This window comes from Kocuria sp. NPDC057446 (assembly GCF_042802875.1).
Taxonomy (GTDB): Bacteria; Actinomycetota; Actinomycetes; order Actinomycetales; family Micrococcaceae; genus Kocuria.
In genome coordinates this window covers 1-56,602 of the sequence record NZ_JBHVDI010000003.1, presented here as the reverse complement: position 1 = coordinate 56,602, position 56,602 = coordinate 1, and the positions used below count along the sequence as shown (strand labels likewise).

Here is a 56,602-nt window from a genome sequence, read left to right as displayed (position 1 = left end):
CATCGCTGCCGGTCTGATCCTGTTCCTCATCACCCTGATCGTGAACATGATCGCCCGCGCCATCATCGCCCGCTACAAGGAATTCTCGGGAGCCAACTGATGTCGACCGCATCCCTCCGTCAGCCGACCTCGTCACCGAGCCCTGCGGGCCGGCGGCCCAGTCTGACGCGCAACCAGAAGCCGAAGTGGCTCGTCCCGGCGATCGCGGTCGCCGCCGTCGTGGTGGGAGCGGCACTTGCCGCGCTGGTGGGATTCTCCACCGTCGTCTGGGCCGTCTTCGCCGCCGCGGTGTTCCTCGTGGCCGCCCCGCTCGCCGTGACCGCCGTCGAGGGTGGGCGGAAGGGTGCCGACTCCCTGATGACCTACCTGGTCCACGCGGCGTTCATCCTCGCGGTGGTCCCGCTGATCTCCGTGATCTGGACGGTTCTCGCCAACGGTGTCCCGGGGCTGAACTCGAATCTGCTGCTCACGTCGATGAACGGGGTCACGGGCGCCACCGACAACGCCGCCGCCGCCGGGGAGGGGCCCGTGCTGGGGGGCGCGTACCACGCGATCGTGGGCACGGTGTCCATCACCTTCTGGGCCACGCTCATGTCGGTGCCCATCGGCCTGCTCACGGCCATCTATCTCGTGGAGTACTCGAAGGGGGGCTGGCTCGGGAGGTCGATCACGTTCTTCGTGGACGTCATGACGGGGATCCCGTCGATCGTGGCGGGCCTGTTCGCCGCGGCCCTCTTCGGTCTCCTGCTGGGCCCATCCACCCGCTTCGGCTTCGTGGCGGCGGTCGCACTGACGGTGCTGATGATCCCCACGGTCGTGAAGAACACCGAGGAGATGCTCAAGATCGTCCCGAACGAGCTGCGCGAGGCCGCCTATGCCCTCGGCGTGCGCAAGTGGCGGACCATCCTCAAGGTGGTCATCCCCACCGCGATCTCCGGCATCGCCTCCGGAGTCACCCTGGCGATCGCCCGCGTGATCGGGGAGACCGCTCCGCTGCTCGTCACAGCGGGCTTCGCGACCGCGATCAACTGGAGCTCCTTCTCCGGATGGATGACCACGCTGCCGACCTTCATCTACTACCAGATCCTCACCCCCACCTCACCCACCAATCCGGATCCCTCGCAGCAGCGCGCGTGGGCGGCGGCACTGATCCTGATCCTGATCGTGATGCTGCTCAATCTGCTCGCCCGGCTCGTCGCGAGAGCCTTCGCGCCCAAGGCCGCCGGCCGCTGACGCGAACCACACCGCACTCCCGCCGGATCTCCCGCACGCACCTCCGCGAGAAAGAAGCAAGGAACACACATGTCCAAGCGAATCGACGTCGAGAACCTCAATGTCTACTACGGCGACTTCCTGGCCGTCGACGACGTCGCCATGGGGATCGACGCCCGCTCGGTGACAGCGTTCATCGGCCCCTCCGGGTGCGGCAAGTCGACCCTCCTGCGCACTCTCAACCGCATGCACGAGGTGATTCCCGGCGCCCGGGCCGAGGGCAAGGTCCTCCTGGACGGCGAGAACCTCTACGGCCCCGGTGTGGACCCGGTCCTGGTGCGCTCGATGATCGGGATGGTCTTCCAACGGCCCAACCCGTTCCCCACCATGTCCATCCGCGACAACGTGCTCGCGGGGGTGAAGCTCAACAGCAAACGGATCTCCCGCTCCGACGCGGACGACCTCGTGGAGGGCTCACTCCAGGGGGCGAACCTCTGGAACGAGGTCAAGGACCGCCTGGACAAGCCGGGGTCCGGTCTGTCCGGCGGGCAGCAGCAGCGTCTGTGCATCGCCCGCGCGATCGCGGTGAAGCCCGAGGTCATCCTCATGGACGAGCCCTGCTCCGCCCTCGACCCGATCTCCACGCTGGCGATCGAGGACCTGATCAGCGAGCTCAAGGAGGAGTACACCGTGGTCATCGTGACCCACAACATGCAGCAGGCCTCCCGGGTGTCGGACCGGACCGCCTTCTTCAACATCGCCGGCACAGGCAAGCCGGGAAAGCTGATCGAGTACGGGCCCACCGCCGAGATCTTCAGCAACCCCACGGAGAAGCAGACGGAGGACTACGTCTCCGGTCGCTTCGGCTGAGCCGTCCCGGCACGGGCCACGGGCGCCGGTCACCCCGCTGCGGAGGTGGCCGGCGCCCGTCGTCGTCGGCGCCCGCGAGCCGCAGCGCGCCCTGGTCCACGGCGCCGGCGGCAGTCCTCCCGGCGGGGCGTCAGAGTAACGGGGAGAGGGCGAGCAGCAGCGTCCCGGAGATGAGGGCGCACGCCGGGACGGTGAGGACCCACACGAGCAGGACTCGCCGCACCACCCGGACGTTGACCGTGTGGAAGCGCTGCTGCCGCCCGGCGCCCAGGATCGCGGCGGCCGTGGTCTGGGACGTGGACATGGGCACGGGGATCAGGGTCCCGCCCAGGAACAGCAGCGAGCCCGCCACGCCCTGGGCCAGCGCGCCGCGGAAGGGGTCGATCGTGATCATCCGGGAGGACAGGGTGTAGGCGATCCGCCAGGCCCCGAACAGGGTGCCCGCGCCGAGCCCGGCCGCGACGACCAGGACCAGCCACGGCGCGACCCCGCCGGCCAGCGGGTCCGGGAGGCCGGCGCACAGCAGGAGCGTGGCGAAGACCCAGACGGCCCGGCGCCCGTGGTGGATGCCGTGCCCGAAGGAGACGGCCGCCGCGCCGATGGCCAGGACGAGCCGGGAGCGGAAGGTGGTGGCCTCCGGTTCGGAGTGCCGCAGCAGGTGGAGCAGCGGGACCACCAGGGCCCAGGCCACGGCGTAGGCGAGCAGCGGTGCCAGCACGAGCGGCACGACGACCTGGTAGAAGGCCGTGGCGGTGATCGGGTTCTCCGCCACGAGCCCCACGGCGCGGCCGCCCAGCAGGGCGCCGAGCAGTCCGCCTGCCAGCGCCGTGGTCGAGGAGCTGGGCATGCCCCACCACCAGGTGAGCAGGTTCCAGCCGATGGTCGTCAGCAGGGCGCAGACGACCGTCGCGGAGCCCACCACGTCGTGCGGCACGGGCACGCCCCGGATGACCCAGTCCGCGAGCAGGTACCCGGCCGCCCACACGCCGGCGACGTTGACGAGGGCGGTGAAGACGAGCCCCACCCGGGGGGTCAGGGCGCGGAAGCGCACGGGCAGGGCGAGGGCGTTGGGGGCGTCGTGGAAGCCGTTGACGACGGTGTGCAGCACGGCGAGGGTGATCCCCAGGACGGTCAGGGCCGTCAGCACGGGCTCAGGACTCCGCCACGACGATGCGGCCCACCTCGGTGGAGACCCGGACCAGGGCGCGCGCGGCCTCCGCGAAGCGCCGGACGGCCCGCTCCCGGCGCATCGCGGCGATCGCCTTGTGGTGCTCGAGCAGGTGGCTCATGTGCAGCTGGTAGATGCGCTCGGACTGCTTGCCCAGCCGCAGCATCTCGTACCAGTAGTCGTCCAGCCCCTGGAGGCTGCCGAGGTCGCGCATCGCGCGGGTGGTCAGCTCGGACATCCGCTCGATGACCCCCAGCTGGTCGGTGGCGTACGCGGGGGGCCTGGAGAGCGAGTAGGTGACGTGCGCCTCCGCGACCGCCAGCAGCTCCTCGGCGGCCTTGTTGAGCCAGTGCCCGAGGATGTAGACGTCCTGCCGGGGGATGGGGATCACGAACGTGGAGCGCACCGTGGTCATCACGGAGAAGTACAGGTCGGTGGACCGGGCCTCGCACTCGCGGATCGCGTCGAGGATGTCCGTGTGGCTCTCGGGGGAGCCCAGCAGCTCGGACAGGAGCCTGACGCTCTCCGTCACCTGTCCCGACATGTCCGCCAGCAGATCCAGGACGAGCTCGTCCTCCGGGAAGATGCGAAGCGCCATGTGCTGACCGTCCTGGGCGTCGGGACCTGCGCCGCGGAGCACGGCGGATCCCACTGTACAGGGGGCCGTCGAACGGCCCGCGGACGGGTGACGGCCCCGGGAAGAGGGGGAGGGCGGTGCCGGACCGGGAGCGCCTCTCGGCGGAAGGCCGCTCGTGGCGGCTATGTGATGGAGCCCGGGGCTGCCGCGGCCCGGCACCTGCGTCCCATGGTAGTCGACGTGTCCGTGGGGCCAAGTCCGCCGGCTGTGGGAACGTGCACGGCCGGGACGGCGCGGATCAGTCGAGGTGGCCGCGGCGCCACTGGTGGGCCGCGGCCTCGAGCTCCTCCGCCGTCCGCTCGAGCCGCTGGGTGCGGGCCACGGTGCTCGGGGGGCGCGCCCCGCCCGGGTCCAGGACCGGCATCTGCCCGGTGTCCGCCAGCCGGATCCGGCCGAGGGCGGTGACGCGGCAGAAGGCCGCGAACCGGTCCAGGGCGACGTCGAAGTCCCCGTTGAACGCCCCGGAGAGGATCGCGTCCGCCATCGAGGTGATCTCCTCCGCCCCGGGGGGCTCGGCGACACCGGCCACCACGTGCGAGACCTGCGCCGTGCCGCGTCCCGCCGCGAAGTACCGGCCCATCCGCACCGGATCCTTGCGCACGGCCGCCCGCAGGGCGTAGAGCCGCCACAGGGCCCCGGGCAGGGACACCGCCGGGGCCTCCGCCCACATCTCGGCGATCCCCTCCAGCCCCTGCTCGTCGGTCAGCTCGATGAGCCGCCGGCTGATCTCGGGGTCGTCGCTGGCACGCCCGCGGGAGACCAGGGCGTGCGCGGCGAGGTGGGCCGCCTCCGAGACGCGGGCCGGGTCGGGTCCGCCCTCGTGCGCTTCGAACTGCTCCGGGGAGAACTTCACCGGCTTGTGGTGGCGGGGCACGTCGCTCATGCGTCCAGCGTACGGCCGTGGCCCGCGGCGGGCCACGGAGCGCTCACCAGTCGCTGGAGGAGGCGTGCACCGCCGCGTCCCGCCACTGCTGGTCGGCCCGTTCGAAGCCGTCCCGGGCCAGCGCCTTCCACAGCCGCAGCCCCAGCGCGGGCTCCTCCTGCTCGAGCTCCGCCAGCGCCTGCGGGGGCAGCACCCGGGCGGTGACGTCGGTGACGGCGCTCAGGGTCACGTGCTGCCTGTCCCCGGTGCCCAGGGCGAGCTCCCCGAAGCTCATCCCCGGGCCGAGCACCTGCAGCTCGACGCGCTCGCCGGTGGGCGTGCGCAGGGACATCGACACGCTCCCGCTGACGATGAGGTGGATGCCGGCGAAGTTCTGCCCCGTGCGCAGGATGTTCTCCCCGGCCGCCCACGTCCGCTCGACGGTCCGCGCGCGGAGGGTGCGGGCGTCCTCGGGGTCCAGCCGGGAGAGCAGCTCGGACTCCACGGGCTTCACCCGGGAGGGGGTGCACTCCGGTCCGCCGTGCTCCTCGAGCAGCCGGTCCTCGACCCACTTGATGGCAGCGGCCCGGCTGGGGAACACCTCGAGCGGTGGCTCGCCCTTGAAGGGGCCGGCGAAGCCCGGGTCGGAGGCGACCGCCACCACGGTGCGGCCCGCCGCGTGCAGCTCGGCACGGGTCTTGGCCAGGAGCGGCATCGCGTAGTCGGCGATCGCGTCCACCCGGCGCATGTCCACCACCACGTAGGAGGCGTCGTAGGCGACGTCGCGCACCGTGCGGATCGCGGTCTCCGTGCCGGTGAACAGCAGGTCGCCCTGGAGCTCCACGACGACGCCGTCCCTGCCGTGCTCGGCCAGCACGGCCTCCGCCTCGGCATTGCGGCGGACCAGCGACGGGGACTGGTCGATCGGGTAGCTGGCGCGCACCGTGGAGTGTGCCACCCGGGCGGTGTGCGTGAAGTGCAGGTCGAGGTCCTGGGAGAGCCGCTCGCAGGCGAGCACCCCGCGCACGCTGTTGCCGTGCCGGTCCAGCGCCGGGGAGAAGACGGCCACGGCGAGCTCCCCGGGCAGGACGGCGATGATGCCGCCGCCCACCCCGGACTTCGCGGGCAGGCCCACCCGGACCATCCACTCGCCGGCGTCGTCGTACATCCCGCAGGAGCTCATGACGGACAGCACCCGGGAGACCGTGTCGACGTCGAAGACCTCGTCCCCGGTCAGCGGGTTCGTGCCGGCGTTGGCGAGGGTCGCGCCCATCAGGGCGAGGTCGCGGCACGTGATCAGCACCGAGCACTGGGCGAAGTAGTCCTCGAGGGCCTGGGCCGGGTCCCCCTCGATGATGCCGGCGGAGGCCAGGAGGTAGCCGAGGGCGCGGTTGCGGTCCCCGGCGTCGTGCTCCTGGGCCAGGACCTCGGGGCTGATCGCGAGGTCCCGGCCCGCGCAGCGGGAGTAGGCGTCGCGGATCCGGTCCCGGCGCAGGTCGCGGTCGCTGTCGGGGACGAGCCACGTCGAGGCGATCGCGCCGGCGTTGATCATCGGGTTGGCGGGACGCCCGGTGCCGGGCTGGAGGGAGATCTCGTTGTAGGCGTCCCCGCTCGGCTCCACGTCCATCTTCGCGTGCACCGCCTCCGCCCCGAGGTCGGAGAGGGCGAGTGCGTAGGTGAACGCCTTGGAGATCGACTGGATGCTGAACTCGTCCCGGGTGCTGCCGGCCTCGTACACGTGGCCGTCCGCGGTGGCGATGACGATGCCGAAGCGCTCGGTGTCGGCTCCCGCGAGGGCGGGGATGGAGGAGCTGGGCTCGCCGCCGCGGACGTCCCGCAGCTGCTCCACCACTTGCTCGAGGTACTCGGTGACGGCCGACGGTCCGAAGAGCCCCGTCTCCGCGCGTGCTTCTTCCTCGGTGCTCGGGTGGGGCACGGTCGGTCCTCCGGTCGGCTGGGTGTGGGGTGGCGCGGGACTGTCCACCACCCTAGCCGTCCAGCGGTGGAACTGATCCGGGGCGGGCGGCGGGCTCCGGCTCCCGGCGCCGACCGTGCGGTAGAGTGGTGCCCGCTCCGGACCGGCCGAGCCCCGTGCCCGCCGGTGGAGCACGGGCCTCTAGCTCAGTTGGTAGAGCAGTGGACTTTTAATCCATGGGTCGTGGGTTCGAGCCCCACGGGGCCCACACATTCCGAGGGCCCCGCTTCCCTGCCAGCGCGGGGGAGTGGGGTCCTTTCTTATGTCCGATCCTCATAGGATGCCCACATTTTGCCCACACCTGCTCGTGATGCGGCGTCATCCAAGGCTGTGGCGACCGCGTCTAGGTCGTCGTCGAACAGGTCTGCGTACACGTCCAGGGTCATCGCCGCCGAGGCGTGCCCGAGTATTCGCTGCACCGCCTTGACATGAGCGCCAGCCTGAACGACCAGGGACGCCGCGGTGTGCCGCAGATCGTGCAGAGTCATGTGGGGGAGTTCAGCAGTGCCAAGGGCCGCGGAGAACCAACTGTGTCCGTCTCCCGAACGCTTCCGTCCATCTTCCCCATCCGACACGGCCTCGGAAAGCTTGGGGCGTCGCAGGAAGCCCCCGGAGGGCCCGGGGAACATCAGGTCGTGCGGTCCCTTCCCCTGGACGTGCTCGACCAGCAGTGTCCCGAGGAAGGCCGGGAACGGCACAGTGCGCTTCTTGTGGGATTTCGGGGTGCCAACCTCGATACGGGAACCGACTTCGACGGCGTTCCGCTCGACGTTGATTCGACGGCGGGCAAGGTCTACGTCCCGGACCCGGAGCCCGACAGCTTCGCCCCACCGCAGCCCGGTGTATCCCAGGAGCAGGACAAGCGTGGGGTGCTTGGATGCGCCGGCCAGGGCGTTCAGTTGCTCGTGGGTCAGGTACACGTGCGGGCGCCGCGTCTTCCGGGGGAGCGCGACACCTGCGGCCGGGTTGGACGGGATGCGCCGGTCACGGACCGCGCCCTCGAGGATGGAGAGCAGCACCCCGTGGGCACGGAGGACGGTGCTGGGTGACTTGGCTCGTGCGAGCTCACCGGCCCATGCCTCAACCTCGGAGAATCTAATCTCTGAAACCTGTTTGGTTCCCCACCGTGGTTCTACATGGACGCGCCAGGCCGACTCCACAGACCGGTACGTAGACGGCTTGAGGTTGGACCTGCTCTCAATCCAGACGGCCCCGAGGTCCCCGATCGTGGCACGGGCGTCCGCCGGGTCGATCCACTCGCCCCGATCTTTCGAGACCTTAACCGTCCGGGCAAACCGATCCGCGTCGCGTTTGGTTTTGAACCCGCGCTTGTCCGTCTGCCGACGATCCGGAGTCCGATACCTGACCCTGTACCGCTTGCCCGCCTTAGACCTGGTCTCAAAACCCGGTCTGTCGTTGCCGGTCCTCCCCTGGGCGGTTCACGGTGCCTGCATGACGACGAGGACGCAGTCGTGGATGGTCGATGACCGTCTGTGGGAGCTGATCGCCGCGCTGATCCCGCCTCAGCCACCGCCTCGAGGTCCCGGTGGGCGGCCTCGTATCGAGGACCGGGCGGCCCTGGAGGGCATCTTGTTCGTACTCCACACCGGGTGCCGGTGGCGGGACCTGCCTCCGGCCCCGGGGTGCGGGTCCGGGCACACCGCCTGGCGCCGGCTGCGCGCCTGGCAGGAGGCCGGGGTGTGGGAGAAGCTGCACCGGGCCGTGCTCGAAGAGCTCTCCGAGGAGCAGCTTCTCGACTGGTCGCGCGCCAGCATCGACGCGGTTGCGGTGCGGGCCAAAAAGGGGGTGAGCTGACGGGCCCCAACCCCACCGACCGCGGGAAGCCGGGCACGAAGTACCACCTGCTCACCGACGCGGCCGGGTTGCCACTGCACGTGTTGGTCTCGGCGGCGAACGTCCACGACAGCAAGCTCTTCGAGCCACTGCTGGAGACCACCCCGGCGGTGCGCGGCCGCCGAGCACGCCCGGGGCGGCCCCGTCGCCGACCGGAGAAGCTGCATGCGGACCAGGGCTACGACTCCCCGCGGTGCCGCCGTCACCTGCATCGGCGGGGCATCGAGGTTCGCATCGCCCGTCGTGGGATCGAGGCCAAGACCCACCTGGGCCGACAGCGCTGGGTGGTGGAGCGCACCATCTCGTGGGTGCTGCGCTTCAAGCGCCTCGGGCTGCGCTACGACCGCACCGCAGCAACCCTGCTGCCGTTGCTCCTGCTCGCTGTCACGCTCATCAACGTCCGCCGGCTGCGCCAGGCGACCGAGTTATGAGACCAGATCTTAGGGCAAGCAGGGCTTCAGGGGATAATTCCTGAAGCCCTGCCCCTGTGTGGGCATCCTATAATTAGCCGTTGGTAAAGCTTACCGTGCTACTTCTTTCCATATTGGTCCATTGATTTTCCCATGTGTTGTCCCGTGACAGGGTCCTAAATCGGATAACATGGTACACTTCTTCGGCCCCGTCCTCAGTATTTGGAAGTCGACGTTCCGCGTGTAATCTAAACTGCCCTCCGGTCGTTGTAAACGTGCGGTTGTGAGTTGTGGAGCCTAGGCGATCGTCGTAATTGCAACTCCACCATCCACATCCCGAGTCAGCTTCATAAAAGTATTGTTCGACTACAAGTCGGCGGTTTGCAGCACAGTTTACGCTTATTCGATAATCAATTATCTTTTCGCCATCCGTACCGTGACGCACGTATATGGGTGACAATGGGCCGAGTGTGCACCCACCCGACGTCGTGGCTGCTTCGGCCGCTGGTGCAATTGCTAGAGGTCCTGCGGTGGCGGCGAAACCTAGGACGGAAATGAGAGCTATTCTGCGTGTGGCAGGCTTAATCCGCTTTTTGGGGCCCTGGTTGCTGGACATGATAAAACCCCTGTCATCAGGTGTTCGGTTCTGGACGACCCTTATTGGTGACGTCCGTGGCATGTTGAATGTCGGCTGTGAATCTCAGGTCTCAGAGTGAGGCTTACTTAGTCTGAAGGAGGCCACGTTACGGGTGTATGACTACTATTTGGTTGACACGGTGGTATGTATCCCAAAATTGTTATGACGACACGCCAAGGGCTCCGGTCTCCCATGAAGGGAGCCGGGGCCCTGTCTGCATTTAAGGGGTGGTTAGACCTTCTTTGCCTTGGTGCTCAGGTCCCGCATCTGCCTGGCGACCTGCTCGAGCTCGTCCAGCCCGACGGTGTGCACGAGCGCATGGACCCCGAAGAACACGCCCTCGGAGGGCCCCAGAAAGGCTGCATGCTGAAGCCGTGCAGTTCGACGACCGGGCCTTCCCAGTGGACGCGACTGGTGGGGCTGGTGGCGCTGGTGTCGAGATCGTCGAACAGGTGGGTGGTCTCGGTGGCGGCGGAAGCGGTCATTATGTGCTCCTGAGGGGGGGTGGAGTGGGGGTGTGCACGTGTCCTCAACGACCACCGACGATGGGGACGCGTCGGCCTGCGGGGGCTCTTCTGCGTTGGCCCCGCACGAGGTAAGGAGTAGCGCTGCGGGGAGTAGGGCGAAGGTCTGTCTGATGGGGTGCCTTCCGTTGGGCGTCCCCCATGGCTGCGGATGTAAATGCAGTCGCCTGTAGACACGACGAGCCCCCGGCACATTACGCGCCGGGGGCTGATCTGTCGGGCCGGAGTTAATCGAGCTTGCCCTCGGCGCGGAGGGCCTGGTCAATCGAGGAGCGCCGCCCGAGGAGTCCGGCGTGGATCAGCATGTCGGTGCTCGTGCCACTGGACAGCCCGAAGCGGATTTCGTCAGGGGTCCACATGAGCTTGACGCCGAACTCGTCGTCACGGAAACGGAACTCGGGACCCTCGTAGAGCCGGCCTTCGTCCACGTTGATCAAATCGACAGGGTGGGCGTTTGGTGCATGCCTGTCGGCATGGTTTCGAGGGGTTGATTAGTGTGTCCGCGCCGGCGTGTACGCCTGTCTGTCTGACCCTTACTTCGGAACAGTGGGCCGTAGCGGCAACGGTGTCCGCACCGAGCATGACGCCGGGTGCTGGGACGACCCGCTATCCGTACAACTAAGGAGCCGTACGGGCGTGCCCGCATCCCCACTGTCCTAGGTGCGCTCGTGGTCGACGGAAAGGTGTTGATGACGAAGCGCGGCCCCCTGGTGGAGTTCTGGCGAGAATGTGGCCCGCTGGGCATCCTCGACGTGTTCATACCCGGGACATGGGTAGAGCCGATCCCTCGGGACGAGTCCGAATGGCGGCACCCTTACGACGTCCTCGATGAGTAATAACAATAGATATTCTGAAGTAGTCGGTCGGGCGCTTCCTGGGTCCGTAAAGAGTCCACAGCAAGCACAATTGCGGACGGCGTTCAAGGCACGTTAATCACACAAGGGCGAAGATTACCCGTTACCCGAACAAGTGCGGGTTAGTACCATCGGTTTAAGCAAACGACCCACCAATGTCAGCAGTGCGGGGATCCGCTGGGGACTGCCCGGACGGATGCCCGGGACTGCTCGAGCCGGTGCCGGCAGCGCGCTCGTGGTGCCACGGCGCAACCGCCAAGGGTCATGCGGAACGTGGATCGGTGGGTTGGTTGGACGGAGGCCCGTCGTGGTGCGCAGTCCACCAAGTTCCCTGTGTGCCCTTCTACGGGCCGCATCGCTGTCGTGGGTGACCCGGGGACGTGGAGGAGCTACCGGGACGCGCTGGGGTGCGCGGGTGGCCGTTTGGGCTTCGTGCTCACTGAGGACGACGACGTGAGCTGCATCGACCTGGACGGCGTGCTGACCGCGGGTGGGCAACCGTCCCCGGGAGTGCTCGAGCTTATCGACGGAACCCCGGACGTCTTCGCCGTAGAAGTCTCACCGTCCGGTCAAGGCATCCAAGTGTGGCACCACGGTGCGCCCGGTCCGGACACCAGGCGCACCGTGGTCAGGTTGCGGGTGGAGCGGTACAGCCGGGGACGCTACGTCACCTGGACGGGCCGGGTGCCCTCGTGGTGGCAGCCCTGTTAGCGATCCTGGTGTCGATGTACGGGCGTATTTACGATCGCTAAAACTGGAACCATGAGTTGATTGTTACCGTCCCGGCAAGTTGACGGAGGGTTCAGTGCGTTGCCGAAATGTGACCAACTTAATTTCCGGCGCACGGATTATCCTGGCTCTTTAGGACTTACCTTTAGGTCGTCACCGCGACGAAACTGGGGGTAGTCATGGAAACACGGAATAAATCTGCGCTGGGTGCCGTAATTGGCGGCGCACTGCTGGCTGGAGGACTTGGTGTCGGCCCTGCCATTGCGGCTCCGCCTGAGCCTTACACGGACACAAGATATGCGGAGTGCCCCGGTGATTTGGACGTCCGAATTGATGCAGTAGGCAAGGGAAAATTCTTTGAAGTCCCTGGTTTGGATCAGGTCATCGCCATATCGCCTAATACAACCGTGACAATAACCGACACGGGCGATGAGTCAAATTCTGTAACCTATAAGGCTAATGGCGCATTTCATATTGAGTTTTTGGAGAACGAGACGGTTGTCAGGGCAACTGGAGTGAACGTCCTGACAACCGAAGACCCCGGCGTATTTTTAACACGCGGCAATGTCACATTTGTTAACGATGCTACAGGTGAAAAGGTAAGGTTTGAAGGACCGGGTAAGGTTACCGACATTTGTGCAATTCTAGCCAATTAATTTGCGGTTTCAGCGCCCCCAGTTGTTTCAGGCTGGGGGCGCTTTTTTGTCCGAATCAGCCTTGCTAGTCCAATGCTCCTAGGGCATCATCCGCGTACGTGCGGATCTCGCCGGTGTCGTCCATGAGCAGGCTGATGACCGCAATGGGCTAGATGCCTCTGTACACCTTGGAGTTCGCAGGCGAGGGTGCCGCTTGTGTGCCTAATACGGTGCCGTGTTCGTCAGTGGCTGTGACTCTGTGCCTGGGTGGCGGTGAGTGATCGTTTCCGCCAGTGTGATCCGGCCGGACGCCGAGGTTCACGGGACGCCCTTCCTTGGGAGTTCCCATGATTCTGCCTGTAGATCCCATTGGCAGCATGTGCCGGCATTTCCGGTCGGCGGAGTCCGCAGAGAGTCCGCAAAAGGCCCGTGTTCAACAGCGTGCCCACATTCTGCCCACATGTGCCCACGATTCACCGTGACGGAGCGTTATCAACAGTGGACTCGATCGTTGTATTTCCGGGGATTCCTACCCTGGCGTGCGCTCTTGGCAGAGTTCGAGCCCCACGGGGCACACACTCGACGGGCCCCACTTGCCGCAACAGCGAGAGCAGGTGGGGCCCTTCGTCACGCCCGACGGATTCCGGGCGACCGGATCGTCCTCCTGCTGTTCACCGGGTGGTCATGTGTCCGCCGCCCGAGCACGTCAGGATGAGATCGTCATCACGATGTGGGGGTCGGACAGAGGGGGAGCCAGCATGACCGGGATCATCAGCACGACGGAGGACGAGCGGCCTGCGGTGGACTGGGGGGAGCTTCGTCCGGGCGAGCAGGTCGAGGCGCACCGGGGCGCGGTGCTTCACCACCGCGGGGTCGTGGAGGAGACCGTCCCGCACCTGGGGGTGGTCTGGATCCGGGACATCAGCACCGGGACCCGGAAGATGCTCAGCCACGACGACGTCGTGCTGCGGCGTTGCCGACCCTGACCTGCCGCCGTTGACGACGTCCCAGGTGATCTCCATGACCGCGCAGAGCCTCGATCCGACGGATCCGAGGATGCTCCAGCGCACCGCCGGGCACCTGTGCACCCGCTCAGCGGGAACGTTCTTCCCCGAGCTGGTCGAGCGGTGCGTGGCCGATGCTCACGCAGAGCTGGCGGGTGGAGCAGTGGTCAGCTGCTCCGGGGGGCATCTGCCCGGCGGCGGCGAAGGACCCGTACGCAAAGGGCGTGCTGGTCGGCCACGGTGTCCCGGCGGCCACGGCGCCCCCGGAACCAGTGACCGCCGACCTGCTGCGAGCCGCCGACTGGGTCATCGGCGTCGAGGACCCGGACCGGGCCCGTTGCGGCCCGGGACCGCCTACCAGGCCAGGGTCACCGCCCTGCAGGTGGAGATCACCGCGCGGTCGGCCGGTCCGGCCTGCGCCGGGTGAACCCGCGCCACGGTCCACTGCCCGTCCCGATCCTCAGGAGTGCCGGTGAACGACCATGCCGAAGCGACCAGTCCCTTGGACACCCACGTGCTGGAACGCACGGCGGAGCGCCTCGCGGCCCGTTACTCCGGGGTGCTCTCTCCGGACGTGGTGGAACGAGTGGTGTTCGAGTCCTACACCGCCCTGTCCCGCACCGCACGGGTGCGCACGCACCTGGCGGCGCTGGCCGGGCACTTCGCCGCGGACCGGCTGGCCGCACTGGCTCACGCCCGGGACGGCTCGGGGCTGCCGCAGGTGCTGTTCGTCGGACGTCATGACACCGGCCGGGCACAGATCGCTGCGGCCCTGCTGGCCCACTACGCAGGGGACGCCGCGGTGGTGCGGTCGGCCGGCACCGATCCGGGCTCGACCGTGGACCCGCATGTACTGCGGGCCCTGGCTGCGCGCGGGCTCGAGCTCGGGCAGGTGTACCCGAAACCACTGACCGACGACGTGGTGCGCGCCGCCGACCACGTGATCACCTTCGGCACCGCTGCAGCCGTGTCCTTCTACCCGCACGCCGACCACCAGGACTGGGGCGCGGACCGGACCGTCACCGGCCATCCGGAAGACCTGGAGGCGATGGTGGCCGAGGTCGACGAGAGGGTCCGGACCCTGTGGGGAACCATCCGCCCCTGAGCGACTCCCTCCGGTGAGGTCCTGTCCGCATCGCGCTCCCTGTGGTGCTGCTACTGGTCGAGCAGGGCGAGGGCCTCGCCGATCCGGCGGTGCAGGGCCCTGGCCTGCTCCACGGTCCACGCCTCGTGTCCGATGTGGAGGACGAGGCCGTCGCGGTGGACGTAGGAGCCGTCCGTGGTGGTGATGACCTCCCAGGTCTCCAGGAGCGCGACCGGCGACGCGCCGGCCAGGGACCGGGCGGGCAGCTCCCGCGAGTTGGTGACCGTCTCGGGATCGGTCAGCTCCTGACGGGTCGCCCAGCGGGGGCGGGGAACGAGAGCGGTGTTCTCGTACATGGGGGTGCCTTCCAGGAAGAGGGGGTATGCCCATGCTTATGCATACGAGGTCCCGATGGCGGCCGCATGCTGTGCGTGTCGCCGAGCGGATCGAGGTGTGGACATCCGTCGGCGCCCCCTGCACTTTTGTCCTGCCGGACCGGACCGGGCCCGGGCGTGCCTCGCTCCCACGGGGGGTGCTACCGACCGTCGAGCTGCTCGGAGGGAGTGGGGACAGACTCGGGACCCGGCGGGTCCGGCGCGGGAGCCGCGGACCCGGTGCCGGGATCCGTCGGCAGGCCGTCCGGCGTGGGCGTCGGCGTGGCGGTGACCGGAGGAGGGGGACTGAAGGAGGTGGGGGAGACGCCCGGGGTGCTCTCCACCTCCTCCGGCCGGTCGTCGCACCCGGTCAGGGTCAGCGCGAGCAGAGCCACGGCGGGAAGTGTGCGGCGCATCGGGGAGCCTCTCTGTCGGGGACACCTCCACGCTAGCGGGACGGAACGCCGTCCGGGGGAGCCGGCGGCGATGTCGGACGGTGATGCCGGTCCGGTCGCCGGGGGGACGCACGGGCCGGTGGTGTGCGAGGATCCGGGGACCAGGACGCCGACCGGCAGGAGCCGCCATGTCCGAGCGCAGCAGCGAGCGCACCGCCCTGATCCTGCTGTCCGCGACCGCAGTGCTGCTTCTCGCCGGCCAGGTGCTCACCTGGTCCGCGGAGGACGGGGTGTTCAGCGCCTTCGTGTTCGTGCTGCTGCTGGTCTGGGCCGCGGTGATCGCCGTCCGGGTGGTCCGCTTCGTCCGCCGGGGCCGGCCCCCGGAGGACACCGGCCCCGACGACCCGGCATAGGGCGCCGTCGGAGCCGTCTCCTGTCGCCACCGCCCGGACGGGCCGGTCTAGGCTGGGTCCATGGACAAGCTCTCCGGCTCCTGGCGCCGGGTGTTCGAGAAGTTCTGGTTCGTGCCCGCCGTCTGCGTGCTCGCCGCCGTGGTCCTGGCCCAGTCCGCCGTGGCCGTCGACCGGTGGCTGCCCGAGGATCTGGACTCCCCGTGGATCGCATGGCTCTACGCCGTCGGCATCGACGGCTCCCGGTCGATGCTCTCCGCGATCGGCGGGTCGATGCTCGGCGTGGCGGCGACCGCCTTCTCCATCACCATCTCGGTGATCGCCACGGCCAGCTCCACGTACGGGCCCCGGCTGGTGCGCAACTTCATGGCGGACCGCGGCAACCAGGTGGTGCTGGGCGTGCTGGTCTCCACCTTCATCTACACCCTGCTGGTCCTGCGCACGATCCGCTCGGCCTCCGACGACCTCGCGCAGCCGTTCGTCCCGCACCTGGCGGTCAACCTCGCCGTGCTGATGGCGGTCGCGGACGTCGCCCTGATCGTCTACTTCATCCACCACATCGCAGACTCCGTGCAGGTCGACACCCTCGTCCACGGCGTGCGCCGGCGTCTGCTGCACGTGATCGAGCGGTGGCACCCGGAAGAAGTGCCGGAGGAACTCGTCCGCACCGCGGGACGTCCCGGCGGGGGAGAGGTCCCGGCGGGCGGCACCGGCTACGTCGTCGGCGTCGACTACGAGCGGCTCCGGGACCACGCCGAAGCCTGCGACGTCTTCGTCGAGCTCGTCCCGCGGGTGGGCGACCACGTCCTGCCGGCGGAGCCGCTGGTCCGGGTGTGGCCCGAGCACCGGGCCGAGGAGCTGGCGGGCCGGCTTCGGCGCTGCGTGCAGGTGGGCGACTCGCGCTCGGCCCACCAGGACGTGCGCTTCGCGGAGCAGCAGGTGGTGGAGCTCGCCGTGCGCGCCCTCTCCCCGAGCACCAACGATCCCTACACCGCGGTCAACGCCATCGAGGAGGTCGCGTCCGGGATCGCCGTGGCCGTCTCGCGCCCGTTGCCGGGGAACACGGTGGTGGTCGATGGAGTGCACCGGCTCCGCTACCGGACGGTGGGGGTCGAGGAGGTCGTGGACATGCCGTTCGACCAGATCGGTCCGCACGCCACCGGGCACGTCAGCGTCCTCCTGGCCCTCGTGGACCTCGCCGCCCGCATCGAGGCGGCGAGCGTCCACCCGTCCGTGCGGCGGCAGGCCCGCGAGCACGTCGACGTCCTGCTCGACCGGTTCCGGGACGGCGCACCGCACCCGCGGGACCTGGCCCGGGTGGAGGAGCACGTCCGGTTGCGCTCGGCCGGCTGAGCGGAGCCGCTAATGGCGCCTCAGCCGCGGGACCCGGCGCAGCAGCAGGCCCACGACCACGGCGGCTCCGGCCAGCAGAGCGGCGCCGATCCCGGCGGACAGGTGCACGCCGGCCTCGAAGGCCGCGACGGAGGAGGCCAGGAGCTCCTCGGACGCGGCCGGGCCCAGGGTCGCTGCGACGTCGACCGCCCCGCCGAGGGTCTCGGACGCGATGGCCGCCTGCTCGGGGTCCAGCCCGGGCGGCACGTCCGTCCGGCGGGCGTAGGTCGCGGTCACGGCCGTGCCCAGGACGGCCACGCCCAGTCCGGCGCCCAGCTCGTAGGCGGTCTCCGAGATCGCCGAGGCGGCGCCGGCCTGCTCGGGGGCCACCTCGGTGAGGATCAGGTCCCCGGCGATCGTCTGGGCCGCGCCCGAGCCCAGTCCGATGACCATGAGGGCGACCACGAGCACGACCCCGCCGGAGAGGTCCCCGAGCAGGACGAGCAGGAAGCCCGAGGCCATGACCAGCAGCCCGCCGCCGAGCACGAGCGCCGGGGGCACCACGCCGACCACGTGCACCACCAGCAGGCCCGAGGCGATGGTGACCGCGGCGCCCGGCAGCAGGGCCAGGCCTGCCTCGAGCGGCGGCAGCCCCTCCACGAGCTGCAGGTACTGGGAGACGAAGAACAGGAAGCCGATGAAGGTGGTCGAGGCCACCAGGTTGTTGAGCAGCCCGCCGGTGAACGGGGCGTGGCGGAACAGCCGCAGGTCCAGCATCGGCACCGGGCTGCGCAGCTGGCGGCGCACGAACAGGGTCCCGGCGGCCGCCGCCAGCACCACGGCGGCCAGCGCCCCGGGGGACGGGCCGTGCCCGCCGAGGTCCTTGATGCCGTGCACCAGCGCCACCATGGCGGTGATGATCAACACGGCGCTGGGCACGTCCACCGGTCCCGGCGCCGGGTTGCGGGACTCGGGCACCAGCACCGGCGCCAGGACCAGCAGCGGCAGCAGCACCGGGACCGCCAGCAGGAACACGGACCCCCACCAGAAGTGCTGGAGCAGGAGACCGCCCACGACCGGGCCCAGGATCCCGCCCGCCGAGAAGCCCGTGGCCCACACCGCGATGGCCGTGCGCCGCTGCGTGGGGTCGTGGAAGATGTTGCGCAGCAGGGACAGGGTCGCCGGCATCAGCATCGACCCGAAGAGGCCCAGCAGCGCGCGGGCGGCGACGAGCGCCTCCCCGGTCGGGGCGAACGCGGCGAGCGCGGACACGGCCGCGAAGCCCGTGCTGCCCACCAGCAGCAGCCGGCGCCGGCCCACCCGGTCCCCCAGGGACCCCATGGGCACGAGCAGCCCGGCCAGCACCAGCGGATAGGCGTCCACCATCCACAGCAGCTGCGTGCCGGTGGGGCGCAGCTCGCGGGAGATCTCCGGCAGCGCGAAGTTCAGCACCGTGTTGTCCACGGAGATCAGCAGCACCGGCAGCATCAGGACCACGAGGGCGGCCCACTCGCGGGTGCCGGCGCGGGCCGGGGCGTCGGGTGCCGGGGACAGCATGGCGGGGCGGGGCTCCTTCCTGGCAGGGGTGCGGCCCCCATCCTCCCAGAGCCGCCCGTGCCGCCCGACCCGGCCGGGCGGCACGGGCCGGGTCTAGACTGCTCGGGACGACCCGCCGGACGGTCCCGTCCGGCATGCAGCGACGACGATGGAGGCCCTGATGGCCGAGCCGGTGCCCACGAGCGCGATGTCCGACGCCGCCCCCGGCGTCTCGGAGCAGTACGAGGCGGCACGGGACCGCGTCCTGGCGCTGCGCGAGGACTACGACCGGGCCCGCGAGGAGTTCCGCTGGCCCCGGATGGAGTACTTCAACTACGCCCTGGACTGGTTCGACCACGTCGCCCGGGACCCGGAGCGCGGGGCCCGGGACGCCCTGTGGATCGTCGAGGAGGACGGCACGGAGCTCCGGCGGACCTTCCGGGAGCTCGCCGAGTCCTCCGCCCGCACCGCCAACTGGCTGCGGGGCCTCGGGGTGCGGCGCGGTGACCGCGTGCTGCTCATGCTCGGCAACCAGCTCGAGCTGTGGGAGACCCAGCTCGCCGGCATGAAGCTGGGCGCGCCCCTCATCCCGACCGCCGTCATGATGCCGACCGCCGACCTGCTGGACCGGGTGCGGCGGGGCAAGGTCTCGTGGGTGGTCACGGACACCGCCAACGCGCCCAAGTTCGCCGGCGTCGAGGGGGACTACGAGCTCGTCGTCGTCGGGCCCGGCGCGGAGGTCGAGGCGGCGCGGGCGCAGCTGCCCGGGCGCCCCGTGCACCCGTACGCGGAGACCGCGGACGCGGACCCCCGCTTCGTCCCGGACGGCGCCACGCGCTCCCGGGACCCCCTGCTGCTGTACTTCACCTCCGGCACCACGTCCCAGGCCAAGCTCGTGGAGCACACCCACTACTCGTACTCCTTCGGGCACCTCTCGACCGTCTACTGGATGGGCCTGCGCCCCGGGGACGTCCACCTGAACATCGCCTCGCCGGGGTGGGGCAAGCACTCGTGGTCCAACTTCTTCGCCCCGTGGATCGCGGAGGCCACCGTGTTCATCCACCAGCAGTCCCGCTTCGACGCGGCCGGGCTGCTCGAGCAGATGGGCCGGGCCGGGGTCACGAGCTTCTGCGCCCCGCCCACCGTGTGGCGGATGCTCATCCAGGCGGACCTGCGCCGCGTGCAGGACCCGCCGACGTCCGCCGTCTCGGCCGGGGAACCCCTCAACCCCGAGGTGATCCGCCGGGTGCAGGACGCGTGGGGGGTGACCGTCCGGGACGGCTACGGCCAGACGGAGACCACGCTGCAGATCGCCAACACCCCGGGGCAGCCGGTGGTGCCGGGAGCCATGGGGCGGCCCCTGCCCGGCTTCGTCGTCGAGCTCCTCGACCCGCAGACCGGGGCACCGGCCGAGGAGGGGGAGATCTGCCTGAAGGTCGACGACGACCCGCCCGGCATCATGGCGGGCTACATCGACGAGCCCGAGCGCACCGCGGAGGTCGTCCAGGACGGCTGGTACCACACGCGCGACATCGCCCGCCGCGACGCCCGCGGCGTCTACACCTACGTGGGCCGCACCGACGACGTGTTCAAGGCCTCCGACTACCGGATCTCCCCGTTCGAGCTGGAGTCCGTGCTCATCGAGCACCCCGCGGTGGCCGAGGCGGCCGTGGTCCCGGCCCCGGACCCGGTCCGGCACGCGGTGCCGAAGGCGTACCTGGTGCTCGCCGCCGGTGCCGAGCCCACCCGGGAGCTCGCGGGGGAGATCCTGCGCTTCGCCCGGGAGAACCTCGCGCCCTACAAGCGGGTGCGCCGGGTCGAGTTCACCGACCTCCCCAAGACCATCTCGGGCAAGATCCGCCGGGTGGTGCTGCGCGAGCGGGAGGAGGCGGCGGACCGCTCCGGCGCCCCGGCCCCCGGGGGCGACGGGTACGGCGTCGAGTACACGGAGGCCGACTTCCCGGGCCTGCGCGGCTGAGCACCCGCAATGTGACGCCGTGCACGACGCCCGGCGTGCGCCCAACGGGGGACGCCCGGCGTGCCGGATGTCCCCACTTCGTGCCACGCCCGCCGCTGCCGAATACCCGTCGGTAGCGAAAAGCCGCCACAGAACCCTCCCTTGACTAGTGCAAACAAATGAATCTGCCTGGATGTCCCCCAGAGCGAATGTGACTTCCCGGGCCGTGACAGGCCGCGGAAACCCTGCCACCATGGTGCCAATTGGTTCACCCGATGGGGCAGAACCAACCGATCCGCCGGGGGGCGGATCGACCGCGGTTCATCGGGGGATGGGCCGCACGCACGCAGGCATCGGGGGGTGCCGGTGCAACCGGTTCATCGGGGGGTGAACCGAATGGGAGCACCGCTGGGGGGCGGTACTCCCGCCAGGCGAGTCTCTGCTCGCCACCGGCCGTCAGGCCGGTCGATGCGCCCGCTGCGGGGGCCGTCCGTTCCACGGACGGGCAGCGGGCGCATCGCTCTGTCCGGGCCCCGTCGTTGCCGCGCCGCGCGTCCGCCGCGCAGCCGCGTCGGGGGGTCCTGGAAGACTGGGCTCATGACGACCTCCCCGGCACCCGACACCACCGCCCACGACACCGCGCTGCACGAGGACGCGCTCCACCTGCTGCGCGCGCTGACCGGCCGGGCGGACGCCGCCTTCCACCCCGGTCAGTTCGAGGCGGTCGAGGCCCTCGTGGGACGGGGCCGGCGAGCCCTGGTGGTGCAGCGGACCGGATGGGGCAAGTCCGCGGTCTACTTCCTCTCCGCCCTGCTCCTGCGCGCCCGGGGGCGCGGGCCCACCCTGATCGTCTCCCCGCTGCTGGCGCTCATGCGGGACCAGGTCGCCGCCGCCGCCCGCGCGGGCGTGCGGGCGGCGGCCATCAACTCCGCCAACGCCACCGAGTGGGGGCAGATCGCCGCGCAGCTGGAGGCGGACGAGCTCGACGTCCTGCTGGTCTCCCCGGAGCGGCTCAACAACCCGGTGTTCCGGGAGCAGCAGCTGCCGCAGCTGGTCGCCCGGCTCGGGCTGCTGGTGGTGGACGAGGCGCACTGCATCTCCGACTGGGGCCACGACTTCCGCCCCGACTACCGGCGCATCCGCGACCTCATCGCCCGGCTGCCGGAGCAGGTCCCCGTGCTGGCCACGACCGCCACCGCGAACGAGCGCGTGGTCGCCGACGTCGAGGAGCAGTTGGGCGTGCGCCCGGGCGGCAGCAGCACGGGGGAGGTCTTCACCCTCCGCGGCCCGCTCTCCCGCGCCTCCCTGCGCCTCGGGGTGCTGGACCTGCCCTCGGCCACCGCGCGCCTGGCCTGGCTGCTCGAGCACGTCGAGTCCCTCCCGGGCAGCGGGATCATCTACGCGCTGACCGTGGGGGCCGCGGAGGACACCGCCCAGGCGCTCGCCGACGCCGGGATCCCGGTCCGCGCCTACACGGGGCGCACGGACCAGAACGAGCGCGAGGAGCTCGAGGCCGCCCTCAAGGAGAACCGGGTCAAGGCCCTCGTGGCCACCTCCGCGCTCGGCATGGGCTTCGACAAGCCGGACCTGGGCTTCGTGGTCCACCTGGGCGCGCCGTCCTCGCCCGTGGCGTACTACCAGCAGGTGGGCCGCGCGGGCCGCGCCACGGACAACGCGGACGTCCTGCTGCTGCCGGGCACCGAGGACCGCCGGATCTGGGAGTACTTCGCCACCTCGTCGATGCCCACGGAGCAGAAGGCCGCGGCCGTCCTGGGCGAGCTGGAGGCTGCGGGCGGGGCCCTGTCCGTGGCCGTGCTGGAGTCCCGCGTGGACGTCCGGCGCAGCCCGCTCGAGCTGCTCCTGAAGGTCCTCGCCGTCGAGGGCGCGGTGGAGCGAGTGCAGGGCGGCTGGCGGAGCACGGGTGTGCCGTGGCACTACGACGCCGAGCGGTACGGCCGGATCGCCGCGGCCCGGGTGGCCGAGCAGGACGCCATGCTCGAGTACGAGCGCACCACCGGGTGCCGGATGGAGTTCCTCGCCCGGCAGCTCGACGACGCCACCGCCGAGGCCTGCGGGCGCTGCGACCGCTGCGCCGGCCCCTGGTACCCCACGACCGTCGACGAGTCCGCCACCGACACCGCCGGGGCGGCCCTGACCCGGGTAGGGGTCGTGGTGGAGCCGCGCGCCCAGTGGCCCACCGGGATGCCGCGCCTCGGCGTCGAGGTCAAGGGCCGCATCCCCGAGGAGGAGCGCTGCGCCGAGGGCCGGGCGCTGGCCCGGCTCACGGACCTCGGCTGGGGCAACCGGCTGCGCGAGGTGTTCCGCACCGACGAGCAGGGCGCGCCGGTCGACGGACCGGTCGACCCCGCCCTCGGCCGGGCGTGCGTCCAGGTGCTCGCGGAGTGGGGCTGGGCGGACCGGCCCGCGGCCGTGGTCTCGGTGCCGTCCCGCTCGCGCCCGCAGCTGGTGCGCTCGCTGGCGGCGGGCATGGCCGAGGTCGGGCACCTGCCCTACCTGGGGGAGCTCGACGTCCCCGAGGGCTTCCCGTCCGGCGGGCACGGCGGCAACAGCGCGTACCGCCTCGCAGCCCTGTGGGAGAAGTTCCGGGTGCCGTCCGAGCTCGCGGAGGGGCTGGACCGGCTGGGCGGGCGCCCGGTGCTGCTGGTCGACGACCTCGTGGACAGCCGCTGGACGCTCGCCGTGGCCGCTCGCGCGCTGCGCCGGGCCGGTTCCGGACCCGTGCTGCCGTTCGTCCTGGCCTCCCAGGGCTGAGGCGCGGACCGCGCCGGGCGGCCCTGCCCGGCGCGGTCTTGTACGCTGGCCTGCGTGTCCTTCGCCCCCACGCCGCTGGTCGATGTCATCATCCCGGTGCACACCACAGCACGGCCCGTGGACCGGGCCGTGGGCTCCGTGCTGGCCGGAGGGCTCCCGGTCGGCGAGCACGGCGGGGTCCACATCACGGTGGTGTGCCACAACGTCGAGGCCGCGCTGATCCGCGACCGCCTCGCCGCGGAGCACCGTCCGCTCGTCGAGCTGGTGGAGTGCTTCGACGGCACCGGCAACCCGGCCGGGCCCCGCAACCTGGCCCTCGAGCGCTCCCGCGCCCGGTACGTGTCCTTCGTGGACAGCGACGACGCCCTCGCCCCCGGTGCCCTCGCGGCCTGGACGGCGACCGCCGAACGCCACGGCTCGGCGGCGGTGCTCCCGCGTCTGGTCAAGGACTCCGGTCGGCCGGTGCGCACCCCCGTGCCGCGGCCCTTCCGTCGCGCGGACCTCGACCCGGTCAAGGACCGGCTCGCCTACCGCACCCACGTCTTCGGGCTGCTCCGCCGGGAGCTCCTGGTGGACCGCGGGGTCCGCTTCAACGGCCGGTACGCCACCGGGGAGGACCAGGAGCTGGTGGCCCGTACCTGGTTCGGCGACGGGCGGGTGGACCTCGCGCCCCGCGGCGCCGGCTACCTCCTGCGGGAGGGGGCCGCCGACCGGATCAGTGCCGAGCCGCGGCCCCTGACGGACGACCTCGCCGCGGCGACCGATCTGCTCGGCGGCTCCTGGTACGCCGGTCTGGCCGAGGAGCAGCGGACGGCGATCGCCGCCAAGATCCTCCGGGTCCAGGTCTTCGGCGCGGTCCGCGGCCGGGCCGCCGCCGGACGGTGGTCCCCGGAGGACGCGCACCAGGTGGGCAGTCTGCTCGACCTGGTCGCGTCGCGCGCTCCCCGGGCGCTCACCGTGCTGTCCTGCGCGGACCGGGAGGTGCTGGACCTCGTCGTCCGGCCGGGGGCGACGGCGCAGGCCATCCTCCGGGTGGACGACGCCCGGCGCCGCTTCGGCTGGCCCAGCACGCTGCTGCCGCGGGACCCGCGCCAGGTCCTGCACCGCGAGGCCCCCCTGCGGTTCATGGTCGCGTCCCTGCTGATGTGACCGTGCGGCGCCGCCGTTCGGTGGAACAATGGTGCCGAGCCAGTCGTCCGACCCCCCGCCCGACGAGAGAACTCCATGAGCCGTCTCCTCCCCGCCGACCCTCCCCCCGGGGTCGCGAGCAGCACCGTGCCCCCGGCGGGCACGGCCGCCCCCGCCCACCGCTTCCGCCCCGAGGTCCAGGGGCTGCGCACCGTGGCCGTCCTCCTGGTCGCGGTCTACCACGTGTGGATCGGCGGCGTCTCGGGCGGAGTGGACGTCTTCTTGTTCATCTCGGCGTTCCTCATGACGCTCTCCTTCGTCCGGCGGCTCGAGGCCGGGAAGGGGCCGCAGCTGGGCCGCTACTGGACCAGGACGTTCTCACGGCTGCTGCCCCCCGTGGTCGTCACGGTGCTGGGCACCCTCGTCCTGGTGCGGATGCTCTTCCCGTCCGACCGGTGGTACGCCGCGATCGAGGAGGCGGCGGCCACGGTGCTGTACTCCCAGAACTGGGTGCTCGCGTTCAACGCGGTCGACTACTACGCCGCGGACACCTCCCGGGCCAGCCCGTTCCAGCACTTCTGGTCCCTGTCGGTGCAGGGACAGGTGTTCCTGCTGTGGCCTCTGCTCCTGGGCCTGTGCGGACTGGTCGCCGCGCGCACCCGGTGGTCCGTCGCCGCCGTGGCCACCGGCGTCTTCGGCGCCGTCTTCCTCGCCTCCTTCGCCTTCTCGGTGGTCTCCACGGCCGAGCAGCAGGCCTTCGCCTACTTCGACACCCGCGCCCGGCTGTGGGAGTTCGCCCTCGGCTCCCTGCTGGCCCTGGCCGTGCTGCGCGGTCTGACCCTGCCGGGTGCGCTGCGCCTCGTGCTGGGCTGGACCGGGCTCGTGGCCATCGCCGTGTGCGGGCTCGTCCTCGACGTCCAGGGGTCGTTCCCGGGCTGGGCCGCCCTGTGGCCGCTGACCGGGGCGGCCCTGGTGGTCCTCGCCGGGCACACCGGCGACCCCAGGGGGGCCGACGCCCTGCTCAGCCGCCGCCCCCTCCTGGTCCTGGGCGAGGCGTCCTACGCCGTCTACCTGGTGCACTGGCCCGTGCTCGTCACCTACCTCGTGGTCACGGACCGCGCCAAGGCCACCCTCCTGCACGGCCTGCTCATCCTGGTGGGGAGCATCGTCCTGGGCGTTCTGGTGCACCGGTTCGTCGAGCGACCCCTGCGGCCCCGCACGGGACCCCGGGCGAGCATGCACCAGCTCGGGCTCGTGGTGCTGTGCGCGGCCCTCGTGCTGGTGCCCGCCTCCGGGGCCCGGGTGGTCCTGGACCGGCACGCCCAGCAGGCCGCGGAGCGGGCCGACCTCGAGAACCCGGGGGCCGCGGTGCTGACCGGGGAGCCGGCCTGGGAGCGGGACCCGCAGGTGCCCACGATCCCGAACCCCCTGGTCCGCGAGGGCCAGTGGTCCGAGCTGCCGGAGCCCTGCGACGCCGCCACGGAGGAGTGGTTCGACGGCTACAAGGTGGCCTGCTCCACCCTGCCGGTGGACCCGGACGCCGAGGTGGACGCCATGGTGGTCGGCAACTCCCACGCCGAGCAGTGGCTGCCCGCGTTCCAGCGCGTCGCGGAGGACCGCGGCTGGAACCTGGTCTCCGTCATCCGCGGCGCCTGCCGGTACCAGCCCGTGGAGACCACCGACAACACCGAGTGCCAGGAGCTGATCGGGCTCACCGACCGGTACATCGAGGACCACGGGATCGACGTCGTGCTCACCACGTCCACCGTCACCGCCGACGAGGGGCCCGGCGAGCAGGTCGCGCCCGGCTTGGACCGTGTCCTCGACGACCTCGACCGGCGGGGCATCCAGGTGGTCGGGATCCGGGACAACCCGCGGTTCTCCTTCAACATGGTCACCTGCATCGACCAGCACGGACCCGACGCCGAGCGCTGCAACCCGCCGCGGTCCCAGAAGCTGGCCCCGCAGAACCCGGCCGACGCCCTGACCGGCCGGCACGGGAACTTCGTCAGCCTCGACATGAGCGACTGGATCTGCCCCGACGGCACGTGCCCGTCCCGGATCGGCAACCGCTGGGTCTACATGGACGACAACCACATGCCCCGCGACTACGTGCTCACGATGGTCCCGGCCTTCGCGGAGCAGTTCGACCGGCTGGCCGGGCAGCGGACCGGGCCCCTGGCCGGGGGCTGAGCCGGCTCAGCCCCGGCGCCGGGCGCGCACCGCGCGCAGCGCGAGCCCCAGGTCCCGGGCGCTGAGCGCCGCCCAGAGCACGAGGAACACGGCGGTGGCCCCGAGCGCCGGCAGCACCCCGAAGTCGGGGCCGAGCACCTGCAGCGCGACCAGGATCATCGCGTAGCCGGCCGCGATCCGCAGCAGGACCGTGCCCCACCGCATCCGGTCGAGCCGCCAGACCACCAGCAGCGGCAGCACCGCGCTCAGGAGCGAGCCCACGAGGTAGCCCACCGCGGAGGCGGTGATGCCGAGCTCCGGGCCCAGCAGGAGCATCGTGACGACGCCCACGACCAGACCCAGGCCGTTGGCGGCGGCGAGCACCTTGACCCCCCAGGGCTCGGTGCCGTTGAGCCGGGCGTTCGCGGCGTTGAAGCTGGTCGCCGAGACGGCCAGGAACAGCAGGACCAGCAGCGGCTCGGCCTCCGCGAACTCGGGGTCCCCGAAGTAGACCACCCGGAGCACGGGCTCGGCCCACAGGGCGCCGACGCCGAAGACCGGCAGGAACACCGTGACCATCGTCCGCAGGATCGTGTCCACCTGGCGGGTCAGGCCCGCGGTGTCCCCGGCCGCGTACATGCGGGCCACGCTGGGGGACAGCGCGGTGAGCATCGCCCCGGACAGCATGCTGGCGGGAGTGGCGAGGGAGACCGCGGCGGCGTAGAGACCGACCTCGGCCTTCGTGGCGAAGCTGTCCCCGATCACCAGGGACAGCTGCATCAGACCGCTCGCCGCCAGCAGGTGCGCCGAGCCCCACGCGGTGAAGACCAGGATCTCCCGGCGCAGCGCCGGGTCGAGGCGCGCCCCGGTGCGGCGCGGCCAGGAGGGCAGCGCGTAGACCGCGTAGCCGAGGATCAGGGGCAGCAGCAGCACCCAGTGCCAGCCGGCGAGCAGGACCAGCAGCAGCAGGGTGAGGGTGAGGAACGAGCTGATGGTGTCCCACGCCGTCGTGGTCACGAACTGGTTGTTGCCCGTGCGGACGCCGCGCACGAAGTTGTAGGCCGACAGGGAGAGCACCAGCAGACCGGCCGAGACCGCGAAGCCCCAGGAGAGCTCGAGCGCGAACGCGGCGTAGAGGACCGCCGAGACGGACAGCAGCGCCATGCCCGCGGAGGCGCTGCTCGCGGTGAAGGAGGCCGTCGCCGCCTGCCCCGCGGGGTCCTGGCGGCCCCGGGCCATCGCGATGAACTTGGCGGCCCCCGTGCCCGAGGCCTGGGGCCACAGCAGGACGAGGAACAGGGCCAGCGAGATCGTCAGGTTGACCTCGGCGAGCGCCTCCTGGCCCAGCAGGTTGCCCACCAGCACGCTGTAGCCGAAGCGTGAGAGCCCCTGGACGAACACGGCCGTCACGGTCAGCGCGAACGCCGACCCCAGGGGGTTGTCGGTGTTCGCGTGGTTGGGGGGCGGGAAGAGGATCGCGCGCAGCCGGGACATCAGGCGGCCGACCCGGGAGCTGGGCTGGTCATCGCGCCCGAGTCTACCCGCGCCCCCGGCGCCGCCCCCGGAGCGCCCGGGCCGTGGCCCCCGCCGCTAGGGTGGCACCATGAACGCCGCCCCCACCCCGTTGCGCACCCCGCCCGACGACGTCCCCGGCCGCACCGGCGCGGGCAGGGGCTGAGCGCCGTGCGCGTGCTCGTCGTCAGCACCTGGTACCCGTCCGCCGAGCGGCCCGGGGAGACGCCGTTCGTCCCCCGACACGTCCGCGCCGCCGCCCGCCACCACGAGGTCCGGGTGCTGCACCTGCGCCTGCTGCGCAGCGGGCCGGCCGTCCAGGAGGAGTGGGACGGGGTGCCGGTGCTCCGGCTCCCGTTCGACCCCCGGCACCCGGCCACGCTGCTGCGGGCGTACGCCGCGCTCGGCCGCCACCTGGCCGGCGCGGACGTCCTGCACACCACACCCTTCTCCGCCGCGCTCGTCTGCCTGCCCCTCGCGGGGCGCCGCCCGTGGGTGCACACGGAGCACTGGAACGGCGTGCTCACCCCCGAGCAGAACGGGCCCGTGTGGCGGCGGCTCGCCGGGCTCCGCCGGATCCTGCGCGTTCCGGACCGCGTCACCGGGGTGAGCACCATGATGTGCGAGGTGCTGCGCCGTTTCGCACCGGCGGATCGGGTCGAGCGCATCGGCAACGTGGTCGACCACGCCGAGCACGTCACGGCCCCGCCGCGGGCGAGCACCCTCGAGCTCGTCGCGGTCGGCGCCCTGCGCGAGATCAAGGACCCGCTGCTGGCGGTCGGGGCCGTGGCGTGGCTGCGCGACGCCGGCCACGACGTCCGCCTCACCTGGTGCGGCTCCGGCGGCCTCGAGCAGCGGGTCCGGGACCGGGCGCGCGAGCTCGGGGTCGGGGATCGCGTGCGGCTCCTCGGCGGCGTCGGCGCGGAGGAGGTGCAGCGGCGCCTGGCCGCCGCCGACGTGTTCCTGCTGCCCACCCGGTCGGAGACGTTCTGCGTGGCGGCGGCCGAGGCCCTCGCCGCGGGCCGGCCCGTGGTCATGGGCGCCCTCGGCGGACAGAGGGACTTCGTGCACCCGGGCAACGGGCGTCTCGTGGCGGAGCGCACCCCCGAGGCCTTCGGCCGTGCCGTGCTCGACGTGGTGGCGGATCCGGGTCTGCTCGGCCCCGAGGCCATGGCGGCGGAGATCCGCTCGGTCTACGGGTCCGAGCGGATCGCCGACGACCTCGACCGGCTCTACCGCTCCGTGCACGCCGGACGGGGCGGTCGCCACCGGCTTTGACCCGGTGCCCCGTCCTCGCTTAAGCTGGCCTGTGTTGTCCACCCCCGCGGTGGGCCACGGAGGGAGACGTGCCAGAGCGGCCGAATGGACTTCACTGCTAATGAAGGGTCGGGGTTAAACTCGACCGGGGGTTCAAATCCCCCCGTCTCCGCGCTCGTGATGTCCCAGGACATAGGAAACACCCCGGACCCGCGGTCCGGGGTGTTTCGCGTTCCGGGATCAGGACCCGTCCCCGTGCCACCGCTCCATGTGGTGCGCGTGCGTCGGCAGGTAGGCGCCGGGCCGGTAATGCGTGTCGTAGAACTCGGTGTCGAGGTGCACCGCCTGGACGTAGCCCGTGAGCACCATGGTCGTGAAAGTGTTGGGGAACCTGCCACAGGTGTCGTAGACGTACTGGGCGGCCTGGCTCAGGCAGTCGACGAACTCCTCCGAGTAGGGCGTGACGCCCCGCTTGACCGCCTCGGCGTCGGCCCAGGCTCCCGGAGTGCTGGGGTCGTAGGCGCCCTCGGGCCCGAACTTGCGCTCCACGAAGATGGTCACGGCCTCGCGCATGTCCGCCACGTACGGCGGGCACAGGCCCTCGAAACGGCCGTCGAGCCCCACCGGATTGGGCAGGGCCCCGCGGGAGTCCTGCACGAAGCGGAACCCCAGCCCCGCGACCCCGCTCTCGCCGAACGCGCCCAGGACGCTCCACCGGTTGAGCCCGTTGAAGTACAGGCCGCCCAGCCCCATGGCCTGCAGGGCGAGCACGATGTTGTGGCCCATGAAGGCGAGCTCCGCGACGTTGGCCTCGTAGGCCATCTGCTGCAGCACCGTCAACGGGATGCGCTTGTCCTCCTGCAGGAGGCCGCTGCGGAGGTATGGAGCCGGGTTACCGGCCGGGCGGCCGGCCACGTCGTCCACGAGCACGTTGCCGTTGGCCAGGGCCATGGCCATCAGGCCCAGCACCTGCTCACTGGCGTCGGCCACCGGCACGAACAGGGTCGAGCCGGGGGCGTTCGCCATCCAGAGGTTCGGTTCCAGCATGTGCGGCGGGGCCGCGGGGAGGTCGAGCCGGCGCTCGGACAGCTGCTCCGTGTGGGTGCGGACCAGCTCGACCATGGCGTCCAGGGCGTCGTCACGGCTCTCCCCGGCCTCGCGCGGGTGGTCGGGGAGGAGGTCACGGGTGTTCGTGAAATAGGTTCCCGAGTCGTCGGTCGTGAACAGCACCGGCGTGCCGATGCCGGCGGCGGTCGGCGCCGTGCGGCCCGTGAACCGCTGCGTGTAGTGGGCGTGCTCCTCGGGGCGGTCGGGACCGAAGGGCACCCCGAAGGACCAGCCGCTGACCCCGGTGCCGGCGGCGACGAGGATCGAGCGCTCGAGCTCCGACAGACCGAGGGGCTCGCTTCCGGAACGGTGGGCGAGGGGCCCCGACGGGATCTCCATGCCGAGCCCGAACCGTCGGGCACGGCGTCCGGCGAGGGCGTCGAAGAGCGGGAAGTCGGTCAATCCGGTCTGCATCGGTGGCTCCCACCCGGCGTGCGCCCAGCTCGCGGTTTCCCTCGACCGTACGCCTGGCGGACCCGCCGGTCCAGGGCGCCGTCACCGCCGGGGCCGCCCATGAAGGCAGGAGCCGCCGGACCCGCGCGGCCCGTCGGGTGGGCGCGGCGGCCCCGGTCCCGTCGGAGACGCCGCGCGCGTCATCCGGCTCCGGGCAGTCGCACCACCGCCCGGTGGAGTCCTAGGCTGGGAGCCAGTGCCGTCGACGGACCCCTCCAGGAGGAAGACCATGTCCGAGCAGCAGCAGCCCGCCGAGAACCGCCCCGCCTGGCGCGCCGGGACCACGGACCGCTCCGTCCTCGAGCAGGCCGTCGACGCCGTGACGGTGCGCCGGGTCTTCGGCGAGGCGTACGAGGTGGGCGGCACCACGGTGGTGCCCGTCGCCCGCGTCCGGGGCTGGGGCGGCGGCGGCGGGGGCTCCGGCGAGGAGAAGGGCAGCTCGGGCAGCGGGTCGGGCGTCGGCTACGGTGTGCACGCCGAGCCCGCCGGGGCCTACGTGGTGCGGGGGGACTCCGTGACGTGGCGGCCCGCCGTGGACGCGGGCCGGATCGCCCTCACCCTGGGCCTGGCGCTGTGCGGGGCGGCCGCGGCGGTGGGCTGGGCCGCCGTCACCCGCCGCGCCTGACAGGATGGGGCCATGTCCTTCCTGCTCCGTGTCCTCGTCAACGCGCTCGCCATCTGGGTGGCGGCCTGGATCCTGCCCGGGATGGGCATCGCGGCGGACCCGTCCGTCGTCTCGGCCGTCGGCGGCGAGACCGCGGCGTCGGTCCTGGCCTACCTGTTCGTCGGCCTGGTCTTCGGCGTCGTCAACGCGGTCGTGCGACCCGTGCTCACGATCCTGTCCCTGCCGATCACGTGCCTCACGCTGGGGCTGTTCGCCGTCGTGGTCAACGCGGCCATGCTGTGGCTGACGTCCTGGCTGAGCTCCTTCACCCCGCTGCGGCTGGAGATCGACTCGTTCCTGTGGACCGCGGTGCTCGCCACCCTGATCATCGGGGTCGTCTCCCTGGTCATGGGCTGGATCGTCCCCGACCGCGAGAGGCGCTGAGCCGCGCCGGGGCTCAGCCCCGGTGCAGCGCCGTCCAGAGGAACTCGTGGGAGAGCGCGTGCAGGCGCGCCGCCTGCCTGTTGTCGCCCGCGCCGGCGTGCCCGCCCTCGGTGGCCTCGTAGAACCAGACGTTCTCGTGGCCCAGGCGCAGCATCCGAGCGGCCGCCTTGCGCGCCTGGACGGGGCCCACGCGGTCGTCGCTCGTGGCGGTCCAGAACAGGACGTCCGGGTAGTCCCGCGCCTCCTCCAGCCGGTGGTACGGCGAGAACGTGCGGAGGAACTCCCACTGCTCGGGGTCGTCCGGGTCGCCGTACTCCGCGATCCAGGAGGCGCCCGCGGACAGCTTCGTGTAGCGGCGCATGTCCAGCAGGGGCACCCCGCAGGAGACCGCCCCGAACAGCTCGGGGTGGCCGGTGAGCATGTTGCCCACGAGCAGCCCGCCGTTGGAGCCGCCCGAGCACGCAAGGGTTCCCCGGGTGCACACGCCGCGGGCCTGCAGGTCCGCCGCGACGGCCGCGAAGTCCTCGTACGCCCGGTGCCGGTTGCCCCGCAGGGCGGCCCGGTGCCAGGCGGGACCGTACTCCCCGCCGCCGCGGATGTTGGCGAGGACGTAGACCCCGGACCGACCGGCGTCGTCGGTGCGGGTCAGCCAGGAGCGCCCCAGGGCCCCGGAGTAGGCCGGGGTCCGGGAGACCTCGAAGCCCCCGTAGCCGGAGAGCAGCGTCGGGTTCGCCCCGTCGAGGACCAGGTCCGCCGGCCCCACCTGGAAGTAGGGCACCCGGGTGCCGTCCGCGGAGACCGCGAAGTGCTGCTCGACCGAGAGCCCGGCCGCGTCGAAGAACGCCGGCGCGGTCCTCGCCGTGCGCGGCGGGGCCGCCGTCGCGCCGTCGGTGGGGAGGGTGCCGCGGGACACGGTGGTGGGGGTCAGGAAGCCGGTGGCCACGAGCCAGTAGTCGTTGCCCGCCTCCGGGTCCTCGTCGTCGACGGCGTAGGCGTCCACGCTGGACAGCGCCGGGGCCCCGGGCAGCTCGGAGGAGGTCCACGGGCCCGGCTCGGCGACCCGCACCACCGAGGAGACGTCCCGCAGCAGGTTGAGGATCAGCCGGTCGGCCGTCCAGGACCAGGACTGCAGCGAGGTGCGCGCGTCCGGGACGAACACGGCGGTCACGGCGCGGTCCCCGGCCAGGAACGCCTCGAGCTCGGCCACGAGCAGGGACCCGGCCGGGTGCACGGTCCCGTCCAGCTCGAGCTCCTCCTGCGGGCGCAGCAGCAGCCACTGCCGGTGCAGGTCCACCGTCACCGAGTCGGGGACGTCGACGTGCAGGAGCTCCTCCTCCCGCACCAGGTAGGTGCGGGAGGCGAAGAAGTCCACCACGTCCACGGCGACGTCCCGGACGAAGCCCGGGGTGTGGTCGCGCACCAGCACCGCCTGGACGTGGTCCTCGGCCACCTCGAACGCCTGCCGGGCCTCGGCGAGATCCTGTCCGCGGCGCAGGACGCGCACGGTGCGGGGATAGGAGGACGTGGTCATCGAACCGGGGCCGACATCAGTGCCCACGTGCAGGGTGTCGGCGTCCACCCACGTCACGGTGGACTTCGCCGTGGGGACGTCGAAGCCGCCGGGCACGAACCGGCGCTCGTCGAGGTCGAACTCGCGCACCCGCTTCGCGTCGCCGCCGTCGGGGGACAGCCCGAACAGCGCCCGGCGGTGCCGGCCGCCGGTGTACTGCGGGCGCAGCAGCCGGGCCCCGCCCCAGACCCAGTCGACGCCCTCCTCGGCGGCCAGCGCGTCGACGTCGAGCAGGACCTCCCACTCGGTGTCCGCACCGAGCCAGGACTCCCACGTGGTGCGGCGGAAGACGCCGCGCGGGTGCTCGGCGTCGCGCCAGAAGTTGTAGTAGTGCGGCCCGTGCTTGGAGACCATGGGGATCCGCTCGGTCGAGTCCATGACCGCCAGCACGTCGGCCTCGAGCCGGCGCAGCCGCGGGCCCTCGAGGGCGGCCAGGGTGCGGGCGTTCTGCCCGGCCACCCACTCCAGGGGCGCGGCACCCGTGATCTCCTCCAGCCACAGGTTCTCGTCGTGCGGCTGCTCGGCGGTCGGACGGGCGGCGGTCTGCGCGGTCTCGGTCATGTCCGCCATCGTAGGCGCAGCCGCGGGCCGCGGCCCCCGTGCCCGCGGCCCGCTGCGCGGGTCGATACCCTGGAGGTCATGAGCGCAACGGGCAGGGCAGGGGCCGAACGACGGGTCACGGTGATCGGGGCGGGCCCCCGCGGGCTCTCGGTGGTGGAGCGGCTCGCGGCCCGCGCGGCGGACTCGGGCGCCCGGGTGCGCATCGACGTCGTCGACCCCTTCCCGCCCGGCCCGGGCCACGTGTGGCGGACGAACCAGTCCCCGCTGTACCTCATGAACACGCCCTCGGTGTTCCCCACCGTGATCGCCGACGACGGGGTGCTGCCCGTGGACCCGCTCGAGCCGCTGCGGAACATGAGCTTCGAGCACTGGCGGCTCGCCGCCGTGGCGGGGACCATCGCCGTGGACCCCGACGACGCCGCGCACCTGACCCGGATGACCCCGCAGTCCTACCCGTCCCGGCGGATGTACGGCGTCTACCTCTCCTGGATCTTCCGCACGCTGCAGGACGCCCTCCCGCCCGGCGTGCAGCTGGCCGTGCACCGGGCCGAGGCCGTGGGCGTGCACGTGCGGGAGCACGCCCGGCACCGCTACGACGTCGAGATCAGCGGCGGGCAGAACCTCCCGGCGGACGCGGTGGTGCTCGCCCTGGGCCACCTCGACGCCGATCTGCGCCCGGACCAGCAGGAGCTGGTGGACGGCGCCGCCGAGCTCGGACTGACCTACTGGCCGCCCGCCGTGCCTGCCGACGTGCACTGGGAGGACCTGCCCGCCGGGCGCACGGTGCTGGTGCGCGGCATGGGCCTGAACTTCTGCGACGTCCTGGCCCAGGTCACCGAGGGCCGCGGCGGGATCTACACCCAGGAGGGGGAGCGCTACGTCTACCACCCCTCCGGACGGGAGCCCGTGATCGTGGCCGGCTCCCGCCGCGGCGCCCCGTACCGCTCCAAGGCGGTGCTCGAGGGCTACTACGCGTCCTCCCTCGTGACCCGATTCTTCACCCTCGACGCCGTGCGGGCGCTCGCGGCGCGCACGGAGGGACCGCTGTCCTTCGAGGTGGACCTCTATCCGCTGATCCGCAAGGACGCCCAGTGGAACTACTACACCGTCCTGGCACGGACCGCCCCGGACGCCTTCGAGACCGACCCGCAGGATTTCCTGGCGCGCTTCGACGCCGTGCTCCGCACCGGGGACGACCACCCGGAGGGGCCGTGGACGTCCCGGGCCGAGCGGCTCATCGCGTCCGCGGTGGTCCCGGGCCGGCAGCTCAACGCCCTGCGGCTGGCCCGCCCGTTCGAAGGGCTCAGCTTCGGCTCCCACGACGAGTACGCCGCGGCCCTGGTCCACCACCTGGACCGGGACGTGCACGGAGCGCTGTCCGGCGAGGACGACCCGCTGCAGATGGCCGTCGCCTCGCTCAACGCCGCGCGCACCGTGCTCAAGGCCGTGCTCGCGGACATCGGGATCGGCGACGCCTCCTGGACCGACGAGCTGCGGCGCGCCTTCGAGCCGTTCGTGGAGGGGCTCGCCTCCGGGCCCCCGGTGCTGCGGACCCAGCAGCTGGCGGCGCTGGCCCGTGCCGGCGTGGTGCGCTTCCTGGGTCCTGACCCGCAGTTCCGCGTGGACGAGGAGGAGGGCCGGTTCGTGGCGAGCTCCCCCTGGGTCAAGGACGATCCCTTCCGCGCCGAGCACCTCGTGGAGGCCATGTCCCCGCCCAACGACGTCCGGCGCAACATCTCCCCGCTGCTGTCGGCGATGCACCGGGAGGGCCTGGTGCGGGTCCGGGCGATGGAGACCCGGGACGGCGTGGCCACCGTGTCCGGCACCGGGCTGGACGTGAGCCGCCCTCCGTACCGGGCCGTGCGCGTCGACGGCGGCGTGGAGCCCGGCGTCCTCGTGCTCGGGATGCAGCTCTCGGCCGTGCAGTGGGGCGTGGCGATCGCCGCGGAGGCCGGTGCGTCCGCGGAGCTGGGCGCCCGGACCCTGGCGGACGCCGACCGCATCGCCGAGGCGGTGCTGGGCCCGGCCCCGGCACACGACTGACCCCGGGGGAACCGGGACCGGCCGGCGCGCCGCGGCCGGGTCAGCCGAGGCGGCGGTGCAGGACCTCACGGGCCCGGTCGTCGTGCTCCCGGAGGCCCTTGCCGGGGTGCTCGCCGGAGTTGCCCCTGCCCGGCTTCTGCGGGCCGGCGGGCTCGGCGCCGGCGAGGGCCAAGCCGATGATCTCCGGGTTGTGGTCGGAGGCCCGGTACGGGCCGGGGGCGTAGAGATCGACCACGTTGTAGTTGTGCCGGCTGTACTCCAGGCCCACCGACTCGTGGGCGTTGATCTCCCAGATGTCCGAGCCCGTCACGATCCCGGCCGCGGCGGGGGACGCCAGGACGTGGTCGAGGGAGCCGACCATCCCGCCGTAGGCGTAGGAGTGCTCGCCCGCCGGCGCCAGGTTCGTGTAGCCGGCCTCGTGCAGGACCCGCATCGGGTCCTCCTGGTCGTAGGAGTTGAAGTCACCGGCCAGGAGGACCCGGTCGGTGCCCTGCGTGGACTTCAGCCGCTCGGCGAAGGCCACCAGGGCCTGGGCCTGGGCGGTGCGGTCGGCGTTCCAGCCGCCGGCGCCGTCCCCGGCGTCCGCGTTGGCGCCGGTGGAGGGGGCGGAGCCCTTGGATTTGAAGTGGTTGACGACCACCGTGAAGTCTTCGCCCGCGTCCCCGTCGGCGGGGCGGAACGTCTGGGCCAGCGGCTCGCGGGCGTTGTCGAAGTTCTCCTCGTCGCCCAGGATCACGGACTCGCCCACGGTCCTGAGCGCGGCCGGCTTGTAGATGATCGCGGTGCGGATGACGTCCTCGTCCCCGACGGCGGGCCGCTGGGCCGGTGACGGCACGTACGTCCAGACCGCGGTACCGGCGGCGGCGTTGAGGGCGTCGACGAGCTCGGACAGGGCCTGGTCGCGGTCCTTGCCGAACTTCGCGGAGTTCTGGATCTCCTCCAGGGACACGACCTCGGCGTCCAGGGCGTTGACGGCGGCGACGATCTTGGCCTGCTGACGCTGAAGGTCCTCCTCCTCGGCCGCACCGCGGGCGTCGCAGCCCCCGCGCACCGAGACCGGGTCGCCGGCGCGGTCCGTGTAGTAGGTGCAGCCGGTCAGCTCGTCGCCGGTGGTGGTGAAGTAGTTCAGCACGTTGAACGTGGCCAGCTGCACGGTCCCGCCGACGTCCTCGGGGGCGGCGGTGCGGGTGTTCTCGGCCACGATCGGTGAATTCCCGGCGTTGTCGCCGGTGAGGTGGGTCGTGGGCTGGAGGCGCCACTCGCCGAACGAGTAGCCGAGCACCACCGGCGCCACGAAGTCCACGGGCGCCCCGATCCGCACCGGGGTCTCCGGGGAGAGGTACGGCAGCGGCACCGAGGCGTTGGCGGGGTTGCCGTAGTCGGTGGTCGCCCCGTCGTCGAGCAGCACGCCGCGGGCGGCGTTGTCGGCGGCCTGGGCGGCGGCCTCCGGCGAGCCGGGGGCGCCGACGGCGGTGGGCTGCACCAGCGGCGTGGTGCCCGCGGCCAGCCCGATCTCCCCGTAGCGGTTGAGGTCGTGGTTGTCGGTGACCACGAACGCGCCGGCCGGGTCCAGGAGCATGCCTTCGAGGTCCTCGCGCTCGGTCTCCTCGGTGGGCCAACCGACGGCGGCGGGCTTGACGGCCTCCGTGGCTTCGTCGAGGGCCCGCAGGCCCTCGGAGCGGACGCTGAGCTGGGTCTGACCGTAGTATTCGGCGACCTCGCCGGTGACCTCCACGAACTGTCCCAGCGGCACGGTAGCGGCGGTGTCGGGGGAGTACACGAAGATCGCCTCGGATGCGTCGTGAGTGGCCGGGTCGAGGTCCCCGCCGGTGCCGGGCGTCTGCACGTAATAGCCGTTGAGCCCGCCGGTGGCGTAGACGGCGGTGACGACGCCGCGGGTGGTCACGGCCTGCCCGGCTACGGGGGAGACGTCGCCGGTGCCCTGGATCTCCCGGATCGCCAGCTCCACCGGTGGGGCGCCCGCCCCGGGCTCCGGGGACGGGGCGGGCTCCTCGCCCGTCCCGTCCGTGGGGGCCGGGCCCGGCGCGCAGCCCTCGGCCGGGGCGAGGACCTGCTCCGGGACGCGGACCCGGGTGCCGGAGGGCTCGGCGACGAGCCACACCGGGGCGCCCTGGGCCAGGGCGGAGGTGTCCACGGCGACCGTGGCCGCACCCCCGGCGACGGCCGCGGTGCCGATCTCGGTGCCCTCCGGCCCGCCCTTGCGGACGGAGAGCTCCGTGGTGGCCGGGGCGCCCAGGGAGGTCATGTCGAGATGCGCGACCTCGAACGCCACCGTGCAGCCCTCGGCGGCCGCGTCGCGGAGCGACACGGACCGGCGGTCGAACTCCGGGGCGATCGGGGCGTCGGCGGAGCGGGCGGCGAGGTACTCCATCCAGGCGTCGCGGTCGATCCGGCCGGTGTCGGTGACGTCGGTGCCCTCGGTCAGGGCGGTGAAGTTGTCGCCGCCCTCCACCAGGAAGGACACCGAGCCGATCACGTACTCTGCGGCCGGGTCGACGGGCTGCCCATCGACCGTGATCGAGGTGATCCGCTCACCGGCCGGGCGGGCGGCGTCGAAGGTGTAGGACACGTTCTCGGACAGGCCCAGCTGCAGGTACGGCCGGGACGAGTCCTCCGGCTGCCACTGCTGCTCGAGGACCCGCTCGAACTGCTCGCCGGTGAGGGTCACGGTGTTGAGGTTGTTGGCGAAGGGCAGCACCTGGTTGGCCTCGGACTCCGTCACCACGCCGTCGCGCTCGCCGTCGATGGCCTGGCCGGGGTCGTCCGCCCAGAGGAGGTCGGCGCGCAGGCCGCCGGGGTTGATGAGGCCGATCTGCACGCCGTCCGACTCGTCCAGGCTGTCGCGGATGGACTCGGCGACCAGGTTGCCGAGGCTCGACTCGGCGCCGCGGTCGTCGCGGGCCGGCACGCCGTCCCGCAGACCGTAGGCGGTGGTGATGTCCCCGGTGATCTCGCCGACCGGGGTGCTGCCCCGCTCCAGGGCCACCGCCTCGGCGTCCGCGACGATCCCGGCGACCTCCGCGACGCGCGGATACCGGGCGACCAGCTCCTCCTCGGTCGCGGTGACGACCTCGTCGACGGCCAGCACGCCGGTGGTGAGGTCGACGTCGTCGGCGGCCTCGTCGTAGCTCAGGGAGATCCGCCCCAGGCTGCCGCCGTACGAGCCGGCCTGCAGGACCGCGCGGTCGAGGTCGCCGTCGCCGTCCACGTCGATGCCCTCGTCGTAGACCTGGTGGGTGTGCCCGTTGAGCACCACGTCCACGGTCGCGCTGGTGCCGGTCGCCAGCCGGTCGCCGAGGGCGTCGGCCGCGTCGGCGGCGCCCTCGTGGTAGACGGCCACCACGATGTCGGCCCCGTCCGCCTCGAGCCGCTCGGCCTCGGCGTTGACGGCCTCGACGGGGTCGCCGAAGGTGATGCCCTCGATCGCTCCGGGCGAGACGAGCGTGGCGGTCTGCTGGGTGACGGCGCCGACCACGCCCACGCGCACGCCCTCGACGTCGAACGTCGCGGACGCCTCGGTGACGAGCTCGCCGTCGGGGCCGGTGACGTTGGCCGCCAGGTAGGGGAAGTCGGCGCGCTCGGTGATGCGGCCGGTCAGGTCGTCCGCACCCCGGTCGAACTCGTGGTTGCCCACGGCGGAGGCGTCGAGCTCGAGCGCGTCGAGCACGTCGAGCGTGGGGTTGTCCTGCTGCACGGCCGAGACGTACTCGGAGGCGCCCACGTTGTCCCCGCCGGACAGCAGCAGCGTGCCGTCCTCGTTCCCCGCGCGCAGCTGCTCGATCGCGCCCGCGAAGAGAAGGGGGTCGGAGGAGAGCCGGCCGTGGTAGTCGTTGAAGTAGAGCAGCTCGACGGCCGTCTCCCCGGCCGCGGTCGCCCCCGCGCCCGGTGCCGGCGGGGGCGCCGTCCCCTGGGCGTCCGCCGCGGGGAGGACCAGACCGGTCGAGGTGACCACGGCGCCGGCGGCGAGCGCGGCGAGCAGGGCAGGACGGTGCTGCTGGGGCGCCATGGGGGTCCTCCGGGGGATGCGGCGGTGCGTTGTCCCCATCTCAGCACGCAGAGGTGAACGGCGGACCACGATACCGCGACATTTCTCCGGCCCCGGGACGGGCCGAGGCCCCCACCGGCCGGTGCGCGGTGGGGGCCTCGTGCGGGGCGGAAGGTAAGGGATTTGAACCCTTGGTACGGGGTCACCGCACACCGGTTTTCAAGACCGGCTCCTTAGGCCGCTCGGACAACCTTCCCCGCGCCCGCCCGGTCCCCGGCGGGGCCGCGGAGCGCGCAGCCCATTCTTCCACGGCGCCGGGAGCGCCGCCAAAGCCCGGGTAGGGTGAGCGCGTGGACGCACCCGAGAGCCCCGACCCCGGGACGACGACGATCGTGTGGTTCCGGGACGACCTGCGCGTCACGGACCACCCGGCCCTCGCCGCGGCGTGCCGGCGCGGCGCGGTGCTCGCCCTCTACGTCCTGGACCAGCAGTCCGAGGGGGTCCGGCCCCTCGGCGCGGCCACGTCCTGGTGGCTGCACGGGTCCCTGCGCTCCCTGCGGGAGTCCCTCCGGGAGCTGGGCATCCCCCTGGTGCTGCGGCGCGGGCCCGCGGCGGACGTGCTCCCCGACGTCATCCGGCGCACGGGCGCGGGCGGCATCACGTGGAACCGCCGCTACGGCGGGCCCGAGCTCGCCGTGGACGCCGGGGTCAAGCAGTGGTGCGGCGGGCACGGGGTGGAGGCGCACTCGTTCCAGGCCGCGCTGCTGCACGAGCCGTGGGCCCTGCGCACCGGGGCCGGCGGCCCGTACAAGGTGTTCACCCCCTTCTGGAAGGCGCTCCGGGCGCTGGAGATCCGGCAGCCGCTGCCCGTGCCCGGGGCAGGCCGGGGCGCCGCCGCGGAGGTGGCGGCGGCCGCCGGCCCCGAGGACCAGGACGACTGGGGCCTGCGGCCGTCCCCCGAGCACGCGGCCGGGCTGGACGCGGTGTGGACCCCCGGGGAGGCGGCCGCGTGGGAGCGGCTGGACGACTTCCTGGACCGCGTCGAGGACTACGCCGAGGGCCACGACCGGCCCGACCGGGACGGCACCAGCCGGCTCTCCCCGCACCTGCGGTGGGGCGAGATCAGTCCCTTCGCGGTGTGGGACGCCTCCGTCCGGCACCGGTCCGAGCGGGGGAGCAGCCCCGGGCTGGAGAAGTTCCTGGCCGAGCTGGGCTGGCGGGAGTTCAACTGGCACCTGCTCCACCAGGTCCCGGACCTGCACGTGCGCCACGTCCGCCCGGCCTTCGACGCCTTCCCGTGGCGTGACCCGGCGGAGGCCGCCGGCGACGTGCGGGCCTGGCAGGAGGGGCGCACCGGCTTCCCGCTCGTGGACGCGGGGATGCGGCAGCTGCGGGCCACGGGGTGGATGCACAACCGGGTCCGGATGGTCGCCGGGTCCCTGCTCACCAAGAACCTGCTGGTCGACTGGCGGGCGGGGGAGCAGTGGTTCTGGGAGACGCTCGTGGACGCCGAGCCCGCGAGCGGTCCCGGGAACTGGCAGTGGGTGGCCGGCTCCGGCGCGGACGCGAGCCCGTTCTTCCGGATCTTCAACCCGCTGACCCAGGGCCGGAGGTTCGACCCCGAGGCCCGCTACATCCGCCGCTGGGTCCCGGAGCTGGCAGGCGGCGAGGGCGTGGACCCCCACGAGCCGGGTCTGCTCGGCCCGTCGGTGGGCTACCCCGAGCCGGTCGTGGACCTGCCGGTCAGCCGCGGCCGGGCCCTCGACGCGTACGCCTCGATCCGCTGAGCACCGCGCCGCCGCACCCCCGTGCGCGGCGTGTTCGCCGCGGGCCGAGGCCGGGTGACCAGCACCCCGCCCCACGACACAATGGGAGCGCACGTCGTCCCCGACCGGAAGGCCCCACCATGCGCGCAGTGCTCGAGACCACCCCCGGCGGACCGGAGGTCCTCGCCGTCACCGAGGTCCCCGCCCCGGAGCTGACCCCCGACGGCGTGCGGATCCGGGTCCGCGCCGCCGGCATCAACCGGGCGGACGTCATGCAGCGGCAGGGCAAGTACCCGGTCCCGCCCGGCGCGTCGAAGGTCTTCGGGCTCGAGGTCTCGGGCACGGTGCAGGAGCTCGGTCCCGCCGCGCCGGCCGGCAGCGGGCTCGCCCCCGGGGACGAGGTCGTCGCCCTCCTGGACTCGGGCGGATACGCCGAGGAGGTCGTGGTCCCCGCCGGCCAGGTCCTGCCCGCGCCCGCCGGGGTGGACCTCGTGGCCGCCGCCGGGCTCCCGGAGGTGTGTGCCACGGTCTTCTCCAACGTCTTCATGGCCGCGGCCGCCCGCGAGGGCGAGACGGTCCTGGTGCACGGCGGCACGGGCGGGATCGGCACCAACGCCCTGCAGATGTGCCGGGCGCTCGGCCTGCGCGTGCTCACCACGGTCGGCGGCCCGGAGAAGGCCGACGCCGCGCGCCGGCTCGGCGCCGAGGCGATCGACTACCGGGCGGAGGACTTCGTCGCGCGCGTCCGGGAGCTCACCGACGGGCACGGCGCCGACATCGTGCTCGACGTGGTGGGCGGGTCCTACCTGGGGCGCAACCTGGACGCGCTGGCCACCAGCGGCCGCATCGCCGTCATCGCCACGCAGGGCGGCCGGACCGGGGAGCTGGACCTCGGCACGCTCATGGCCAAGCGGGCCGCCGTGCTCGGCACCACCCTGCGCCCCCGGCCCGTGGCCGAGAAGACCCGCATCATGGCCGCCGTGCGGGAGCACGTGTGGCCGCACGTGGAGTCCGGTGCCGTCCGCCCGATCGTCGACCGCACCTTTCCCCTGGACGAGGTCGGTCAGGCCCACGAGTACTTCGACTCCGGCGCCCACATCGGCAAGGTGCTGCTCGTCCCCTGAGCGCACCGGCCGGCGCGATCCCGCGCCCGGCGCGCCGTAGGATGGACTGTCTCCACTCGAAAGGACCGCCCGTGGCATTCCTGCGCGACTACCGCGCCGCTCGCCGTGACGAGGCCGAGCTCGGCCTGGGCGTGTGGCGCCGCGCCCACGACCGGTTCCGCCGGGGCCTGGACCGTTTCCACCAGATCCTCGAGAGCCTCCCGGACAAGACGCTCGCGCAGTCCGTGGTGCCCACCGCCAACGCCCTCGCCGACCTGCTGCCGGAGGTGCGCGCGGTGTGCGCCGCGGCGCAGCGCACGGCGCCGAGCACCAGCCACGACATCCCGGCCTCCCCGGGCGGCTACCTCAACGACGTCCACCGCGAACTGTCCCGGGCCGGCAACGCGATGGCCCAGGCCGCGGAGGCCCTGACCATGGCCCGCTTCGTGCGCGCCGAGGAGGAGTCCTCGGCGCACCGGCTGGACGCGGTCGTCCGCCGGGCCGAGGCGGTGCGCGAGCACGTGCAGCGCGCCGGGGACTTGCTGGAACGCGGCTGAGCACGGTCCCGTCCCGGACAGGGGTGGACCCGACAGCCTGCTGATGGTTGGATGGGCGGCATGAACGCCTCCGGATTCGACTACCACGCGGCCGACCGCGAGTTCGACGCCCGCCGGTCCCGCTCTCCCCTGGGCCGTCCGGGCCCCGGGGGCCCCGGCCGGTTCGGGCCGGGCTACGACCTGCCGGGCCGGCGGGGCGGCGCGTCCGGGCGCCGCTCCGGCTTCCGGATGCTCCCCTTTCCGGGGTACTCGACCCGGACCCGCCGCGGCACGAACGTCACGGTCGGCGGATGCTGCCTTCCCCTGCCGATCGGGTGCCTGACCACCACGGTCCTCGCCGGCGCGGCGGCGGTCCTCGCCGGACGCGCCGCCCGCCGCTGAGCGTCGCCGCGGGCGGAGGATCTAGGCGGCCGCCGGCTCGGCCCGGACGATGCCGACGGGAACGGGTGTGCTCGGGACGGGCACGATGTGCCCGACGGGAGCGGGTGCGCCCTGCTCCACGGGGGCCGCTGCGGCCTTCTCGGTCTCCACCGGGGGACCGAGGCGCCAGCCGACGGCCTCGAGGTCCAGGGCGAGACGCAGCTGCCCGCTCACGGGGCCCTCGTCGCAGTAGCGGCCGAACGACCGGCGGACGTCCTCGAGGGCCTGCCGGCGGACCAGCGCGGCCGCGCCGCCCACCGCGGTGGGCCCGGCGGGGACGGCGCCCACGTTGCGGTCCCGGAAGGCGTCCAGGGCGCGGTCCAGGAAGCCCGGCGGCAGCCTGACGCCCGGGTCGAGGAGCAGGACCAGGTCGTCCGGCGCCATCGGGACGGTCGCCAGGGCCTGGTTCAGCGCCCCGGCGCGGTGCTGGCGGTTGTCCACGGTGAGCAGGACCTCGGCGCCGGCGTCCAGGGCGACCTCGACGGTGTCGTCGGTGGAGTCGTCCGACATCACCAGGATGCGCTCCGGTGGGCGGGTCTGCCCGTGGAGGGCGGCGACCGCGTGCTCGACGCGGTGCGCCTCGTCGTGGGCGGGGATGATCGCGGTGATCACGACGACGTCCCCCCGCGTGCTTGGCGTCCGGCCCGCCGCCGGCGTTCTCCCGCGGACGGTCCCGCCGCTCCCTGAACGAGTGCTTTCGGTGACAACGTGAGCCCCCTGACTTGTTGTCCTGCACCGAAGTCTAGGTGTCACGGCAGACAGTTCGCATCCGCAAATCAGGGGACGCCGCCCCTCGTGGGAGCGGCACATCGGTGGTCCGTGGGACGCCGCCCGGCGCTACGCCTCCTCCGGGCCGCACACCCGGCAGAGCTTCCAGACGTTCGTGTCCCCGTGCCGCTCGAACACCACCCGGCTGACCAGCGCCTGGATCAGGGCCAGGCCGCGCCCGGACTCGTGGTGCTCCTCCGCCATGGCCCCGGTGAGGTCCACCTGCGCCGGCGCGGCGCCGATCTCGTAGATCCTCGCCTCCAGCCGGTGCGGGTCCGCGACGAGGTCCACCGAGAGCTCGATCGGGGCCTCCGCCGCGGGCACGGCGTGGACCACCACGTTGCCGGCCGCCTCCACGACCGCCAGCGTGAAGGCCATCCGGTCGGCCTCCGGGACGAACGCCGCCTCGTCCCACAGCGCGTCCAGGTCCTCGTGCAGCGCGTCCACCGTCGAGGCCGTGGCCGGCCCCCGGCGCGAGCGCCGGGCCGTGGACTCAGTCATCGGGGAAGGCCGCATCGGCGGTGTCGTAGGGGTTCAGGACGCGGTGCATGCTGGTGAGCTCGAGGACCATGCGCACCTGGGGACGGACGTTCGCGATCCGCAGGTCGCCGCCGGCCTGTCGGGCCAGCTTCAGGCACCCGATGAGGGCGCCCAGACCGGAGGAGTCCATGAACTCGGTCCCGCCGAGGTCGACCACCACGTGGTTGGTGCCCTCGTCGACGACCTTCGCCACGACCTCCCGGAGCTTGGGCGCTCCCACCATGTTGAGCCGTCCGGTGCCCGTGATGTGGGCGAACCTCGGCTTCTGCTCAATCGTGAACTGCATCGGCACTCCTCTCCTCGGGCTCGTAGCCCGTGTATCTCGCGGCGGTGACGAGCACGCTCAGCACCACCAGGTCGAAGGCGACCCAGGCCACGTTGACCAGGGTTCCCACCGGTTCGTTCAGTCCCACCGCGAGCCGCACCGTCCCCACCACGAGGGCCGCGGCCAGCAGTCCCATCACCACCAGCTGCGGGCGGATGAGGTGCCAGGCGGGCCCGGAGTCCTGCCGCACCTTGGGCGTCACCGCGAACCCCAGGGGGCGCCCGAACCACACGTTGCGCGCGGCCGTGGTGCACGCCCGGATCCAGATCGGGAACAGGGCCAGGCTGTACTGCTGGCCGCGCCAGGTGGGGATGCCGCGGCCCACCACGAGGAACAGCAGCTGGTTCACCACCATGAAGGGGATGAAGCGGACGAAGAAGTCCCAGCTGAGGCTCGTGACCGGGAGGATGCCCAGCACCAGGTACACGATGGGCGCGGCGAAGTAGACCACGGCCGCGAAGCCGGACAGGTAGCTCCACATCGTGGCGAAGTACATGAGCCGCTGGCCCCAGCCGAGCCGGCGCTGCAGCAGCGGGTTCTCCCGGAGCAGCACCTGCACCGTGCCCTGCGCCCAGCGCAGGCGCTGGGTGAGCATGGTCTTCAGGTCCTCGGGGGCCAGGCCGTGGGCGAGGATCTCGTGGTGGTAGACGCTGCGCCAGCCCAGCCCGTGCAGGCGCATCGCGGTGGCCATGTCCTCGGTGACCGAGATCGTCGCCAGCGGCATCACCGGCTGGGCCTCGCCGGGCCGGTCCACGGAGACCGCCTCGAGCACCTCCCGGACGGGCTCCACGGCCGCCAGCGGGGACAGGTCCCGGCGGGACATCCGGTCCACGGCGGAGGCCAGCTCGTCCGGCCACACCATCCCGTCCTCGGGGGGCAGGTCCAGGGCGGCGATCGAGGCGAGGTCCGCCTCGATCTGGGAGAAGTCCTGCGTGACGGTGCGGCGTGCCGCGGCGTCCACCTCCCGCTGCAGCCGGTAGGTCAGCTCGGTCAGCGGGGCGCCGGCCTTCAGCTCGGCGCGGGCCCGCTCCGTGGCGGCCTCCACGTCGTCGAGCATGCCGGCGACCACGGGGTTCGCGGCCTCCGGGGACCGGCGCGCCTTCCGCAGGGCGGCCCGCGTGCGGGCGAGGGACTCCTTGACGTCCTGCTCCACCTCCTGGACGTAGCCGGAGAGGCCGAGCTGCATGAGCGCCTCGCGGCGCAGGATCGCGTTGGAGCCGCAGAAGAAGGCGGCGTTCCAGCCGTCCTTGCCCTGCTGGATCGGGCCGTAGAACAGGGGCGCCTGGCTGCCGAGCGGATCGTGCGCGGGCACGTTGACGAACCACTGCGGCGTCTGCACGAGCGCCACCTTGCGGTCGTTGAACCACCCCAGGGCCCGGTCCAGGATCTCGGGGTCCGGCACCTGGTCGGCGTCGAGGATCAGCAGGAACTCGCCCTGGGTGAGCATGAGGGCGTTGTTCAGGTTGCCCGCCTTGGCGTGGCGCGGGCGGCCGGTCCAGTCCTCGCTGCGCGTCAGGTAGCCCAAGCCGTGCTCGGCGGCCAGCGCCTCCAGCTCGGGCCGGGCCCCGTCGTCGAGGATCCACGTGCTGTGCGGGTGCCGGATCGCCTGCGCGGCGAGAGCGGTGCCCATCACGAGGTCGAGGGGCTCGTCGTAGGTGGTGACGAAGACGTCCACCGTGGCACCCGCGGGCGGGGCACCGGCCTCCCCGCGGCGCCGGAGCCGCCACACGGTGAGCCCGAAGAGCGAGACGTCGATCAAGCTGTACGTCTCGGCGAGCACCAGGGGCACGGCGATCCACCACGCCGTCCAGTTCAGCGACTCGAGCCAGCGCCAGGTGATGTAGTTGACGCCCAGGAGGAGGGTCAGGACGACCAGCAGCCGGACCAGGAAGCGGTTCACAGGGCAGTCCTGCGGCGGACGACCACGGCGGTGACGTCGTCCGTGCAGACCTCCTCGCCGGCGAGGTCGAGAACCGCGGTGCAGACGGACTGGGCGTCCTCGTGCCGGGAGAGCACGTCCGCGACCGCCCGCACGGCGTCGTCGACGTCTTCGTAGGCGTCGAGGAGGCCGTCGCTGACGACGACGAGCGCGTCCCCGGGCGCGAGCACGATCCGGCCGGGCACCCACTCCGTGCCGGGCACAGCCCCCACCGGGGGGCCGCCCGGGCGCAGCCGCTCGACACCGTCCGCGCGCACGTGCAGCCCCAGGCCGTGGCCGGCGTCGACGTACTCCACGGCACCCTGCGCGGTGTCCAGGCGGGCGTGGAAGAGGGTGACGAAGGAGTCGGAGTGGGCGAGGTCGTTCTCGAGGTGCCGGCACGTGTCCCGGAAGGCCTGCGCCATGTCGGGCTGTCCGGCCGCGGAGCGCAGCACCGCGCGCACGGTGGCGGCGATGAGTGCCGCGCCCATGCCCTTGCCCATGGCGTCGGCCAGCGAGACCTGCAGCCCGTCGCCGGTCGCGTACCAGTCGAAGAAGTCCCCGCCCACGCTGCGGGAGGGCCGGCACGCGCCGGCCACGTCGTAGCCGGGCACGGACGGGGCGGCGGCGGGCAGCAGGCTGCGCTGCACCTCGGCCGCGCGCCGCAGCTCCTCGGCGTCGGCCTGCTCCGCCCGGGCGCGCGGCCGGCGGAACATCGCCTCGATCCGGGCCTGCAGCTCCCGGGGGCTGAACGGCTTGCTGATGTAGTCGTCCGCGCCGAGCTCGAGGCCCTCCAGCCGGTCGATCTCGCCCGGGCGGGCCGTGACCATGAGCAGGTATGCGTCGGAGAACTGCCGGACCCGCCGGCAGACCTCCAGCCCGTCGAGGTCGGGCAGGCTGAGGTCCAGGGTGATGAGGTCGGCGCCGTCGCGGCGCACCGCCTCGATGCCCTCGAGTCCGGTCGCGGCGGTCGTCACGGTGAAGCCGCGCATGCCGATGGTCTGGGCGAGAAGGTGGCGGATGTCGTCGTGGTCCTCGATGACGACGGCACGGCGACCCTGGGGGGAGGGGGTCATGGACTCATTAAGCCGCTATTCTTTGCAATTGTCATCCCGACCCCCCGAGGGTGACGCCCCCAGTCGGAAGAGTTTCGCCGTGGACCGCTTGCTCACCGTCCTCTCCCTCGACCGGATCAGCTTCCACGAGCTGTCGATGCGCCGGCGCGTGCTCCTCAGCCAGCTGCCGCTGTTCGTCACGACCGTGGTGCTCGTCGCCGGCATCTGGGGGGTCCACGAGCCGCTCCGGGGCGACCCGCGGGTGCAGCTGGCGCTGGCGCTCACGCTGGCGCTGACGGCCCTGTGCGTGCTGGCGCCGTGGGACCGGCTGCCCGACGGGGCGTTCCTGGCGGTCCCGGTCCTGGACTTCGTGCCCATCACCCTGCTGCGGGAGGGCACGCTGAGCACCGTGACCGGGGTGGGGATCATGGCCGCGTTCCCCGTCATCTGGCTCACCGCCTCGGGACGGCTGCCCCGGGCGTCCGCACCGCTGGGCTTCCTGCTGACCCTCGCCATGGTCTGGGTCCCGCTGCTGGTCCCGCCCCGGCCCCTGAGCGCGCAGCTGCTGACGGCCCCGCTGCTGATCCCGGTCATGCTGCTGGGCATCGGGATCACCGTCCAGGTGCTGTCGAACAGCATGGAGCGCCAGAACGCCGAGCTCGAGGCGAAGGACACCGAGCTGCGCCGGCTGCTGGGCGTGACCGCGCGGCGGGAACGGCTGCTGAACACGGTCCTGGACACGGTGGACGTGGGCGTGCTGGCGATCGACGAGCACGGCCACGACATCCTGATGAACCGCCGCCAGCACCGGATCCACGAGCTCTCGCTGCCCGAGGGCCTGCGGGACGGCGCCGAGGCGGACCTGCGGATCTACGCGGACGGTGACGGGACGCCGCTGCCCGTGGACCGGCGTCCCGCCCTGCGCGCCATCCGGGGCGAGTCCTTCTCCGACGCCCTGATCTGGGCGGGGGAGCCGCCCGTCCAGCGGGTCCTCTCCGTGTCCGCCCGCGTGCTCCGGGACGAGGACGGCAGGACCGAGGGCTCCGTCCTGTCGTTCAACGACGTGACCGAGCTGGTCGCGGCGCTGCAGGCCAAGGACGACTTCCTGGCCGGTGTCTCCCACGAGCTGCGCACGCCCCTGACGTCCATCCGCGGCTACACGGAGCTCCTGGCCATGGACGAACAGCTCCCCGGGCACGTCCGCTCCGGCCTGGAGGTGGTCGAGCGCAACGCCGACCAGCTGCTCGTCCTGGTCGAGGACCTCCTCGGCACGGCGGGCCCCGGCCTGGAGCTGCAGCCGGTGGCGGCCGACCTCGTCCAGGTGGTCCAGCAGTCCGTCGCGGCGGCCGGGCTCCGGGCCGCCGGGGCGGGGGTGGAGCTGCGGGTCGAGGCCCCGTCCCGCCTCGTCCTGTCCTGCGACCCCGTGCGCCTGGGGCAGGTGCTCGACAACCTGCTCTCGAACGCCGTCAAGTACTCCCCGGACGGTGGGCCGGTGACCGTCCGGGTGGTCCCGGCCGGGAGCGCCGTGCAGGTGCAGGTGGCCGATCGCGGCATGGGGATGCGCCCGGAGGACGCCGAGCACGTGTTCGGCCGGTTCTTCCGCAGCAGCAACGCCCGGATGAGCGCGATCCCGGGGCTGGGGCTCGGACTGGCGGTCGTCCGCGAGATCGTCGAGCGCCACGGCGGCACCGTCCGCTGCGAGAGCGCGGTGGGGGAGGGAACGGTCTTCACCATCGTCCTGCCCCGGGGCGAGGCCGGCGACGGGAGCCACGACGAGAGCGTGGGTGACGGCGAGGCGCCGGTGGGGGCGGCGGTGCCGGCCATCGGCGCGGGTGAGGGCCGCGGACCGCTCCGGTGACGACGAAGGCCCCGGACCCAGCGGGTCCGGGGCCTTCTCCGGCGGAGCCTCCTGTCGGAATCGAACCGACGACCTTTTCATTACGAGTGAAACGCTCTACCGACTGAGCTAAGGAGGCCTGCACGCGGCCGTCCGGGACGGCCTCAGTGCAGGTGAAACTGTAGCAGAGAGCGCCCGGGCGTCCCCAATCGATACGGACCCGGCGCCGTGCGGGCTCAGGAGCAGGTCGTGCCCTCCGCGGGCAGCTCGCCCTCGAGCAGGTAGGTGTCCACGGCGTCCTGTACGCAGCGGTTGCCGGCCGTGTAGGCGGTGTGGCCGTAGCCGTCGTAGGTCAGCAGCCGGGCGTCGTCGAGCTGCGCCACGAGGGCCTCGGACCAGTGGTACGGCGTCGCGGGGTCGTGGGTGGTGCCCACCACGAGGACGGGGGCCGCGCCCGCGGCGTCGAGCGGCTCCTCGAGGCCGGCCGGCTCGACGGGCCAGCCCTGGCACGCGGCGTCGCCGTAGCCGAGGTACGGGCCGAAGGTCGGGGCGACCCGTTCGAGCTCCTCCTGGTGCCGGGCCATCTGCTCGGCCGTGACCGTCACGTCGGGCCGGTCGAGGCAGTTGACGGCGGTGAACGCCATGGTGGTGTTGCTCGTGTACCGGCCCTCGGCGTCGCGCCCGTGGGTGGCGTCCGACTGCGCGAGCAGCGCGGAGAAGTCGCCCTCGAAGGCGGCGCCCAGGGACGTGTTGAGCGCCTCGTAGCCGGTGGTCGCGTAGAGGGGGCCGAGGATGCCCTCGACGGCGTTCGTGGTCGTGACCCGCCGGCCGTCCGAGGCGGTCACGGTCTCCCGACCGACCGAGGCGACGAGCTCCTGGATCCGGCTCATCGCCTCGTCCACGGAGACGCCGGCCACCACGCAGCCCCGGATCCCGTCCTGGCACTGCCGCACCCAGTGGCGCAGATTGTCCTCGAAGCCCGCGGCCTGGTCGGCGGTGGCCTCCATGTCGCTCAGGGTCGGGTCCACACCGCCGTCGAGCACGAACCGCCCGACCCGCTCGGGGAACAGATCGGCGTACACCGCGCCCAGGTGGGTGCCGTAGGAGAAGCCCAGATAGGTCGTCCGCTCGTCGCCGAGCACGGCCCGGAGCACGTCCATGTCCCGGGCGGCGCTCACGGTGTCCATCCGTGCCACGAGCTCCCCGGAGTTCTGCACGCACGCGGCCCCGAGCTCCTCGTACTCCTCCCGGATCTGCTCGGCCGGCCGCTCCTGGGGGTCGAACATCGGCTCGGCGCGCCAGGCGTCCAGCTCGGCGTCGTCGAGGCACTCGATCCCCGCGGAGCGGCTCACCCCCCGGGGGTCGAAGCCCACGACGTCGTAGGCCGCCCGCACGTCGCGCGTGACCGTGTGCCGCGCGTGCAGCATCGCGTCCACCCCGGAGGCGCCCGGCCCGCCGGGGTTGAGGAGCAGGCTGCCCCGGGCGTCCCCGCGGGCGGGCAGGCGCGACATCACCACGGTGGTCGAGTCCCCGGCGGGCTCGGCGTAGTCCAGGGGCACGTCGACGTCGGCGCACTGGAGGTCGTCCCGCGCGCCGTCGGTCTCGACCTCGAACGTGCAGTCCTCCCAGACCACGGTCTGCGTGTAGTAGCGCTCGAGGTCCTCGGGGACGCCGTCCACGACGGAGCCGGTGGCGCCCCCGGAGGTCGGCTCGCCCGTGGCGCCGGCCCCCAGGGAGGAGCAGCCGCTCAGGAGCAGGCCGGCCGCGACCGCCGCGGCCGTGACGGGCAGGAGGGCGCGGCGTGCGGGGGCGGCACGGCGGGTCATGGGGCTCCTCGAGGGGGTGAGAGGCAGGGCGGTGAGGGGATCAGAGCAGGGAGACGGCCATGGCCTCGAAGGCCAGCTGCGCGCTGACGTTGGTGCGGATCCGGTCCCGGGTCCGGCTGATGACGTCGATGCGGTGCAGCGTCCGCTCGGGGGTCGAGTTCGACGCGTGGTCCTGGAGCTGCTGGGCCAGGTGCTCGTTGACCAGGGCGGAGCCCGTGCGCAGCTGGAGGGTCAGGACGTCGCGGTAGAAGGTGGTGAGGTCGATGAGGAAGCGGTCGAGGGTGTCCGTCTGGATCCGCCGGGAGCGGCGCTTCTGATCGGCCTCGAGCCGGTTGAGGGCGCCGCGGATGGCCGGGGGGACCCGGCCGGACTCCGGGGCGCCCAGGGCCACGAGCAGCTGCTTGCGCTCCGCCTCGTTGCGGGACTCGGCGTCCGCCTGGGACTCCTCCACGGCGATCTTGTGCAGCCGGTCCGCGGCGCGCACCGCATCCGGCACCCCGGCGAGCTTCAGCGGCATCGAGACGACCTCCTGCCGCCGGGTGCGGGCGTCGTCGTAGAGGGCCAGCCGCTTGGCGATCCCCACGTGGGACTGCGCCAGCCGGGCGCTCTCCTCCGCGCGCGGGCGGGACACGCCGTGCCGGCGGATCAGCAGCTCGGCCACGTCCTCCACGGCGGGCACCTTCAGCGTGGCCGGACGGCAGCGGGAGCGGATGGTCACGAGCACGTCCATGGGGCTCGGCGCGCACAGCAGCCAGAGGGTGTTCGGCGGGGGCTCCTCGATGGCCTTGAGCATCACGTTCGAGGTGCGCTCCGCCATGCGGTCGGCGTCCTCGACCACCATGACGCGCCAGCGGCCCACCGAGGGCCGGTCCTGGGCGCGGACCACCAGCTCGCGGGCCTCCTCGATGGTGATCTGCGGGTTCTCCGTGACGAAGTGGGTGAGGTCCGCGTGCGAGCTGGCGAGGACCGTGCGGCACGCGTGGCACTGCCCGCAGCCGCGCTCGGCGGGGTCCTCCTGCTCGCAGAGCAGGGCCGCGGCGAACGCCAGGGCCGCGTTGGAGCGACCGGAGCCGGGCGGGCCGGTGAACAGCCAGGCGTGGGTGGGCCGGTCCTCCTGCGCGGCGCGCCGCAGCTGGGCCACCACGGCGTCCTGGCCGAGCAGCTGGTCCCACACGCTCACGCGCCCACCTCCGCGGCCGGGGCGCACCGGAGGAGCCCGGCGAGCCGGGTGCGCACGGCGGCCGCGAGCTCCTCGGCCGGCCGGGTGGCGTCGAGCACGAGGTAGCGCTCCGGGGCCCGGTCGGCGAGCTCGAGGAAGGCCGCGCGGTTCGCGTCGTGGAAGGCGTCGGGCTCGGTCTCCAGGCGGTCGCCCGCTGCGCCGTCACGGGCCTCCCGGCGGGCCCGGCCCGTCCCGGCCGGGACGTCCAGCAGCACGGTGACGTCCGGGACGAGCCCGGCCGTGGCCCACGCGTTGAGCTCCGCGACGCGGTCCAGGCCGAGCCCGCGCCCGGCGCCCTGGTAGGCGGCGGACGAGTCGGCGAAGCGGTCGCACACCACGGTCCGCCCGGCGGCGAGCGCGGGACGGATGAGCTGGGCGACGTGGGCGGCGCGGGCCGCGGCGAAGAGCAGGGCCTCGGCGCGGGCGTCGACGGGCCCGTGCGCCGGGTCCAGCACCAGCTCGCGCACCCGCTCGCCCAGCGGGGTCCCGCCGGGCTCCCGGGTCCGCACGGTGTCGTGGCCCGCGGCGCGCAGGGCGTCCACGAGCCGGCCCACCTGGGTGGACTTCCCGGCGCCGTCCCCGCCCTCGAACACCACGAAGAGCCCGCGCGCGGACACCGCGCGGGAGGACGCGGCGGGGGCGGGCTCCGGGGCGGGAACGGGCGGCGGGGCGGGGGCCGGGCGGGTGGTCACGGACCCAGCCTAGCCACCCGCCCGGACAGCGCCGCCCGTGCGCGCGCGGCTGGGGACGCCGCGGGCCGCTAGCCTGGGGCCATGACTGCGCGCTCCGAGATCCCGTCCGCCCACGGCTCCGCCGACCTCCGCCCGGACACCGTGCTGGTCGCGGGCGGGCGGCCCGCACCGGAGCACGACGCGCCGGTCGGCCCCTCCATCGTCCTGACCTCCACCTACCGGGGCTCCGGCGGGCTCGACGGCGAGGACCGCACCTACGGGCGCTCCAGCAACCCCACGTGGGAGGACCTCGAGGACGTGCTGGCGCGGCTCGAGCGGGCAGAGCTGCCCGCGCTGGCCTACGCCTCGGGGCTGGCCGCCGTCGCGTCGGTGCTCTCCCTCGTCCCGGCGGGCGGGCGCCTCGTGCTGCCCCGGCACAGCTACCAGGGCTCCCTGGCCCTGGCCGCGGACCTCGAGTCCCGCGGGATGCTCACGGTGCGGACCGTGGACGTCACGGACACCGCGGACGTCGTGGCCGCCCTCGACGCCGCGGACCTGCTCTGGCTCGAGAGCCCCACCAATCCCATGCTGGAGGTCGCCGACCTCCCCGGGCTGCTCGCGGCGGCCCGCGAGCGCGGCGTGCTCACGTGCGTGGACAACACCTTCGCCACCCCGCTCCTGCAGCGCCCGCTGGTGCACGGGGCGGACATCGTGGTGCACTCCGTGACCAAGTACCTGGCGGGGCACTCCGATGTCGTCCTCGGGGCCGCCGTCACCTCCGATCCGGCGCTGCGGGCCCGGCTGAAGGGGCACCGCACCCTGCACGGCGCGGTCCCGGGCCCGTTCGAGGCGTGGCTCGCGCTGCGGGGGATGCGCACCCTGGCGGTGCGCGTGGAGCGGTCCGCGGCCACCGCCGGAGAGCTGGCCCGCCGTCTCCAGCGGCACCCGGCCGTGTGCGAGGTCCGCTACCCCGGGCTGCCCGGGGACCCCGGGCACGAGCGTGCCGCCGCACAGATGGACGGCTTCGGCTCGATCGTGGCGATCGTGCCCGCGGGGGGCGTGACCGCCGTGGAGGCGGCCGTGGACGCGCTGCGCGTGTGGACCCCGGCGACCTCGCTCGGCGGGGTGGAGTCGCTGATCGAGCGGCGGCGCCGGCACCACGAGGAGCCGCACAGCGTTCCGGAGACGCTGCTGCGCCTGTCGGTGGGGATCGAGAACGTCGAGGACCTGTGGGAGGACCTCGACCGCGCCCTGTCCGCGATCGACCGGTAGGCTGGGCGGCGTGGACATTCCCTGGGTCTTCTATCTCGTGCGTTTCATCGACATCGCGCTCGCGCTGGTCGTCGCCGGCCTGGCCGTGTGGGCCTTCGTGGACTGCCTGACCAAGGCGCCGGTGCAGTTCCAGCGCGCCTTCAAGCGCACCAAGGGCTTCTGGCTCGCGCTCACGGGGGGCTCCCTCGCGTTCACGGTCTTCACCCTGCTGCTGCTGCGGCCCAGCCTGTTCGTGCTGCTCATCGCCGGCACGGCCGTGGGCGTCTACCTCGCCGACGTCCGCCCGGCCGTCGGCCTGGAGTCCAAGGGCCCCAACAACTGGTGACCGACCGTCCGTCCCCGAGCGCGGCCCCCGGTCCCGCGACACGGGACGCCCGGGACGCCCGCTTGTCCCGCGCCGCCGCCCGGGTGGAAGAATGGCCCCATGGCTACCGAATCAGCACCGCACAAGCTCGTCCTGCTCCGGCACGGGCAGTCCGACTGGAACGAGAAGAACCTGTTCACCGGGTGGGTGGACGTGGACCTGACCGAGAAGGGGCGGGAGGAAGCCGTCCGCGGCGGTGAGCTGCTCGTCGAGAAGGGGATCGCCCCGGACGTCCTGCACACCTCGCTCCTGCGCCGGGCGATCACCACCGCCCACCTCGCCCTGGACCGGGCGGACCGGCACTGGATCCCGGTGAAGCGGTCGTGGCGGCTCAACGAGCGCCACTACGGTGCGCTGCAGGGCAAGGACAAGACCCAGGTCCGCGACGAGTACGGCGACGAGCAGTTCATGACCTGGCGCCGCTCCTACGACGTCCCGCCGCCCGAGCTCGACGACTCCGACCGATACTCCCAGGCCGGCGACCCACGGTACGCCGACGTCGGGAACGCGCCCCGCACCGAGTGCCTCAAGGACGTCCTCGACCGCTTCATGCCCTACTGGGAGCAGGAGATCGTCCCCGACCTGCGGGCCGGGCACACCGTCATCGTCGCCGCGCACGGCAACTCCCTGCGCGCCCTGGTGAAGCACCTCGACGGCATCTCGGACGAGGACATCGCGGCGCTGAACATCCCCACGGGCATCCCGCTCTACTACGAGCTCGACGAGGAGCTCCGCCCGGTCGTGGCCGGCGGCGAGTACCTCGACCCCGAGGCCGCCGCGAGCTCGATCCAGGCGGTCGCCGACCAGGGCAAGAAGTAGTCCCGGCGAACTCCCGCGGCACGGGCGAGGGCCGGGTCCACCGCTGCGGTGGAC

Annotated in this window: 46 protein-coding genes, 4 tRNA genes and 1 pseudogene (1 of these 51 cut by a window edge); 27 read left to right on the top strand and 24 right to left on the bottom strand. The window is 72.6% G+C overall.

Translation table 11 applies throughout. The features are described 5' to 3' along the window. The 3 genes from pstC to pstB all read left to right on the top strand — a co-directional run. On the top strand, positions 1-100 hold the end of the coding sequence (pstC, locus tag ACFU0Y_RS00975) for a phosphate ABC transporter permease subunit PstC (protein WP_380212567.1). Its footprint begins 857 nt before the window's first position; the window shows 100 of its 957 coding nt (coding positions 858-957); its start codon lies off the left edge, out of view; the stop codon is at positions 98-100. Continuing rightward, complete coding sequence (gene pstA / locus ACFU0Y_RS00970; protein WP_380212566.1) at positions 100-1,233, top strand: phosphate ABC transporter permease PstA; 1,134 nt, start codon at positions 100-102, stop codon at positions 1,231-1,233. Before pstC ends, pstA begins: the two co-directional genes overlap by 1 nt. A 69-nt stretch (positions 1,234-1,302) precedes the next feature. Further along, positions 1,303-2,082 carry a phosphate ABC transporter ATP-binding protein PstB gene (pstB, locus tag ACFU0Y_RS00965; protein WP_380212565.1) on the top strand — a complete coding sequence of 260 codons (780 nt, stop codon included), beginning with the start codon at positions 1,303-1,305 and terminating at the stop codon, positions 2,080-2,082. Between the two features lie 130 nt (positions 2,083-2,212). Here pstB and ACFU0Y_RS00960 read toward each other — a convergent pair whose 3' ends face one another. From ACFU0Y_RS00960 to glsA, 4 genes are all read right to left on the bottom strand, one after another. Continuing rightward, entirely contained in the window at positions 2,213-3,229 is a 1,017-nt protein-coding gene (locus ACFU0Y_RS00960; RefSeq protein WP_380212564.1) for an anion permease, read from the bottom strand. 4 nt (positions 3,230-3,233) lie between these two features. Further along, complete coding sequence (locus tag ACFU0Y_RS00955) at positions 3,234-3,848, bottom strand: DUF47 domain-containing protein (RefSeq protein ID WP_380212563.1); 615 nt, start codon at positions 3,846-3,848, stop codon at positions 3,234-3,236. A gap of 277 nt (positions 3,849-4,125) precedes the next feature. Continuing rightward, entirely contained in the window at positions 4,126-4,770 is a 645-nt protein-coding gene (locus ACFU0Y_RS00950) for a hypothetical protein (protein ID WP_380212562.1), read from the bottom strand. A 43-nt stretch (positions 4,771-4,813) separates the two neighbouring features. Then, positions 4,814-6,685: a glutaminase A gene (gene glsA / locus ACFU0Y_RS00945; RefSeq protein WP_380212561.1), complete on the bottom strand. Its 1,872-nt coding sequence runs from the start codon at positions 6,683-6,685 to the stop codon at positions 4,814-4,816. Positions 6,686-6,859: 174 nt separating this feature from the next. On the opposite strand from glsA, the gene ACFU0Y_RS00940 reads away from it, so the two are divergent. Further along, positions 6,860-6,932, top strand: a tRNA-Lys gene (locus ACFU0Y_RS00940). Between the two features lie 52 nt (positions 6,933-6,984). Here the strand turns inward: ACFU0Y_RS00940 and ACFU0Y_RS00935 are convergent. Together ACFU0Y_RS00935 and ACFU0Y_RS00930 are read right to left on the bottom strand one after the other, a co-directional pair. After that, the gene (locus ACFU0Y_RS00935) at positions 6,985-7,644 is read right to left on the bottom strand and encodes a site-specific integrase (RefSeq protein WP_380212560.1); all 660 of its coding nucleotides are present in this window, start codon (positions 7,642-7,644) and stop codon (positions 6,985-6,987) included. A gap of 366 nt (positions 7,645-8,010) precedes the next feature. After that, positions 8,011-8,085: pseudogene (locus tag ACFU0Y_RS00930) on the bottom strand (Arm DNA-binding domain-containing protein); the annotation flags it as partial. A 115-nt stretch (positions 8,086-8,200) separates the two neighbouring features. Here ACFU0Y_RS00930 and ACFU0Y_RS00925 point away from each other — a divergent pair. After that, a protein-coding gene (locus tag ACFU0Y_RS00925) for an IS5 family transposase (protein ID WP_380212559.1) occupies positions 8,201-9,009 on the top strand; the annotation gives its coding sequence in 2 pieces (ribosomal slippage) (positions 8,201-8,522 and positions 8,522-9,009; 810 coding nt in all). A gap of 1,367 nt (positions 9,010-10,376) precedes the next feature. Here the strand turns inward: ACFU0Y_RS00925 and ACFU0Y_RS00920 are convergent. Continuing rightward, a complete protein-coding gene (locus tag ACFU0Y_RS00920; protein WP_380212558.1) occupies positions 10,377-10,586 on the bottom strand; it encodes a hypothetical protein in 210 nt (69 codons plus the stop codon). 1,325 nt (positions 10,587-11,911) lie between these two features. On the opposite strand from ACFU0Y_RS00920, the gene ACFU0Y_RS00915 reads away from it, so the two are divergent. The 3 genes from ACFU0Y_RS00915 to ACFU0Y_RS00905 all read left to right on the top strand — a co-directional run bounded on the left by ACFU0Y_RS00915 (position 11,912) and on the right by ACFU0Y_RS00905 (position 14,476). After that, on the top strand, positions 11,912-12,388 hold the full coding sequence (locus ACFU0Y_RS00915; RefSeq protein WP_380212557.1) for a hypothetical protein: 477 nt from the start codon (positions 11,912-11,914) through the stop codon (positions 12,386-12,388). A 737-nt stretch (positions 12,389-13,125) separates the two neighbouring features. Next, entirely contained in the window at positions 13,126-13,353 is a 228-nt protein-coding gene (locus tag ACFU0Y_RS00910; protein ID WP_380212556.1) for a hypothetical protein, read from the top strand. A 490-nt stretch (positions 13,354-13,843) separates the two neighbouring features. Beyond that, positions 13,844-14,476, top strand: a complete 633-nt coding sequence (locus ACFU0Y_RS00905; RefSeq protein ID WP_380212555.1) for a low molecular weight phosphatase family protein — start codon at positions 13,844-13,846, stop codon at positions 14,474-14,476. Between the two features lie 50 nt (positions 14,477-14,526). Here the strand turns inward: ACFU0Y_RS00905 and ACFU0Y_RS00900 are convergent, their stop codons facing one another. Continuing rightward, positions 14,527-14,811, bottom strand: coding sequence for a hypothetical protein (locus ACFU0Y_RS00900; protein WP_380212554.1), 285 nt, complete (start codon positions 14,809-14,811; stop codon positions 14,527-14,529). 179 nt (positions 14,812-14,990) lie between these two features. Next, positions 14,991-15,224 carry a hypothetical protein gene (locus ACFU0Y_RS00895; RefSeq protein WP_380212553.1) on the bottom strand — a complete coding sequence of 78 codons (234 nt, stop codon included), beginning with the start codon at positions 15,222-15,224 and terminating at the stop codon, positions 14,991-14,993. A 188-nt stretch (positions 15,225-15,412) separates the two neighbouring features. On the opposite strand from ACFU0Y_RS00895, the gene ACFU0Y_RS00890 reads away from it, so the two are divergent. Together ACFU0Y_RS00890 and ACFU0Y_RS00885 are read left to right on the top strand one after the other, a co-directional pair. Next, on the top strand, positions 15,413-15,637 hold the full coding sequence (locus tag ACFU0Y_RS00890) for a hypothetical protein (RefSeq protein ID WP_380212552.1): 225 nt from the start codon (positions 15,413-15,415) through the stop codon (positions 15,635-15,637). Between the two features lie 60 nt (positions 15,638-15,697). After that, entirely contained in the window at positions 15,698-16,987 is a 1,290-nt protein-coding gene (locus ACFU0Y_RS00885; protein WP_380212551.1) for a DUF2254 domain-containing protein, read from the top strand. Positions 16,988-16,996: 9 nt separating this feature from the next. Here the strand turns inward: ACFU0Y_RS00885 and ACFU0Y_RS00880 are convergent, their stop codons facing one another. Then, a complete protein-coding gene (locus tag ACFU0Y_RS00880) occupies positions 16,997-18,523 on the bottom strand; it encodes an MFS transporter (RefSeq protein ID WP_380212550.1) in 1,527 nt (508 codons plus the stop codon). Between the two features lie 160 nt (positions 18,524-18,683). Here ACFU0Y_RS00880 and ACFU0Y_RS00875 point away from each other — a divergent pair, with 160 nt between their 5' ends. The 4 genes from ACFU0Y_RS00875 (at position 18,684) to ACFU0Y_RS00860 (ending at position 26,552) form a co-directional block, all read left to right on the top strand. Then, complete coding sequence (locus ACFU0Y_RS00875) at positions 18,684-20,480, top strand: AMP-binding protein (RefSeq protein WP_380212549.1); 1,797 nt, start codon at positions 18,684-18,686, stop codon at positions 20,478-20,480. A 576-nt stretch (positions 20,481-21,056) separates the two neighbouring features. Next, positions 21,057-23,231 carry a RecQ family ATP-dependent DNA helicase gene (locus ACFU0Y_RS00870; RefSeq protein WP_380212548.1) on the top strand — a complete coding sequence of 725 codons (2,175 nt, stop codon included), beginning with the start codon at positions 21,057-21,059 and terminating at the stop codon, positions 23,229-23,231. A 54-nt stretch (positions 23,232-23,285) separates the two neighbouring features. Next, entirely contained in the window at positions 23,286-24,380 is a 1,095-nt protein-coding gene (locus ACFU0Y_RS00865) for a glycosyltransferase family 2 protein (RefSeq protein WP_380212547.1), read from the top strand. A 75-nt stretch (positions 24,381-24,455) separates the two neighbouring features. Beyond that, positions 24,456-26,552, top strand: a complete 2,097-nt coding sequence (locus tag ACFU0Y_RS00860; RefSeq protein WP_380212546.1) for an acyltransferase family protein — start codon at positions 24,456-24,458, stop codon at positions 26,550-26,552. A gap of 6 nt (positions 26,553-26,558) precedes the next feature. On the opposite strand, the gene ACFU0Y_RS00855 is transcribed toward ACFU0Y_RS00860, so the two are convergent. Next, a complete protein-coding gene (locus ACFU0Y_RS00855; protein WP_380212545.1) occupies positions 26,559-28,025 on the bottom strand; it encodes a lipopolysaccharide biosynthesis protein in 1,467 nt (488 codons plus the stop codon). 195 nt (positions 28,026-28,220) lie between these two features. Here ACFU0Y_RS00855 and ACFU0Y_RS00850 point away from each other — a divergent pair, with 195 nt between their 5' ends. Both ACFU0Y_RS00850 and ACFU0Y_RS00845 read left to right on the top strand, forming a co-directional pair. After that, positions 28,221-29,321: a glycosyltransferase gene (locus ACFU0Y_RS00850; RefSeq protein WP_380212544.1), complete on the top strand. Its 1,101-nt coding sequence runs from the start codon at positions 28,221-28,223 to the stop codon at positions 29,319-29,321. Between the two features lie 62 nt (positions 29,322-29,383). Next, positions 29,384-29,472, top strand: a tRNA-Ser gene (locus ACFU0Y_RS00845). Positions 29,473-29,540: 68 nt separating this feature from the next. Here the strand turns inward: ACFU0Y_RS00845 and ACFU0Y_RS00840 are convergent. After that, on the bottom strand, positions 29,541-30,821 hold the full coding sequence (locus tag ACFU0Y_RS00840) for a hypothetical protein (RefSeq protein ID WP_380212543.1): 1,281 nt from the start codon (positions 30,819-30,821) through the stop codon (positions 29,541-29,543). A gap of 268 nt (positions 30,822-31,089) precedes the next feature. On the opposite strand from ACFU0Y_RS00840, the gene ACFU0Y_RS00835 reads away from it, so the two are divergent. Continuing rightward, complete coding sequence (locus ACFU0Y_RS00835) at positions 31,090-31,485, top strand: spore germination protein GerW family protein (protein ID WP_380212542.1); 396 nt, start codon at positions 31,090-31,092, stop codon at positions 31,483-31,485. Positions 31,486-31,497: 12 nt separating this feature from the next. Beyond that, positions 31,498-31,908 carry a phage holin family protein gene (locus tag ACFU0Y_RS00830; protein WP_380212541.1) on the top strand — a complete coding sequence of 137 codons (411 nt, stop codon included), beginning with the start codon at positions 31,498-31,500 and terminating at the stop codon, positions 31,906-31,908. 13 nt (positions 31,909-31,921) lie between these two features. Here ACFU0Y_RS00830 and ACFU0Y_RS00825 read toward each other — a convergent pair whose 3' ends face one another. After that, complete coding sequence (locus tag ACFU0Y_RS00825; RefSeq protein ID WP_380212540.1) at positions 31,922-34,039, bottom strand: prolyl oligopeptidase family protein; 2,118 nt, start codon at positions 34,037-34,039, stop codon at positions 31,922-31,924. A gap of 78 nt (positions 34,040-34,117) precedes the next feature. On the opposite strand from ACFU0Y_RS00825, the gene ACFU0Y_RS00820 reads away from it, so the two are divergent. Continuing rightward, positions 34,118-36,082, top strand: a complete 1,965-nt coding sequence (locus tag ACFU0Y_RS00820) for an FAD/NAD(P)-binding protein (protein WP_380212539.1) — start codon at positions 34,118-34,120, stop codon at positions 36,080-36,082. 40 nt (positions 36,083-36,122) lie between these two features. Here ACFU0Y_RS00820 and ACFU0Y_RS00815 read toward each other — a convergent pair whose 3' ends face one another. Both ACFU0Y_RS00815 and ACFU0Y_RS00810 read right to left on the bottom strand, forming a co-directional pair. Beyond that, positions 36,123-40,109, bottom strand: coding sequence for an ExeM/NucH family extracellular endonuclease (locus ACFU0Y_RS00815; RefSeq protein ID WP_380212538.1), 3,987 nt, complete (start codon positions 40,107-40,109; stop codon positions 36,123-36,125). 147 nt (positions 40,110-40,256) lie between these two features. After that, positions 40,257-40,344, bottom strand: a tRNA-Ser gene (locus ACFU0Y_RS00810). Positions 40,345-40,438: 94 nt separating this feature from the next. Here ACFU0Y_RS00810 and ACFU0Y_RS00805 point away from each other — a divergent pair. The 4 genes from ACFU0Y_RS00805 to ACFU0Y_RS00790 all read left to right on the top strand — a co-directional run bounded on the left by ACFU0Y_RS00805 (position 40,439) and on the right by ACFU0Y_RS00790 (position 43,895). Next, positions 40,439-41,875, top strand: coding sequence for a cryptochrome/photolyase family protein (locus ACFU0Y_RS00805; protein ID WP_380212537.1), 1,437 nt, complete (start codon positions 40,439-40,441; stop codon positions 41,873-41,875). A gap of 119 nt (positions 41,876-41,994) precedes the next feature. Continuing rightward, a complete protein-coding gene (locus ACFU0Y_RS00800) occupies positions 41,995-42,978 on the top strand; it encodes an NAD(P)H-quinone oxidoreductase (RefSeq protein WP_380212536.1) in 984 nt (327 codons plus the stop codon). 71 nt (positions 42,979-43,049) lie between these two features. Continuing rightward, positions 43,050-43,514, top strand: coding sequence for a hypothetical protein (locus ACFU0Y_RS00795; RefSeq protein ID WP_380212535.1), 465 nt, complete (start codon positions 43,050-43,052; stop codon positions 43,512-43,514). Positions 43,515-43,574: 60 nt separating this feature from the next. Continuing rightward, positions 43,575-43,895, top strand: a complete 321-nt coding sequence (locus ACFU0Y_RS00790) for a hypothetical protein (protein WP_380212534.1) — start codon at positions 43,575-43,577, stop codon at positions 43,893-43,895. A gap of 21 nt (positions 43,896-43,916) precedes the next feature. Here the strand turns inward: ACFU0Y_RS00790 and ACFU0Y_RS00785 are convergent, their stop codons facing one another. The 5 genes from ACFU0Y_RS00785 to ACFU0Y_RS00765 all read right to left on the bottom strand — a co-directional run bounded on the left by ACFU0Y_RS00785 (position 43,917) and on the right by ACFU0Y_RS00765 (position 48,561). Continuing rightward, the gene (locus ACFU0Y_RS00785; RefSeq protein ID WP_380212533.1) at positions 43,917-44,546 is read right to left on the bottom strand and encodes a glycosyltransferase; all 630 of its coding nucleotides are present in this window, start codon (positions 44,544-44,546) and stop codon (positions 43,917-43,919) included. A 225-nt stretch (positions 44,547-44,771) separates the two neighbouring features. Next, entirely contained in the window at positions 44,772-45,203 is a 432-nt protein-coding gene (locus ACFU0Y_RS00780; RefSeq protein ID WP_380212532.1) for an ATP-binding protein, read from the bottom strand. Continuing rightward, positions 45,196-45,528, bottom strand: a complete 333-nt coding sequence (locus ACFU0Y_RS00775; RefSeq protein ID WP_380212531.1) for an STAS domain-containing protein — start codon at positions 45,526-45,528, stop codon at positions 45,196-45,198. Before ACFU0Y_RS00775 ends, ACFU0Y_RS00780 begins: the two co-directional genes overlap by 8 nt. Continuing rightward, entirely contained in the window at positions 45,512-47,467 is a 1,956-nt protein-coding gene (locus ACFU0Y_RS00770; protein WP_380212530.1) for a glycosyltransferase family 2 protein, read from the bottom strand. Before ACFU0Y_RS00770 ends, ACFU0Y_RS00775 begins: the two co-directional genes overlap by 17 nt. Next, positions 47,464-48,561 carry a PP2C family protein-serine/threonine phosphatase gene (locus ACFU0Y_RS00765; protein ID WP_380212529.1) on the bottom strand — a complete coding sequence of 366 codons (1,098 nt, stop codon included), beginning with the start codon at positions 48,559-48,561 and terminating at the stop codon, positions 47,464-47,466. Before ACFU0Y_RS00765 ends, ACFU0Y_RS00770 begins: the two co-directional genes overlap by 4 nt. A 79-nt stretch (positions 48,562-48,640) precedes the next feature. Here ACFU0Y_RS00765 and ACFU0Y_RS00760 point away from each other — a divergent pair, with 79 nt between their 5' ends. Next, on the top strand, positions 48,641-50,398 hold the full coding sequence (locus tag ACFU0Y_RS00760) for a sensor histidine kinase (protein WP_380212528.1): 1,758 nt from the start codon (positions 48,641-48,643) through the stop codon (positions 50,396-50,398). Between the two features lie 45 nt (positions 50,399-50,443). On the opposite strand, the gene ACFU0Y_RS00755 is transcribed toward ACFU0Y_RS00760, so the two are convergent. The 4 genes from ACFU0Y_RS00755 to tmk all read right to left on the bottom strand — a co-directional run bounded on the left by ACFU0Y_RS00755 (position 50,444) and on the right by tmk (position 54,114). Then, positions 50,444-50,516 (bottom strand) — tRNA-Thr (locus tag ACFU0Y_RS00755). 97 nt (positions 50,517-50,613) lie between these two features. Continuing rightward, complete coding sequence (locus tag ACFU0Y_RS00750) at positions 50,614-52,203, bottom strand: alpha/beta hydrolase (RefSeq protein ID WP_380212527.1); 1,590 nt, start codon at positions 52,201-52,203, stop codon at positions 50,614-50,616. Positions 52,204-52,243: 40 nt separating this feature from the next. Further along, complete coding sequence (locus ACFU0Y_RS00745) at positions 52,244-53,383, bottom strand: DNA polymerase III subunit delta' (RefSeq protein ID WP_380212526.1); 1,140 nt, start codon at positions 53,381-53,383, stop codon at positions 52,244-52,246. Next, complete coding sequence (gene tmk, locus ACFU0Y_RS00740) at positions 53,380-54,114, bottom strand: dTMP kinase (RefSeq protein WP_380212525.1); 735 nt, start codon at positions 54,112-54,114, stop codon at positions 53,380-53,382. Before tmk ends, ACFU0Y_RS00745 begins: the two co-directional genes overlap by 4 nt. Before the next feature lie 81 nt (positions 54,115-54,195). Between tmk and ACFU0Y_RS00735 the strand changes: the two genes are divergently transcribed. The 3 genes from ACFU0Y_RS00735 (at position 54,196) to ACFU0Y_RS00725 (ending at position 56,548) form a co-directional block, all read left to right on the top strand. Further along, on the top strand, positions 54,196-55,365 hold the full coding sequence (locus ACFU0Y_RS00735; RefSeq protein WP_380212524.1) for a trans-sulfuration enzyme family protein: 1,170 nt from the start codon (positions 54,196-54,198) through the stop codon (positions 55,363-55,365). Between the two features lie 10 nt (positions 55,366-55,375). After that, positions 55,376-55,690, top strand: coding sequence for a DUF2516 family protein (locus ACFU0Y_RS00730; protein ID WP_380212523.1), 315 nt, complete (start codon positions 55,376-55,378; stop codon positions 55,688-55,690). Between the two features lie 99 nt (positions 55,691-55,789). Next, entirely contained in the window at positions 55,790-56,548 is a 759-nt protein-coding gene (locus ACFU0Y_RS00725; protein WP_380212522.1) for a phosphoglyceromutase, read from the top strand. The last annotated feature ends 54 nt before the right edge of the window (positions 56,549-56,602 follow it).

Bases quoted from the DNA above. Each gene is read 5' to 3' on its own strand.
- pstA (WP_380212566.1), top strand. From the start codon at position 100: ATGTCGACCGCATCCCTCCGTCAGCCGACCTCGTCACCGAGCCCTGCG.
- pstB (WP_380212565.1), top strand. From the start codon at position 1,303: ATGTCCAAGCGAATCGACGTCGAGAACCTCAATGTCTACTACGGCGAC.
- ACFU0Y_RS00955 (WP_380212563.1), bottom strand. From the start codon at position 3,848: ATGGCGCTTCGCATCTTCCCGGAGGACGAGCTCGTCCTGGATCTGCTG.
- ACFU0Y_RS00950 (WP_380212562.1), bottom strand. From the start codon at position 4,770: ATGAGCGACGTGCCCCGCCACCACAAGCCGGTGAAGTTCTCCCCGGAG.
- ACFU0Y_RS00915 (WP_380212557.1), top strand. From the start codon at position 11,912: ATGGAAACACGGAATAAATCTGCGCTGGGTGCCGTAATTGGCGGCGCA.
- ACFU0Y_RS00910 (WP_380212556.1), top strand. From the start codon at position 13,126: ATGACCGGGATCATCAGCACGACGGAGGACGAGCGGCCTGCGGTGGAC.
- ACFU0Y_RS00900 (WP_380212554.1), bottom strand. From the start codon at position 14,811: ATGTACGAGAACACCGCTCTCGTTCCCCGCCCCCGCTGGGCGACCCGT.
- ACFU0Y_RS00890 (WP_380212552.1), top strand. From the start codon at position 15,413: ATGTCCGAGCGCAGCAGCGAGCGCACCGCCCTGATCCTGCTGTCCGCG.
- ACFU0Y_RS00885 (WP_380212551.1), top strand. From the start codon at position 15,698: ATGGACAAGCTCTCCGGCTCCTGGCGCCGGGTGTTCGAGAAGTTCTGG.
- ACFU0Y_RS00880 (WP_380212550.1), bottom strand. From the start codon at position 18,523: ATGCTGTCCCCGGCACCCGACGCCCCGGCCCGCGCCGGCACCCGCGAG.
- ACFU0Y_RS00875 (WP_380212549.1), top strand. From the start codon at position 18,684: ATGGCCGAGCCGGTGCCCACGAGCGCGATGTCCGACGCCGCCCCCGGC.
- ACFU0Y_RS00870 (WP_380212548.1), top strand. From the start codon at position 21,057: ATGACGACCTCCCCGGCACCCGACACCACCGCCCACGACACCGCGCTG.
- ACFU0Y_RS00860 (WP_380212546.1), top strand. From the start codon at position 24,456: ATGAGCCGTCTCCTCCCCGCCGACCCTCCCCCCGGGGTCGCGAGCAGC.
- ACFU0Y_RS00855 (WP_380212545.1), bottom strand. From the start codon at position 28,025: ATGTCCCGGCTGCGCGCGATCCTCTTCCCGCCCCCCAACCACGCGAAC.
- ACFU0Y_RS00840 (WP_380212543.1), bottom strand. From the start codon at position 30,821: ATGCAGACCGGATTGACCGACTTCCCGCTCTTCGACGCCCTCGCCGGA.
- ACFU0Y_RS00835 (WP_380212542.1), top strand. From the start codon at position 31,090: ATGTCCGAGCAGCAGCAGCCCGCCGAGAACCGCCCCGCCTGGCGCGCC.
- ACFU0Y_RS00830 (WP_380212541.1), top strand. From the start codon at position 31,498: ATGTCCTTCCTGCTCCGTGTCCTCGTCAACGCGCTCGCCATCTGGGTG.
- ACFU0Y_RS00825 (WP_380212540.1), bottom strand. From the start codon at position 34,039: ATGACCGAGACCGCGCAGACCGCCGCCCGTCCGACCGCCGAGCAGCCG.
- ACFU0Y_RS00820 (WP_380212539.1), top strand. From the start codon at position 34,118: ATGAGCGCAACGGGCAGGGCAGGGGCCGAACGACGGGTCACGGTGATC.
- ACFU0Y_RS00815 (WP_380212538.1), bottom strand. From the start codon at position 40,109: ATGGCGCCCCAGCAGCACCGTCCTGCCCTGCTCGCCGCGCTCGCCGCC.
- ACFU0Y_RS00800 (WP_380212536.1), top strand. From the start codon at position 41,995: ATGCGCGCAGTGCTCGAGACCACCCCCGGCGGACCGGAGGTCCTCGCC.
- ACFU0Y_RS00790 (WP_380212534.1), top strand. From the start codon at position 43,575: ATGAACGCCTCCGGATTCGACTACCACGCGGCCGACCGCGAGTTCGAC.
- ACFU0Y_RS00780 (WP_380212532.1), bottom strand. From the start codon at position 45,203: ATGACTGAGTCCACGGCCCGGCGCTCGCGCCGGGGGCCGGCCACGGCC.
- ACFU0Y_RS00775 (WP_380212531.1), bottom strand. From the start codon at position 45,528: ATGCAGTTCACGATTGAGCAGAAGCCGAGGTTCGCCCACATCACGGGC.
- ACFU0Y_RS00765 (WP_380212529.1), bottom strand. From the start codon at position 48,561: ATGACCCCCTCCCCCCAGGGTCGCCGTGCCGTCGTCATCGAGGACCAC.
- ACFU0Y_RS00750 (WP_380212527.1), bottom strand. From the start codon at position 52,203: ATGACCCGCCGTGCCGCCCCCGCACGCCGCGCCCTCCTGCCCGTCACG.
- ACFU0Y_RS00735 (WP_380212524.1), top strand. From the start codon at position 54,196: ATGACTGCGCGCTCCGAGATCCCGTCCGCCCACGGCTCCGCCGACCTC.
- ACFU0Y_RS00725 (WP_380212522.1), top strand. From the start codon at position 55,790: ATGGCTACCGAATCAGCACCGCACAAGCTCGTCCTGCTCCGGCACGGG.